Source organism: Streptomyces typhae, assembly GCF_009755605.1.
Taxonomy (GTDB): domain Bacteria; phylum Actinomycetota; class Actinomycetes; order Streptomycetales; family Streptomycetaceae; genus Streptomyces; species Streptomyces typhae.
Genome location: NZ_WPNZ01000005.1, coordinates 402,430 through 454,476, shown reverse-complemented (window position 1 = coordinate 454,476; position 52,047 = coordinate 402,430). Strand labels below are relative to the sequence as shown.

Below are 52,047 nucleotides of genomic sequence, written 5' to 3'. Positions count from 1 at the left end.
CGCCCCCGCAAGGACACAGGCAGCAGCGGCCGGACGAACTCCCACTCGGCATCGGACAGTTCATGGCGACGTATCACCCGACCATGATCCAGCACACGAGATCAATTGAAGACACGACCTAGGGCCTGTCGTCAAACTCCCTCCTGCCACGTGACGCCATGCACGCACTCTCGCCGCACCGGGCCCAGACCCAAGTACGTCCAGTACGAGGGCCTGTGCCCGGCACGCCGAGAGCACGCACCTGACGCCACGTGGCTGCCCTCCGGGCAACGGAGGGAGTTTGACGACAGGCCCTAGCCCTCGGAGTCGTTCTTCAGCGCGCGCTTCTCGCTCTTGAGGATGCGCGTCGCCTTCCCGGCCGACCGCGTCAGCTCGGGCAGCTTCCGCACGGCGAGGACGACCACGACGACGAGGAGGATCAGGGCCAGCTCACTCAGGCCGAACATCAGGTTCACTCACTCCCGGACACACGTGGTGTCCGACGCCCGACGCGCCGGACTCTACAAGCCTGTAGAAGTATCTCGTACGGAGTGGCGCCTCAACAACCCCGCCTCCAGAGCCTGCTGGCCGACGGTTGATCGTCCGCCAAGTCGGCGGAAACAGGAGGCGAAGAGCCGGCGCCCCGATGCCGGCCCGGTCCCGGCTTCGGCTCCGGCCCTCTCGCGAGCCCGACTCCGACCCTCTCGCAAGCCCGACTCCGGCTCTGGTCGCGACCCGGGCTCCAGCCCTGGTCGCGACCTTTCACTGCCTACGCCCTACTCGTCACCCCCGCCTTCGTCCCCCTCGTCGTCCCCCTCGAAGAAGTCGCCGACCTCGTCCACGACCTCGGCCGCGACCATGCCGCCGACGACTCCCACGGCGAGCCCGGCCGCCCCCGCCGCCACCACGGTGCCCATGCCGGGCCCCGAGCGGTGATGGTCACCGTGTCCGTGACTGTCGTGTCCGTGACGGTCGTGTCCGTGGCCGTGTGTGCCATGCATGCCGTGGCCGTGGCCGTCGTGGCCGGAGCCGTAGGCGTCACCGTGTCCGTAGGAGGCACGGTGCTCCAGCATCCGCTGCATCCAGCCGTCGACCACGGCGTTCCAGTCCTGCTGGCGGGCGTCGTCGTGGGAGACGGTGAAGCGGGTGATCGCGTCGTGCCCGGCGGAGAAGAAGCCACCGCGTTTGTCGGCCTCCAGGACGACCTCCGTGCCGCCGGGATGGGCGAGGAAGGTCATCTCGACCTCGTTGAGTGCGTGGGCGTACTGCGGGGCAGGCGTGAGCTCGATCTCCTGGTAGAAGGGCAGTTGCTGGCCGGTACCGCCGATGCGGCCCAGCTCCAGGTCCGCGGACTTGAAGCCGAAGCCGAGTTGCCCGCAGGCTTCGAGGATCGACTCCTGGACGGGCAGCGGGGAGACCACCAGGGCGTCCAGGTCGCCCTTGTCCCTGGCGCCCGCCACCGCCAGTTCGGTGCGCACCCCCAGGACGATGCCGAGCGCCTGCCCGTAGAGCTCAGTGACGGGTGTCTCCCATGGAAGAGCGATCTCGAACGGCACGCTGTGCCCCAGTCCCTCACCGAGGCGGAAGCCTCCACCGACCGTGAACCGGCCGAAGGCCACGTACCCCTCCTGCTCGCCGTCCTCGTGCTCGGCCTCGACGCGCGCCACCAGTTCCAGGGTGATGTGCTCGATGTCGACGTCGGCGTTTCCGCCCTGGAGGTGGACTTGCCCGCGCAGGGTCCCGCCGGGCCTGACGGCGCCGGGGTCCAGGACCGTGTCCACTGAGGGGCCACCGACACCGAGCGCACCGAGCAGTCGTTTGAACACCATCGAGGCGTCCGCTCCTTCATAGAGATCCGTGGGATCCGTAAGATCCGTGAGGCCTGATCAGAAACCCTTGTCTACAGGGCTGTAGAAAGAGCATAGGGGTAGAGGGGCCGCCGCGGGTCCGGAGCCATATCGTGTCGTCGGCCCGGCGGGTACCGGCGGTCCCTTTCAGCAACAGGCTTCCTGCGAGGGCCTGCCAGGTCCTGGCAGGCCCTGCCTAGACCTCCCAGGACCTGTCGCGTCCTACTTCCACGGGTCGGTGAACGACCGGCCGGGCACCGGCTTGGCGATGAGAGCCACCGGGATGAAGAAGTTGACCTGCCCGATCGCGAACATCAAGGTGGCGAGCGCCTTCTCCTCATAGTGCTCGGCAGCCTGGGCGTACAGCTCGTCGGAGACCCTCTCACCGTCCGCGGACGGCCGCAGCACCGCCTCCACGAGCGCCAGGGCGGCGCGCTCCGCACCGAAGAAGTACGGCGAGTCCTGCCAGGACGACACCGACGTGATCCGCTCCTCCGGCTCCCCCGCCTTGCGCAGGAAACCGGTGTGCAGAACGGTCAGGTACGTACTGCCGACGATCTGGCCCGCCCGCAGCTGGACCAGGCTGATCGTGGAGCGCGGCACCGAACCGTTGCCGGTGACTTTGAACAGCGCCGCCGACACCGCCGCCAGCTCGGGGACGAGCTGCGCGGGGTCTTCCTGCATACGAGGGACCATCGGGACCTCAGCCGTGATCGAACGTGTTTCCATCACCGTCTCCTGCTTCCTTGTTTCCTCAGGGCACCGCAAGGTGCTGTCACTGCCCTGACGGACGGCGGCGGCAAAGTGTGACCGGCGGAGGACGGGGAGGGTCAGAGAATGTGCCCGGCCGCGCGGGCCAGGTGGTTGAGGGTGTCCTGCAATTCGCGGGACCAGGCGGTCGGCTGGGAGTGATGAGTGGAGATCACGCCGATCAGGGCGCCGTCCCGGGAGGTGATGGGCAGCGAGCACACGGCGCCGACGTGCGCGTCGTTCAGGACGTCGAGGGCGGGAGTGCCGCGGAAGATCGCTGAAACGGCCACCTCTTCGACATAGACGGGGTCGCGGTCGTCGGCGGCGACCCCGCAGGCGCTGTCGCGGTCGTGGACGGTTTCGAAGAAGCTGAGGAAGGGGTGCTGGAAGCCGTAGTGCGCGACGATGCGCAACGTGCGGGTGGCGGGGTCGAGAAGTTGGGCGTTGCCCATCGGGGCGCCTGTGATGCGCCGCGCCAGCGTGAGGGTCTCGCTGACAAGGGCTTCGCGGCGGCGGTACTCGTCCGGGGCCAGGCCGACCGTGGGCGGGGGCCGGATCTGCAGCCCGGGCGGAGGGCCGCACAGTTGCAGGAGGCGCTGGAACTGGCTGTGCGCGCGCTCGACGATCAGTTCGCCGCCGTGCGTCCCCAGGTGCCGGGAGGCGGAGCCGAGCATGTCGAGGGCTGCGGGGGCGCAGAAGGTGACCCGGCTCAGGTCGAGTCTCACGTGCGCGGTGCTGTGCTCGGGCCGCAGCAAGGTCTTGGCCAGGGCGGGCAGGCTCGCCGCGTCGAGTTCCCCGGCCACGCGCAAGGTGGTCGCGTCCGGTGCCGGGCGGCGAGTCACGGAGAAGTGGGTGGCGGGAGTCAGCTGGGACCAGACCATGGGCGCTTCCCTGCTCGTCCGGCAACTGCCGTGATTCTAGGGGGCGCGGCTCACACCTGTGGGCGGAATGCGTGGATGTGCCGGGCCGTCGCGGTGAGGGCGCGACGCCCGTGCCACGAAGCCGCTCCCGGCGCGCCCCCGCTCACCGCACCCCCGCTCACCGCCTCACCGACCATCCAACTCACCACCTCACCGAATCACCGACCCGCCGGCTCACCACCTCACCGAATCACCGACCCACCGGCTCACCACCTCACCGACTCATCGGCTCACCGGCTCACCGGCTCACCGGCTCACCGAGCAGAGGGCACGCCCAGCCCGCCGCGTGCCCTCGCCCTCGCCCTCGCCCTCGCGGTCACTGCCGCTCACGTCGCGCTGCCGCCGCCCCGCGCATCTCTCGCGTGCGCACGCGCATCTCCTCGGCCCTCGTCCGCATGACACGGGCCCTGGCGCACACTTGTTCCACCGTGAGGCGCAGCCGCTGGCACTCCTCGAACGCTCGGGCCCCCTCGACCCGCTCAAGTACGTCGTGCATGATGCCTCCCCAGCTCATGGAGAGCGGTCAGGGCCCACGATGCCTCAGGAGAAGCCCATGGCGGGTGAAGCTTTCACGCCGGACCGGCGAGGTCACATCCACCAGGGCCCGGCTCGCCGCAAGGGCAACTGCTTCTCCAGACCGGCCCGGTGGATGGCGGCATCGACGACGACCCCGGTCTCGATGATGCCGACGGCGATCCCCACCGCGTCCAGCGCCCGGCACATACCGAGGAGCGTGAACAGTCCGGCGTTGTCGCAGTAGGTGACGGCGGACAGTTCGAGCAGCAGCCGTCGGCGGTTCTCCGGATGCGCCGCCACCTGCACGATCTCCTCACGCAGCAAGGTGACGGTGTCGAAGTCCAGTTCGCCGGACAGGCATATCACCGCCGCAGACCGGCCCACCGGGACTTGCCGGATCACCAGCCGGGGTTCGGCGTCCTGCTCCATGGCCATGCCCGCAGCGCCCTTCTGCCCGCCGGCACCTCATGACGGACACCGGTCCGGGCTTGCCAGAAACCCTTCTCACGTATCCTCCCGCATCCGGGCGCCGCGGTGAGCACCCGGAAAGGGTGGTAGCGCGGGTATCCGTGAGGACGTCCGCGCCCGCGGCACGATGCGGGGAGTCGCAGGACTGCACACGGAGGGCTGAGGAGTGCACGCGGGGCAGGCGAACCGGCGGCGCACGCCTCCTGCCGACAAGAGCCTTTCGTGGCAGGAGCGCGTGACAGTAGACTGGTGGCAGTCCGTGGTCGATGGGTCGCTGTTAGCGCGGCGGCCGACCTACCGGCGACCTCTCGGGCCCGGGTTGGGGCCCCTACGCCAGCGGCTGCATCCAGCGGGAGCCTGCACCCGCGACACAGCACCGCGTTGACGATCGCCACGGCCGACTCCCCCGCCGCCGCTACTCCACCGGTGCGCCCCAGCATCCTGGACCGACGATGCGCGGATACTTCACCGACGACCAACTGCTCATGCTCCCCCTGGCCGACCATCCCGGCCTGCGCCTGCACGGCGAGGCCCTCAGCGCGCACCGGGGGCCCCTCGTCGTCGCCCTCACCGACGAGGCCACACGCACCGAGGAAATCGTCATCGACCTCACCGACGTCCGCTTCCTGGCCAACAGTGTCCTGGAAACTCTCGTCCTCCTCGCCATACGCCTGAGTCCGCCCCAACACCTGCTGGTACGCGGCGGCGCCGGACTCAAGCTGCGCGAACGGATCGCCGCCCGCGGCTGGGACCGCGTCGGGACACTCCAGCTGGCGGACGGCTGACCCGGGCGGCCCGCACCGGCGGTGTCCTTGCCGTCGCGGGAGGGGGAACATGCTCCCCGCCCCTCGCCTCACTCCTTCAACTGGTAGAAGTGGATCGGCGAGTTCGGCGTGAAGCCGATACGCGGGTACACGGGAGCCCCGGCGACCGTCGCGTGCAGTGTCGCGCGGGTCAGGCCGGTGGCGCGGGCGCCCTCGTGCAGTGCCTTGCGCGTGACGGCCTCGCCGTAGCCTCTGCGCTGCCACTCCGGGTCGGTGGCGACGAAGGCGACGAAGAGGCGCCCCTCCGCCTCGACCGTGGCGGCGGACGCCACCGGGACGTCGCCGCGCAGCCCCAGGTAGGCGTACATCTCGCTCTTCCAGTGCGCGGATCCGACCAGGCCGTCGCGGCCTTCCTCCAAGGGGAACCCGTATGCGCGCGACTGGAGGTCCGCATAGGCCGTCAGGTGCTCGTCGGTGCTCACTCGCACGAACGTCAGATCGGGGTGGACCGGGTCGGGGACGGGCAGCAGGTCTCCCGCCATGCCCGTGCCGGGGAAGGCGTACTCCAGGCCGGCCCGTTCGGCCGCCGCGGCAAGCCCGGCGCGTGCCTCCTCGTCGAGGAGGTCCTCGAAGAGCCACAAGAAGCCCGGGTGCTTCTTCGTACGCATGATGCCCGCCGCCTCGCCCAGACGCCGCGCGACGAGTTCGGCGCCTGCTCCCGACTCGGTGAGCGTGAGGCAGTTGTAGAACGAGAAACGGCAGTCGGCCCAACGGACGGCGATGCCGGGCAGGTCGCGCACATCCGCGTCCGCGTCACGGTCGAGCACCAAGGCCCGCCAGGCCACGGCGAGCTGCCGCGCCGATTCGATGGAATCCGTGAGGCCAGTCACAGTCACCGTACTCCCCTGGGGCGTCGAGGTCTTGAAGGTCGTCGGGACCGTAGCGGTCGCCGCGGACTGCGCAGACGTCGCAGTCGTCGCGGGTACGGCCTTCGGGGTCGCTGTCATCAGATGATGCCTTCGAACTGCTTGTCCTCGCTGGGAGAACTGGAGCGGGGCACATGGTACGAGCCGCGTCCGAAGCGCCGCCACAGGGCCGCGATGAGGAAGGCCACCACCACGGCGACGGGGGTGTAGTTGAAGGTGGTGGCGGTGACCGGGCTGCTCTGCGGCAGCAGGAACAGCACCGTGACCGCGCCCGCCCACAGCACCGCCACCCACCCGATCGGCCGGCTCCAGCGGCCCAGGTTCCAGGGGCCCGGGGAGAACCGGTCACGGTGGATGAGCCGCAGCAGTACCGGGATGGCGTACGCCGAGGTGAATCCTACGACCGAGATCGCAGTCACCGCCGAGAACGCCGTCGTGGAGTACAGGGACGGCAGCGCGAGCAGGAAGGCCACGGCGACCGCGAGCCAGACCGCGTTGGCGGGGATGGCGGTGCGGCGGCTGACCTTCTTCCAGAGCGCCGACCCGGGCAGGGCGCCGTCCCGGGCGAAGGCGTAGATCATCCGGCTGGCGCTGGCGGTCACGGTGTAGCCGCACAGGAACTGGGCCACGATGATCACGAGGAGGAGGGACTTCGCCGCCGCCATGCCCAGCGCGTCCAGCAGGATCTGCGCGACCGGGACGCCGGTCGGGCCGTCGAGGGTCGTGGCGTAGTCCTGGATGGCGAAGAGGAGCGTGGTCAGCAGGATGCCGCCCGCGATCCAGGACACCGCCACCGAGCGGAACACCCCGCGGGCCGCGGCGACGGAGGCGTGGTTGGTCTCCTCGCTCAGGTGGGCGGAGGTGTCGTAGCCCGCCAGGGCGAAGACGGGCAGCAGCATGCCCAGCAGGATCACGTACACCGGCGCGCTCCAACCGGTGTTGTTGGTGAACTCGGTGAAGACGAAGCCGGCCGACTGGTGGTGGGAGGGCACGAGCGCCAGGGAGCCGATGATGACGACGGCCCCTGCCAGGTGCCACCACGCGCTCACGGACGTCAGGATGTTCATCAGCCGGGTCCCGAAGAGGTTCAGGACCGCGTGCAGCGCGAGGATGACCGCGTACAGGGCGAGCAGGGAGCCCGGCGTCGGCGTGTAGCCGAACTGCAGGTTCATCCACGCGGCGGTGAACGTCGCGATGCCGTAGTCCTGGGCGGCGATTCCGCCGAGCAGGCCGAGGAGGTTGAGCCAGCCGGTGTACCAGCTCCACCGCTCGCCCCCGAGCTGGCGGGCCATGTAGTACAGGCCACCGCTGGTCGGGTAGCGGGAGGTGATCTCGGCCAGGGCCGCGGCCAGGCACAGCACCAGCGGCCCGATGGCGAGCCACCCCCAGGTGATCACGGCGGGGCCGCCCGAGTTCAGGCCGTAGCCGAAGAGCAGCAAGGTCCCCGACATGATCGAGATGACCGACAGGGACGCGGAGAAGTTGCCGAACGCCCCCATCCTGCGGTGCAGTTGCTGGGTGTAGCCGAGCGACTGGAGGATGCGCGCGTCCTCCCCGTCGTCATGGGCCGGGTTCGGCTGCTGGCGCTGCGTTCGTACCGAGGTCATGGGTTCTCCGCACAGGAAAGCTGGAAGGAGGGGTGCAGGCGGGGTGGCCGCAGGGCCGGCGGCGGGACGCGGTGGCGCCCGCACGGGGGCCGCGGCCGGCGGTCATGGGCGTTCTCCCGTGTGCCGCGGGTGGGATCTCAGGCAGGCGTCACGGTCCTCCTCGAATGCCTTCCGCCACTGGTCCTTGGGGTGCCGGGCGTCGGACTGCCACGGGGCGGGCGTGGCGAAGTCGCCGATGGCGTCGAACACCTCGGTCGCCCACTGGGGGAAGCCGCCCCGCGCCAGGGCGTAGGCGAGATAGTTGAGATCCAGCTGGGAACTGGTGGCCGGATCGCACGTCCGGAACCAGCCCTCGAAGGCCTGCGTGACGGCCCGGGTGGTGTCCTCCCTGGTCCACAGCAGGTTCAGCGTGACCTCGTTGCCTTTGTCCCGTCGCTCGCGGTGCTCCTGCACACGGGCGTAGAGGGGCAGCAGGAGCAGGGGCGAGTCGGGCGGCGCGAAGGAGACCGTCCAGCGGGCGAAGTCCACCGCGACGGCCTGTCGTCCCGCAGGACCCGGGCGGGCCTGGAGCGCCTGGGACATGCGGTGCCAGGCCTCGCGGTTGAAGGGATCCCGCTGGTGCACCTCCCCCAGCAGTCCCCACGGCCCGCTCGGCAGCAGGTACTCGTGGGGTGGCGGAGGCGTGTGGTGCTCCGGGTGGCGCCCCGTCGTGTCCGTTTCGGCCAGGGCGAGGCGGCAGATCCAGGGCACCGCGTCGTGCGGATTCCCCTCCCCCGCCTTGTGGCACGCCTGCCGGGCCCGGTCTGCCAGCTTCTCCAGGTCCCGGGCCTGCGGTGAGCCTTGCGCCCACTGTCCGCGGTGGGCCTGCAACACCCGTTCGGTGGCGACTCTGGCGTACATCACCCGGGCGGCGAGGCTCTCCGGCTCCTCCTTCAGCCACAGCTCCACGACGTTGGTCTGCGCGGCGACCACCCCGAGGACCTGCGTACGGGACGTCCACTGCGGCCAGTTGCCCGTCCGGGCAAGGACCTGCCGCATCTGCATCCAGTAACCCGCCTGGATGTCCTGCACCGCCGCGTAGAGGTCTCTGTCTCGGCCGGCCGGGTTCGAACTCGCCATCAGCGTCGCCGGCCGCTGCGGTCCAGCGGGGGATGTGAGCACGACACCGGACGGTGTGCGCTGGCGGCCATAGGCGGAGGATCCTTCGGGCAGTCGGGACGAGGTGGCACGGTCGTGCGGAGACAGCGGCGGAGGGCCGATGGCGCGGGGCGGAGACTACCGCCGGCGCATCACCCGTACGGTGGCCGTCGCCCTTGGCCATTGCGAAGGCTGTCGCCCTTGGCCATAGCGAACGCCTGACAGGTACTTAAGTGCCTGAAGAGGCGCATGACCAGAGAATCCCAAGATTGTTCGGGTGCTCAGACGCACGTTTCGGCCATGCGGTAGGCGAACGTCGCCATCCGTGACCGAACCCGTCGGCCGACGGCGCTCACTCGGCGCGCCGACGCGGCACGAACGTCCGCGGGCACGCGCTCACAGGCCTGCCGAACACGACCGCTGCCCTGAGCGCAGGCGGGCGGGGGACTCAAGTGGCCTGCTGTTTCCCTGCGTTCGGGGTGCAGCGCTACCGGCTGGCGCGCCGACAGCGCGCCAGTCGGATCACCGCGCGCCGGACGGTCGACCGCGCGCCGGACCAGCGGGGCGGTCCGGCGACGCAATACACGACCGCTCACCACGAGCGCGCCCAGTTCAGTCCATTGCGGACCCGCCGAGACCGATCGGACAGAGGTCGCCCGCCACCGCGGCAGTCCGGGATCGGGCATCCCCGGGCCAGTACGTCGAACGCGAGATCATTCGGCCAGTTTTGATGTGCCCGTCACCGATCGTGATCGGGCGAACGCCGCGAGGTGTCAATCATGAGGCGCGGCGGACACAACGCGGACAGCGGGGCAAATTGGTGTGGACCAGTAGGGGTCGGTGCGGCCTGAAAGGACCTAGCCTGGGGGGAGCCGGCCGCCCGCCCCCCTTGGCGGCCGGTGGGCTCCCGTGGCCGCCCCCCGGCGCGGGAGCCGCAGGGCACAGCCGGCACCGGTGTACGCGTCGCGGTGCCGAAAGGCCCGCCCGAGGGTGCCGAAGGACCCTGGGTCCCGGATCGGCCGCGGAACATCATGGAGAGAGAAGTGGCAAGCGCTCACACCCTCTTGGAGGCGCCATGTCCCTCTCGTCCCTGCCGAGCACGCTCCGCTCGCTGCCTCCGGCAGATCAGCTCCGTCTGATGGACACCGCTCGCGAGGTGTCGTTCCCCATGGGCAGCCGACTCTTCGAGGAAGGCGGGCACGCCGACCGGTTCTGGATCATCCGCTCCGGCTCGGTCGCACTGGACCTGCGCGTTCCGGGACGCCGCGCGGCCGTGATCGAGACCCTCGGTCACGACCAACTCGTCGGCTGGTCCTGGATGTTCTCCCCGCACACCTGGCATCTCGGCGGCGAGACGACGTCCCCGCTGCGCGCCTACGAGTTCCCCGCTGCCGCCGTGCGGGGAATGTGCCAGGAGGACGCCGAGTTCGGGCGGCACATCGCCGAGTGGGTGGGGGGCGTCGTCGCCCTCAGGCTGCATGCGACGCGCACGCGGCTCCTGGATCTGTACGCGCCCTACGGCAGCGGTAGCAGCCTCTGACCGCGCGTCGCGCACGGGCCTGAGGGAGCTCAGGAGCCGCCCGCTCCCGCCGCGTCGTCGATGGCCTGGGCCTCGACGACGCTCAGGACCGTGGGCGTGGGCAGGACCCGGGTCAGACGCAGACCCGCCTCGGCGAACAGGGCACGGAAGTTCTCGTGCGTGCGCTCGCGGCCGACCAGCGAAGTCATCATCAGGAGGTCCAGGTCCTTGGCCTGATGAGGGCGGTTGTCGGCCACGATGACCGCGTCCACCACCAGGACCCGTCCTCCCGGAGCGAGCGCGCGGCGGCAGGCCCGCAGCAGACGGACGCACTGCTCGTCCTGCCAGTCGTGCAGGATGCGCTTGAGGAGGAGGACGTCGCCCTTGGGTACGTCGGTGAAGAAGTCGCCCTCCGCCGTGGACCACCGCCCGGCGAGCGCCGCGTCGTCCCCCAGCTCGTGCCCCGCCAGGACGTGGGCCTGGTCGTACAGGACGCCGTCGAGGCCCGGTCCCGCGCGCAGCACGGCGGCGAGGAAACCGCCCTGGCCCCCGCCGACGTCCACGACGGTGCCGGTCTCCGGGAAGTCGTAGGCGGCGGCGATCGGCCCGTTCTCCACGCCGGACATGGCCGCCATGCCGTCGTGGAACACGGCGGCGGTCTTCGCGTCCTGGGCGAAGTGGTCGAAGAACGGCTGGGTGAAGATGTCCTCGAAGACGGACTCGCCGGTACGCAGGCACTGGTCCATCCTGCCTGCCGGGAGCCAGAACGTACGGTCGGTGATCATGAGGATTCCGTCCCGCACCGACCCGGGCACATCGGACCGCAGCGCCTGCCCGGACGCCTCGAGGCGGAATCGTCCTTGCTCGTCCTCGGCGAGCAGGCCCCGCGTGGCGAGCAGCCGCAGCACCCGGGTCAGTGCCGCGGGATCCGTCTCAGTGGCGGCGGCCAGGGCGGTAGGGGTGCGCGGCCCGTCGGACAGGTGGTCCGCCACGCGTGTGAGCGCCACCGCCCTCAGCGCGGCAGGGAACACGAAGCCGAGCGCCGCATCGATGAGTGCCGCGCCTCCCCCGTCTCCGCCGCGCACGCGGTCCGTGCCGTCCGTGCCGTCCGTACCGTCCACACCTTCGGCGCCGTCCACCGCCCGCCGACCAGCCGTGCCCATGTCGCCCATCGCCCTGGCTCCTTCCGCTGCCGTGCCCCGTCGAGCACAGCCGTGCCCGGTCGAGCACACCTGTGCCCGGTCGAGCACAGCCGTGCCCAACAGCCCGCCGCCTCAACCCGGTTGGCCCGAGGGCGCTCACCAATGGCGCATAGTGAGCCGTCGCCGAGCGAGGCCGGTCCTGGCCTGCCGGTCCTGGCCTGCCAGTCCTGGAGTACCGGTCCCGGCGCGGACCCTCAGGAGACGGGCACTCCGCCCCGGTCGGGGCGCGGCACGCGGCGCGGGTGGATGAGTGTGATCGTGCTGAGTACGGCGACGGCCGCGAGGGCCGCGGACGTGCCCATGACGGCTCGGGCGCCGTCGGTCACGGCCCGGCTGCCGTCACCGCCGTGCAGGGTGAAGACCACGCCGAGCGCCGCGGTACCGATGCCGGCGCCGAGGGAGGCGAGGGTGGAGACGGTCCCCGCGACCATGCCGACCCGTTCGGGGGCCGTGACGCGTACGGCGACGGCCATGACAGGCGCACCGGCGATCCCACCGCCCGCTCCCCAGGCGAGCAGCGGCAGAAGCAGGGCCCACCACGGCGTGCCGGGGGTGATGAGCAGCGCCAGAGCGGCGAGGCCGACACCTTTGAGCAGGTAGCCGGAGCCGATCACCAGGCCGGGGGCCCAGTGGCTGAGCAGTTTGGAGCCGACCATGCCCATCGCGATCTGGGCGAGGAAGATCGGGGTCATGAGGAGGCCCGCGGCGGTCGGGCTCAGGTTGAGGCCGTCGGAGAAGTACAGCACCAGGTAGACGGAGCCGCCGATGGTCAGGACGCGGGAGAGGAGGATGGCCAGCATGGCTCCGGAGAACGCGGGGCGGCCGAACATCCGCAGGTCCAGCGTGGGCGCGGGCACGCGGAGCTGGACGAAGGCGAAGGCGGCCAGCGCCAGGCAGGCGGTCAGCAGCACCGCGGTGTCCTGGCCGGACCACGACGCGTCGCCGTCACGGAGCATCAGCAGGGTGGCCGTGCCGAGGCCGAGCATGAGCAGCAGGCTGCCGGTCCAGTCCGGCCGCCCGGCGTCCGGTGCCGACGGCGCGGGCGGCGCGGAGGGCAGCACGCGTACGGCCAGCACCCAGGCAGCCGCCCCGAGCGGCAGGTTGACCGCGAAGACCGCCCGCCACCCGAAGGTGTCGGCCAGTACCCCGCCGAGGGTCGGGGCGAGCAGGCCGGCCGCGGTCGCGAAGGACCCCCAGGCTCCGATGGCGAGGTCGCGCTCCTCGCCTTCGTAGCGGTCGGAGAGCAGGGGGATGCCGTTCACCATGATCGCCGCCGCGCCGGCGCCCTGGACCACGCGGGCGACGTCGAGCCACAGCAGGTCCGGCGCCACCGTCGCGGCCAGTGAGGCCGCGGTGAACACGGCGATCCCGGCGAGGAACAGCGGCCGCCTGCCCCACCGGTCCGACAGGCTTCCGACGACCTGGGTGAGCGCGCCCATGGCGACCATGTACGTCACCACCACGGACTCGGCCGACGCCCCGTCCGCGAGCTCCGTACTGATCAGTGGAAGCCCGATGGCCACGATGGTGAGGTCGACGACCACCAGGCCCGTGGACGCCATCACGAGCACCAGGACCCCGCTCAGTGGCGGGAGCCGACGGGATCTACGAGCAGGCATGCGGAATTCGACCTCCGGGCGTGGACGTGCGCGAGCAGGCGTGCGGGCGCACGCGGGCAGGTGTGCGCACACGCACACAAGCTCACGTGGGCAGGTGCGCGGGCACGCACACAAGCTCACGTAGGCAGATGCGCGGGCACGCACGCAAGCTCACGTGGGCAGGTGCGCGGGCACATGCGTCAGTGGGCGTGATCTGGCGTACGCGGCCAGCCTGGTGGCTCCGACCACTAAAGTCAACATGTGTGAAGTTCAAGTGGGACCGTAGGCTGACGCCATGCCTGCCACCTCCCGCCGCCGCCCCGCCACGCGCAAGGGCCGCCCGGTCCTGACCCGCGAAATCATCGCCGCCAAGGCTCTGGAGACGGCGGGCGCGGAGGGGTTCCCGGCGCTCACGATGCGCGCCCTGGCCGCCGACCTCGGTGTCACCGTGCGGGCGCTGTACAACTACGTCGAGGACCGGCAGGACGTCGTCCACCTCGCCGTCGATCTGATGCTCAGCTCCTGGAGCCCGCCGCCGCTGCGCGCCGCGACGTGGGAGGCGTCCGTCGCCGACTACGCCGGCTCGCTGCGCGAGCTGTACCGCCGCTGGCCCCGCGCCCTTCTCGTCTCCCTCGACGAGGACACTCCCCCGGCCTCGGTGCACCCCAACCGCCTGCTCAACCTGGACCGCTTCCTCGCGCTCCTGCGGGACATCGGCCTCGGCATCCCGGCGGCGCTCGCGGCCCACCGCCATCTCTCCCTGCTCGTCCTGTCGTTCGCCCTCCTGGTGGACCAGCCCGCGGCCCGCGCCGGAGCCGACCGGAGCGCACTCGTGCCCGACACCTGGCTGGAGGGCCACGCCGACCTCGACCTCCCCGCGCTCCGTGAGGCCGCCGCGCTGCCCCTCCCCACCGCCGACGAGCAGTTCGACCAGCTGGTCCGCGCCGTCGTCACCCAGATCCGCAGCGAACTGGCCTGAAATCGGCGGACGGCGACTCCGGGCGTCAACCTGACGGCGACGCCCAGAACCGGCATGGGCGCACGCACCTCCGCTCCGACCATCGGCACGATCGGGCACGTGGACTACATCAAGAACATGATCACGGGTGCCGCGCAGATGGACGGCGCCATCCTCGTGGTCGCCGCCACCGACGGCCCGATGCCGCAGACCAAGGAGCACGTGCTCCTGGCCCGCCAGTCCAGTGTTCCGTACATCGTCGTCGCCGCGAGTTCCCGGGCGACGACCTGCCGGTCGTCAAGGTCTCCGCCCTCAAGGCGCTGGAGGGCGACCCGGAGTGGACCAAGACGGTCGTCGAACTGATGAAGGCCGTGGATGAGAACGTCCCGGAGCCGCAGCGCGACGTCGACCAGCCGTTCCTGATGCCGATCTAGGACGTCTTCACCATCACCGGCCGCGGCACGGTCGTCACCGGCCGGATCGAGCGCGGTGTCCTGAAGGTCAACGAGACCGTCGACATCAAGGCCGAGAAGACCAGTTCTCCTTCCGTACGACGGACGTGACCGGCGTCGTGACCCTCCCCAAGGGCACCGAGATGGTCATGCCCGGTGACAACGCCACCATGAACGTCTCGCTCATCCAGCCGGTCGCCATGGAGGAGGGGCTGCGGTTCACCATCCGCGAAGGAGGCCGCACGGTCGGCGCGGGCCAGGTCACCAAGGTCACCCGCTAGACGGATCGCGCCGCCCGCTCGTCCCGGCGGACCACGGCCACGCCACGACCACGTCGTAGTCATGCTCGTGGCCGTGGTCATGACTGTGGCCGTGGCCATGACCATGGACACAGCCGGGGACATGGCCGGGGACATGGCCGGGGACACGGCCGGGGACACGGCCGGGGACATGAAGATGAACGCAGTCGACAGGCGCTGTCGCGGTCAGTGGACGATCGACACGATCCGGCAGGCCGCCTCCGCCAGTTGACGGTCGCCGTCGACGCGGACGCGGGTCAGGGCGGCCTCCGGCTGGATCCCGCGGGTGCACAGGCGCCAGGCCGTCTCCGCGTCCATCCTGACGACCGCGGCGGGCCGTTCGGCGGGCGGCTCGGCGAGCGACCAGGTGGAACCGGTGGCCGTCGCCGACCAGTTGCCGCCGGCCGGTCCGTCGACGCGTACCTGGACCTGGGTGCCGACCCGCGCGGCGACCCCGCGCAGGGTGTGCGGCAGGGCCCGCATGAAGGTGTCGAGAACCACGGAGAGGAACCTCGGATCTGGGTCGGTGCCCTGGCCGACCGCGTGCCGGATCTGCTGGCGGTGGGTCCAGAACTCGGTGAGGTCCCGGGCGCTGTCCAGCCACATCGGCGCCGGGTCGACCCCGGCCCAGGACACCCCGAGGGACGGGGCGTCGGGATCGGTGGCCTCGAAGAACCGGGCGACCTGCCCGCCGATGAGATCGAGGGTCGCGGTGAGCGCGCCCGGACTCACCCTGCGATGGGCGTCGACCCACTCGTGGTTGACGCGGTGGATGAACGCTTCCAGGGGCTCACCCGGCGCGAAGGAGGGACCTTCCCGGTGGCCGTCGCGGTCCCGGGCCAGGCGGCCGTAGAAGTCGCCGAGAAGGTGGGCGGCGAGATCTCGGACGGTCCAGTCCGGTACGGCTTCCCTGGCCCAGTCGGCGGGCGCCAGGCCGCGCAATGTGGCCATCAACGCGGCCTGTTCAGGGGCGAACAGACGGCGGGCGTCGATCGGGGCCCCGAGCCAGGAGGGGCTCAGCACGTCATTGGCCTGTGCGTTCATGGATGAAGACTGCCCACCCGACGCGTCGACGGCCACTCAATATCCGCTGGAGCGGACCTGACCGGCACCCACCATTGGTATGGACATGCTCAAATCGTCAAGCTACTCTCAGACTTGGTCTAGACCGCGTCGGACGCTCGCCCTCCGGTTGTTGCCGTACTGCCACCTTGTTCTCACCGTCAGCCCCGGCAGTACGACCGAGGTGGGTGTCCGCCCCCTTCCGCAACCTCCGGACCACGGGAGCACTCCATGCGCATGCGCAAGAAGCTCACCTCGTTACTCGTCGGCCTCGGCATCGCCGGGTCGACGATGCTCGCCACCAGCGGCAGCGCCCAGGCCCACGGTTACACCGACTCGCCCATCAGCCGCCAGCAGTTGTGCGGCAACGGGACCGTCCGCAACTGCGGGCAGATCCAGTGGGAGCCGCCGAGCGTCGAGGGACCCAAGGGATTCCCCGCGCGCGGGCCCGCCGACGGCCGCATCTGCGCGGGCGGCATCGGGCGCTTCTCCGAGCTGGACGACCCGCGCGGCGGGAACTGGCCGACCACCAAGCTGACCGCGGGCCAGAGCCACACCTTCGTCTGGCGGATCACGGCACGGCACGCCACCACCGACTTCCGCTACTACATCACCAAGGACGGCTGGGACGCGACCAAGCCGCTGACCAGGGCCGACCTGGACCCGCAGCCGTTCCTCTCGGTGCCCTTCGGCGGCCGTCAGCCCGGCGCCACGGTCACCCACTCCGGCGTCCTGCCCCAGAAGACAGGCCGGCACCTGATCCTCGGCGTCTGGACCATCGCCGACACCGGCAACGCCTTCTACGCCTGCTCCGACGTGCGCTTCTGACATCCCTCGGCCAGGGGCTCGCACACCGCTCCTGTTCCCGTCGCCCCCCTGGGTCCGCGGGTGTTCAGCACCGGGACTGCTCCGCCCCCGGGTCGGCCATCGACCCGGGGGCGGACCGCGTGCCGTGCCGGAATCCGACCCTCGCGCGGCGTCAAGGGTCACTCACGCAAGGCGCTCAGGACCGCACGCTCAAGCCTCTCAGTCGAGGCAGAACTCGTTGCCCTCGACGTCCTGCATCAGCAGGCACGACTCGTTCTCCTCATCGGCGGCCAGAAGGCGCAGGCGTACGGCACCCAGCGCGACAAGCCGCGCGCACTCGGCTTCGAGCACGGCGAGGCGCTCCTCTCCCACGAGCCCCGTGCCGACCCGCACATCGAGGTGCACCCGGTTCTTGACGGCCTTGCCTTCGGGTACGCGCTGGAAGAACAGTCGCGGGCCGACACCTGTGGGATCGCTGCACGCGAACCACGAGCCCCGGTTCTCGGGCGCCAGGGATGCGTTGTAGCCGTCCCAGGTCGCGAACCCCTCCGGAGGCGGCGGCGCCACGTACCCCAGCACCTCGCACCAGAAGCGCGCCACACGTTCGGGTTCCGCGCAGTCGAAGGTGACTTGGAACTTCTTGATCGAAGACATCGGCGCACCCTACCAGGGGCCCATCCGCTCATTCCTCGCCGTTTCCCTGCTGCTTCCCCGCTGCTTCCCCGCTGCTTCCCCGCTGTGGATCGTCCTGTTGGCGCGAGGTCCGTGCGGGCCGCCGAGGGCGGCGGGCGTCAGCCCGCTCAGCCGGTGTGCAGGACCCGGAACCGGTCGCGTTCCGCCGGGTCTCGATCGACGACTTGAACCGGCGGCCAGGTCCACTGCCAGACACCGGTGCCCGGCGTGCGGGAGAACTGGATCCGACCGCGGGTGCCTTCGACGGCAACGCTCGGCCAGGCTCGGGCGATGCTCGCCCGGTCGGCTCCGTGGGACCGCAGCACATCCGTGAGGACGACGATCGCGTCGTAGCCCTCGAAGGCCACGAAAGAGGGCGCTTCGGCCAGTCGTCGGCGGAGGGCGCGCTCGACGCGTACGCCGAGTGGGCCCAGCCGCTCGGGCAGATAGCGCAGGAACGGGACGGCGGCGCCCTCGTCGCCCAGGGACGACGCCCACCCGGCGAACTCCGGCTGTCCCGCCGGAGCACCGATCAGGGTCCCGGCGAGGCGCCGGTCGCGGCGGACGGCCCCGACGATCGACACCGCCGGCTCCGGCACCCCCGCGAGAAGAAGGAGAGCTGTCGCGCGATGCTCGACGAGGGCGTCGCACACGGCCGCCGGGTCGAGTTCGTTCACGTCGAGTTCGACGACGGTGCCGCCGCGCGGAGTGAGGTGGTCCCGCAGGATGCGGGCCCCGGACGCCCAGTAGACACTCGGCTGGGACGCCACGGCGATACGGCTGTGCCCCGCGGCGAGCAGGAAGTCCGCGTAGATCCGCCAGCCGTGGGACTGTGCCGGTGCGAGCCGTGCGACCCGGTCCGTCGGCTGCCCGGTGAGCGCGTCGATGACCGCCGACGAGCACAGGAACGGCAGTCCGACCGCGTCGGCCCTGGCGGCAGCGGTGCGAGCGACGACGCTGTGGTACTCCCCCACCACGGCGGCCACGCCCAGACCGGCCAGTTCGTCGACGGCCGCCGCGGCGCGCTGCGGATCGGCCGCGGTGTCCCGTACCACCAACTCCAGTGGGCCTCCGCCGATCCCACCGGCGCCATTGACCTCGTCGACGGCCAGTTCCAGACCTGCGAGCAGGTGTCGGCCCGCCTCGACCCAGCCGGGCCGCGACAGCGGAACGAGGGCTCCGATCCGGATGGACGGGCCTTCGGGGCGCAGCACTTCAGGTGACGTGGGCCGCTCCTCGGGTGACGCGGGCCGCGTTTCAGGCGATGCGGGCCGCACGTCAGGCGACGATGCTGGCGAACTCATGCGGTGCCGCCTCCCCTGCGACGGTGCGGCTGCCGTTCGCCCGGAGTGCGGAGTGGCGAGGCCGGTCGGTATGCGTTCTTCTCTTCCCGTCGTGACGGGTACGCCTGGCTGATCATGCCGGACATTGCATCCGTCGTCAGCCTGGGCGGACAACCGATTATCAGTCGGCCGACCGCTGCGCCGGAGAACCTCTGCGGCGATCTCGTCCGCGGGCCGGTCGTCGGTGTCCACTCGCAGATCGCGCAGGCCGCCCGAGCCGCCCAGACCGGTCAAGCCGGTCAAGCCGCCCAGACCGTTCAGGAAGCGGACGCCCCGATTTCCCCAGCGAAGACGACGACCTGGTCGATGAGGTTCTGCCGGAGGTGGACGACATCCGTTCCCGCGAGGCGTGGGCCTCCGTCCGGGGTGGTGAAGACCCACTGGTAGCGGGCCCACTCGCCCGGCATGTCCACTGCCGAACAGCGCACCATCGTGCCCGTGCCCGCCGGGTGGCGCCGGATGTCCAGGACGAACCGCTCGACCGCCTCGATCCCGTCGACGCGGCCCAGCGGCCCCCAGAACACCACGTCAGGAGTCAGCGCCTGGGAGAGCAGCGAAACCACATAGCTGTCGTTCAGGCGTTGAACGCGGAGAGGAACGTGTCGATCGCGGACTGTGCGGTCTCTTCATGCATGCACCAGTCATACCCGACGCTGCACGGCCGTCATACCCACCAACGCTGTACGGCGGTCGTACCCGACGCTGCGCGGCGGTCGTACCCGGCGCTGCGCGGAACACGCCCGGCCCGTACGCCGCCTCCTCCGCAGGCCCACGGCCTGCGCGACGCGGCCGTCGGCCCGCGCCGCGCGAGGCCCGCGATCAGGCCACCCGGTCACAGCGCGTAGACTCGGCGCCTGTGGCGGACACCCAATACGAAGACTTGTTGCAGCTGGTACTCACCTCCGGAACAGCCAAGGCCGACCGGACGGGCACCGGCACCCGAAGTGTGTTCGGGCACCAACTACGCTATGACCTCTCGCAGGGGTTTCCGCTGGTCACCACCAAAAAGGTGCATCTCAGGTCCATCGTGCACGAGCTGCTGTGGTTCCTGAACGGCGACTCGAACGTGCGCTGGCTCCAGGAGCATGGCGTCACCATCTGGGACGAGTGGGCCGACGCGAATGGTGACCTCGGGCCGGTCTACGGCGCCCAGTGGCGTTCCTGGCCCACGCCGGATGGCAGGCACATCGACCAGATCAGCGACGTCCTGGAGACACTCCGCAAGGACCCGGATTCCCGTCGGATGATTGTCTCCGCCTGGAATGTCGCCGAGCTGGACAAAATGGCTCTCGCGCCGTGTCACGCCTTCTTCCAGTTCTACGTCGCCGACGGCAGGCTCTCCTGCCAGCTGTACCAGCGCAGTGCGGACCTGTTCCTCGGTGTTCCGTTCAACATCGCCAGCTACGCCCTGCTCACGCACATGGTGGCGCAGCAGGTCGGCCTCGAACCGGGTGACTTCATCTGGACCGGCGGTGACTGCCACATCTATGACAACCACGTGGAGCAGGTGACCGAGCAGCTCTCGCGCACCCCGTACGCGTTCCCCGAGCTGCGTCTGCGCCGCGCCGTCTCGCTCTTCGACTACGCCTACGCCGACGTGGAGGTGCTCGGCTACGAGCACCACCCGGCCATCAAGGCACCGGTCGCGGTATGAGCGTCGGGCTGATCTGGGCGCAGACCTCCGGTGGTGTGATCGGCGCGGACAACGCGATTCCGTGGCGGCTGCCGGAGGACATGGCTCACTTCAAGGCCACCACTCTCGGTCGTCCGGTGGTGATGGGGCGCAAGACGTGGGACTCGCTGCCGCCGCGCTTCCGTCCGCTGTCCGGCAGGCGCAACATCGTGGTGACGCGTGACCCGCGGTGGGCGGCCGAGGGAGCGGAGCGCGCCGGTTCCGTCGCGGAGGCCCTGGAACTCGCAGGCCGGCCGACGGAGGCGGGCGCCGCGACCGCTCCTGCCGCGGCACCGGTGGAACCGGCAGCTCCCGCCGCGGTCTGGGTGATCGGAGGCGGTCAGATCTACCGTGCCGCCCTGGAGCACGCGACGACCCTCTCGGTGACGGAGGTCGACGCCACCGTCAACGGCGACACCTACGCCCCCACCCCGGATGCGGGATGGCAGGTCACGGAGGACTCCGGCTGGCTGACCTCCACTTCCGGGCTGCGCTATCGCATCCGTACGTACACACGGTGACAGACCGTACGCACACTCCGTACTAGAGCCTGTCGTCAAACTCCCTCCTCAGCCGGCACCTGCTGCCGGGAACCCGACATCCGTCCTGGGAATTAGGTGTGCGACGCACGGTCGTCGGCCGCCGCCCGGAGCGGCGGCATTGATCACCGTTCACCGGGCGATCAAGGCGGCGTTGTGTTCCCGCAGGCCACCCCCGGTCCGAAGAGCGCATTCCCGAACTCACCCGTCCCACTAACGCCGAAGCGCGGAGATCCACTGTGGGGCAACCTTTAGCCGACCGGCCCTTGACAAACCTTTAGGGTGGCGGAAAAGATGGTGAATCTTGAACTGGCGAGCAGAGAGCCAGGGGAGGCCGTGAATGACCATCACGGAACAGCCGTCGACGTCGCGACTCGAGGCGGATCTTTTTCTTCTGCACGCGCCCAGTGTCTATGACTTCCGCGAGCGCGACGACATGCTGTTCGCTTATCTGAGTGACAGCGACAGCGTCAATGTCACCTCGGTCTACGAGATTTACCCCATCGGCTGGTTCTCCATAAAGCAGCGCCTGGCCGATCACGGGTTCGACACAAAGATAGTGAATGTCGCCTCGTTGATGCTGCTGCATCCCGAAATGGACGTCGAGCGATTACTCGCCCGCTTCGAGGCACCGATCTTCGGGTTCGACCTGCACTGGATGGCGCACTGCCACGGCTCGGTCGAGCTCGCGGCCGTCGTGAAGGCAGTGCACCCCGACGCGCTCACGATCTTCGGCGGCATCTCGGCGACGTACTACGCCAAGGAACTGATCGAGTACCCGAGCGTCGATGTCGTCGTCCAGGGCTACGACACCCTCGACCCGGTCACCGAGCTGGTCACCAGGGTCCGGCAGGGCAGCAGGGACTTCCGGGCCATCCCGAACCTGCTGTACAAGGCCGACGGCGCCGTCCGGACCACGGGTTTCTCGCACACGCCGGACAACAACTACAACAACGTCCGCAACGACTGGTCGTACTACCGCGAGGCGGCCGACGGCGGGCCGTCGGCGTCCAAGCTCATCATGACCCTGCCCAACACCGGCTGCGCGCACGACTGCGGCTGGTGCGGCGGTTCCCGATTCGCCTACCGCAACATCATGGGCGTCCGCAGGACCCTGGTGCAGAAGGACAACGATCTGGTCGTCGAAGAGCTGCGCACCATGCGGGAGGCGGCGAAGCGCACCTCGATCTACGCGCTGCAGTGCTATTCCGAGAACAGAACGCGGATGCACCAGTACCTGGACGCCGTGAAAGAGCTCGGATACAAGAGCGTCCACTTCGAGCAGTTCAGCCTGACGCCACCCGACATCCTCAAGAAAATGGGCGAGTCGACGGATTCCTACATCATGCTCTCCCCCGAGTCCCACGACCTGAGAATCAGCAAGGCCGCCGGTCGTGGGAACTACACCATGGAGCAGATGGAGGAATGGATTCCGAGGGCTCTGGATGCCGGTGTGAAAGGCATCATGATCTGGTTCTTCATCGGCATGCCCCATCAGGACCGGCAATCGGTCATGGACACGATCGCGTACTCGGAACGCATCATCCGGAAATTCGGCGGCTGGGCCGCCCTTCCGCTCATCTGCCCCATGGTGCCTTTCCTCGACCCGGGGTCACAGTTCTTCGAGGAGCCGGAGAAACACGGCTACCGTATCCACCACCGCACACTCGAAGAACACCGCCAGGCCATGATCGAACCCCTCTGGTACCGGCGGCTGAACTACGAGACGAACTGGCTCAGCAGGCGGCAGCTCCAGGACGTCTCCTATGAGGCGATCACACGCCTGGTGGAGATCAAGGGTGAGTACGGAGTCCTCCCCGCGGGGTTCTGCAAGGCCGTCCTCGGAACGATCGACGAGACACGGGAACTGCTCGGGGAGATGGAGAAGGCCCTCCTGCTCGACAAGGAGCTGCCCGCCGACCTCCGGGACGAGATCCTGCGCTACAACCGCAAGGTCCTGTCCTACACGAACGACCAGATCATGCCGGTTCCCCGGCCGCTCGGCGGCCGGTGGTTCGACGACGCCACGGTCCCGCCACAGCTGATCGAGGACATCCTGGCGCCGTCGGCCGCCACGGCCCGGTCCACGGAGCGCGGTGCGTCGTCCACGGAGCGCGGTGCGTACACAGAACGTGATGAAAGGTCATGAACGTCTGCAGGGGCGCCCGGTGCGGGGGAGGTCGAGGTGCGGATCGCTGTGATCGGTGGTGGTCCCGGTGGGCTGTACTTCAGCTTGCTGGCCCGGCAGTTCGGCCCCGCGCGGGAGATCACCGTCTGGGAGCGGAACGCGCCCGATGAGACGTTCGGGTTCGGGGTGGTCCTCTCCGACCAGGCGCTCGGCGGGATCGAGCACGCGGATCCGGCCGTGGTATCCGGGATGCGGCCGATGCTCGCCCGGTGGGACGACATCGCCGTGCACTTCCGCGGCACCACGTTCACGGCGGGCGGGAACGGGTTCGCCGCGATGAGCCGGGCGGCGCTGCTCCTGACCCTGCAACGGCGCTGCGCTCAACTCGGTGTCCCGGTGCGCTACAGCAGCGAGATCACCGACGTGGACGCCCTCGCCGCCGACCATGACGTAGTGGTGGCCGCCGACGGCGCGAACTCCCTGATCCGTGAGCGGTACGCCGACGCCTTCCGGCCCACGGTGGAGACCGGGAAGTGCCGGTACATCTGGCTGGGCAGCGACCTGGAGCTCGACTCGTTCAAGTTCTACGTCGTGGACACACCGGGCGGAGCCGTACAGGTGCACGCCTATCCCGACTCCGGGCACACCAGCACCCTGATCCTGGAGCTGTCCGAACCCTCCTGGCGCGCGGCCGGGTTCGCGGCCGCCGCTCCCCCGCGGCTCTCCCCGGGAGAGAGCGACGAACGCTCGATCGGCATCATCGCCGAACTGTGCAAGGAGATCCTGGACGGGCACAAGCTGTACGGGAACAACTCGCGCTGGCTCCGCTTTCCCACCGTGCGGTGCGACACCTGGCGGCACCGCAACGTCGTCCTGATCGGCGACGCGGCGCACACCGCGCACTTCTCCATCGGCTCGGGCACCAAGATAGCGATGGACGACGCGCTGACCCTGGCCAGGAGCCTCCAGGAGCAGCCGAGCACGAGAGCGGCCCTGGCCGCGTACGAGGCCGAGCGCCGCCCGGCGGTCGCCTCCCTCCAGCGCGCCGCGCAGGCCAGCCGGGAGTGGTTCGAGAACGTCGACCGCTACACCCACCAGGAACCGCAGCAGTTCGCGGTCAACCTCCTGACCCGCAGCCGCCGGGTGTCCTACGCCAGTCTGCGCCGGAGGGATCCTACGTTCATCGCCCGTGCGGAACGGTGGTTCGCCGACGCGGCGGGGGGCCCGGTGGCCCCCGGCCCGGCGAGCGCGCCCGGCCACGGCAGCGCATCCGACGGGACGAGCCCGCCCATGCTCCAGCCGTTCACGCTCGGCGGCCTCGACGTCGTCAACCGTGTCGTGATCGCCCCCGGCGGGGCAGCCGGAGTGTTCCCCGCCCGCGACGGTGTGCCGGGTGACCTTCAGCTCGTGTACCTGGGCGGTGCCGCCCTCGGCGGGGCCGGTCTGGTGATGACCGGGCCGGTGTCCGTGTCCGCCGCGGGCACGGACGCCCGCGGCGGTGCCGGGCTGTTCAGCGGTGAACAGGTCTCCGGGTGGCGGCGGGTGGTGGATTTCGTCCACACCCACTCGCCGGCGAAGATCGGTGTGCGGCTCGGCTACTACGGCCCCGACGGCGCCACCAAGCCCCTCGGCGAACTGCGACGCGAGTTCGCCGCCGCGGCCCGGCGCGCCGCCGCCGGATTCGACCTGCTGGAACTGGACTGCGCCCACGGCCGTCCGCTCTCCGCGCTCCTGTCCCGCATGTCCCTGACTCCCTCCGCCGACCGGGTCCGCCGCGCCCTGGAGGTCTTCGCCGCGATCCGCGCCGTGTGGCCCGCCGAGCGGCCGGTCAGCCTGCGCATCGCACCCGCTCAGTGGTGTCCGGGCGGCCACGGCGTCGACGCGGTCACCGGGATCGCGAACGAGTTCGCGGCACGCGGCGCGGCGGCGGTCCACGTCTGTGCCGGGACGCGGGCCGACCGGGACGTGTACGCGGACCGGCTCCGCAACCAGGCCGGGGGCAAGGGCGCGTTCGCCGTGATAGCGGCGGGATCGATCGCGGCGTCCGACGTCGACACGATCGTCCTGGCAGGGCGCGCGGACCTGTGCGTCGTCGACCAGCCGACGGTGGACTCGCCCTGGCTCGCCCTGCGCGGGACACCGGACCGTGCCATCTCGAAGAGTGGTCATGACGGAGGAGGATGCCGTGCTCCCTAGCGCAGATCTCGGCCTGCTGCCGGGAATCGCCGCCGAAGACCATGGCGGGGTCACCCTGTGTGCGGACACGCCGTGGATCTCGGCGTGCCGTTCCCCGGAGACGGTGGGCGACTTCGCGGCGGTCGTCGCGGACTACGCCGACCGGTTGTGGGGTGCCGGAGTGCGGCCGGGCGCGGTGGTCGCCCTGGTCAAGTCCAATCACTTCGACATCCAGGCGATCCAGTGCGCCGTCGCCCGTATCGGTGCGCTGCCCGCGCTGCTTTCGGTGACGATGGAGCCGGCCGACCTCGTGTACTGCCTCAAGGAACTCCAGCGGCCCTACCTCCTGATCGACACCGACGGCGCCGCGGTTCTGCGTCCCTGGCAGGGGCAGTGGGGCGAGGTCGCCGCCCGGGTCCTCGCACTCACCCCCGAGGCCGCGGTGGCAGGCGCCGTCGAGCTCGGCGAGTCGGCGCCCCATCGGATCACCCGCCGCTCCGGCTCGGACCGGACCCTCATCACGCACTCCTCCGGCACCACCGGGAAACCCAAGCTCCTCGTGCACACGGTGGACTCCCTGTACGCCCATGTAGCCCCGCAGATAGGGGTGGTGCAGTCCCTCGGCAGCGCCGGGATCAGCGCGAAGTGCCTGTCGTTCGTGCATGTGCGGATGTCGTCCGGGCTCCTGACCGTGCTCAACACCGGGCTGCCGTTCCTCGGCATCACCTCCCCGGACCTGCCGTCGGTGCGCGAGGCGCTGCTGCGGTACCGGCCGGAGGCACTGGAGGCGCAGCCGAACATGTTCCTGCGCTGGGAAGCACTGGCGCGCGAGACACCCAGTCCGTTCAGCACGGTCGAGCGGTACATCAGCAGCTTCGACGCGATCCACCCGCGGACGCTGCGGACCCTCCTGGAGGCGTCGGACCGCCCGGACCCGACCTTCATCCAGGCGTACGGACAGACCGAGACCGGCCCGGTGACGATCCTGATGACCACCCGCTCCGACCTCCACGAGCGGGGGCGGCTCAACTCCCGCGACGTGGGTACGGCGTTCCCCGGCATGGAGATCCGCGTCGTGGACGACGCCGGGTCGCCGCTCCCGGCCGGTGCCCCCGGGCACATCGAGGTCCGCACCCCCGCCCGCGCCGAGTCGATGATCGGCCGTGCGCCGCTGCCGGGACGTGAGACCTGGTGGCCCATGGGCGACATCGGCGCGCTCGGCGCGGACGGCCATGTGGAACTCCTCGACCGGCACGTGGACCAGGTCCTCGGCGTTCCCAGCACCCTGCGCGCCGAGGACGTCCTGCTCGACGAGCTCCCCGAGCTGGCGGAGGTCGTCATCGTCTCCGTGGAGGGGACGGTCACCGCGGTGGCGGCCACCACCGACGGCAAACCGGTCGACGAGGGCCGCTGGCAGCAGGCCCGCGACGCGGCGGAGCTGCCGCGGAACACCAGGGTCGAGTATCGGCCGTGGGACGACTTCCCGCTCACCGGCACGATGAAGGTCCGCCGGCACCGGCTCCTACCGCACGGAGCCCCCGGATGAGCGGCTCCCTGACACCGACCGCGTCGACGCCCACCCGCTTCCTGCCGGCGGAGAGAAGAGCCACGGCGCTCGTGCTCGGCGCCGCCTTCATGCTGCTCGCCGACACCTCGATCGTGAACGTCGCCGTGCCCAGTCTGCAGCGGGACCTCGGCGCCGACGTGCCCGACGTGCAGCTGGTGGTCGCGGGCTACGTGGTCGCGTACGCGGTGATGCTCATCACCGGCGGCCGCCTGGGGGACCTGTACGGCAGGCGGCGCATGTTCATGATCGGCGCCGTGTCCTTCACCCTGGCCAGCCTCGCCTGCGGTCTGGCGCAGAGCCCGGAGCAGCTCATCGCCGCCCGGGTGTGGCAGGGCCTCTCGGCGTCGGTGCTGTATCCGCAGGTCATCGCGGTCCTGCACATCGCGGTGGGCGCGGAACGCCGAGGGCGCGCGTTCGCCCTGCTCGGCGCGGTGGTGAGCTGCGCCACCATCGCGGGACCGCTCATCGCCGGGCTGCTCATCTCCGCGGATGTCGCCGGGCTCCAATGGCGGCCGATCTTCCTGATCAACATTCCCGTCGGCATCGTCCTGACAGCGCTGGCGCCCCGGATGGTGCCGGCGCACAAGGGACTGCGGCTGCGTCTCGACTACGCGGGCTCGCTCACCGTCGTCCTGCTCCTCGTCGCGCTCCTCGTACCGCTCACGATCGGCCGTGACCAGGGCTGGCCGCTGTGGGGATGGCTGCTGCTGCTCTGCGTGCCGGTGCTGCTCGCCGTCTTCCTCCGGCTCGAGGCGGCCCTCGAACGGCAGGGGAAGTCACCGCTGTTGCGGCCGGGACTGTGGACGGATCCCACGTTCCGGCTGGCCCTGGCCCTGTATCTCGTGTACTTCTCCGCGGTGGTGCCCTTCTTCCTGTACTTCTCCGTCACCCTCCAGTACGGGCTCGGATACGGCGCGCTCGCGGCGGCGGCGACGATGGCACCGTACGCGGTGGGAAGCACGCTCACGTCGCTGTGGTCGGCGCGGATCGTGTCCCGCTTCGACGCGCCCCGCACCATCCTCGCCGGGTGTGTCACAGGCGTCGTCGGCAGCGCACTCATGATCGCCACGCTCGGCGGCAGCGGTTCGGGGCGGCATCTGGGGTGGGCGATGGTCCCCTCGATGGTGTTCACAGGGCTCGGGCTCGGGCTGGTGCTCGGGCCGCTGCTGAACTTCGTCCTGGCCCGGGTCCGCCACGACGACTCCGGGGCGGCCTCCGGGGCGCTGTCCACCGCGCAGCAGATCGGCTCGTCGCTGGGCGTGGCCGTGATCGGTGTGGCGTTCTTCCGGGGCTTCCGCGGGGACCTGGCGTCCCTGGACTATCCGGCGCTGCGCACCGACATGATGTTCGGCCTCGTCGTGGTGGTGACGGCGTTCGCGCTGGCCTCCGCCCTGGTCTGGCTCATCGCCCGCCGCAGCCGCTCCGGCCGGCACAGTCCCGCCCCATGACAGGGCCTCGGCGACGAGGCCGCACACCAAGGCTCCACGACCAGGAAGGTGGCAGCGTACGTGGACGGATCCTCGCCGTCAGGTGCCCTGACGATGCGGCAGAAGATGCTCGACGAGATCGCCGCCGGAGGCACTCCGGTTCCGGCCTATGTGGCGCGCCTGGCGCTCCAGGTCGTCGCGATGGAATGGCACGCTGGATTCGTCGCGGTCACCTTCCGCATCCCCGACGACCTGTGCGTCGAACCGGACGTCGCCTTCGGCGGCCATGTCGCCGGCATCCACGACCAGGCCGCGGGCTTCGTCCTGTGCAGCCTCCTGGAGGACGACATGATGTTCGTGACGACCCGCCTGGACGTGCGGTACCTGACGGTGACACGCCCCGGAGAGGTACGCGCCGAGGCCAGGCTGCACATGATGAACGAGCGCTCCGCCGACGTACGTGTCTCACTGACGCAAGCCGGAAGGGTGACGAGCGAGTCGCTCGTCACCGAAGCGATCAGGAAAGTCAGAAGGTGACCACCCGTGGTAACCGACCGGGATGTGCAGGAACTGGTGGCGGGTGTCCTGGAGATCGACGTTGCCGACGTCGGGATCGACAAGTCCTTCTACGTGGACCTGGAGATGGACTCGCTCCACAAGGCGGAGTTCATCGTGGCCCTGGAGCGTGCCTGCGGCGCGGAGTTCGCCCCGGCGGACGCCGCGCGGATGGACAGCGTCGGTGATGTGATGCGGCTGCTGCACGATCGGCACCGAGTGACATGAACTCCGCCACCGGCACGGCGAACCCGGTCGAGTCGCTGCTGCTCGGCCACCCCGGCGGCTGGCGCTGCGGGGTGGACCGCCGGGTGGGCGAGGTCACCTACGGCGGTCTGCGGGACGCGGTGACGGACTACGCGGGACGGCTGCGGGCTGCCGGGGTGCGGCCCGGCTGCCGCGCGGTCGTCGTCTCCGACGACTGCGTCGCGGCGGTCACCGCCGTACTGGGCCTGTGGTGGCACGGGTGCGTGCCCGTTGTGCTGCACCCGATGCTCCGGACCGCGGAGGTCGCCTTCATCGTCCGGGACAGCGAGGCGGAGTTCGCCGAGCTGAACGTCGCCCCGGAACAAGCCGGTGCCCTGCGGGCCGAACTGGCAGCGATCGACGCCGGGAGGAGAGCGGCCGGACAAGCCGGGCTGCTCGTCGGCCCCGGCCCGCTGCGGGCGGGTGGGCCCACGCCACCACCGGCCGGTTTCGCCGCGACCGACGAACTCCTGGTGCAGTACACCTCCGGCAGCACCGGCAGACCCCGGGGCGTACGGCACTGCCTGCGGGCGGTGCACGCGGTTCTGCGCGGTGCCGGCAGCCTCCTCGGCCTCACCCCCGACGACGTCGTGCTGTCCACGGCGAAACTGTCCTTCGGATACGGATTCGGCAACTCGCTGCTGTACCCGTACACGGCGGGCGCCTGCTCGGTGCTGCTCGACGGGCAGGCGGACCCGTACGGCGTCGCGGCGGCCCTCGCCGAGCACCGGCCGACGGTCCTGTTCTCCGTGCCCCGGCTCTACGCCGGTCTGCTCGAACTCGCCGAACGGGGCAAGGCGGTGCGGACCGGCTCGCTCCGTCTGGCCGTGGCCACCGGGGAGCATCTGCCCGGCGCCCTGGCCGCCCGGATCACCGAAGTGTTCGGCGTGCCGCTGCTCAACGGGTTCGGGGCGACCGAGGTCCTGCACACCGTGGTGGCGGCTTTCGCGGGGCCGGACACCGCGCGCGGTGCTCCGGCTGCGTCCGGTGGCACGCCGCCCGAGCGCCGTCCCCACAGGCGCGGGGCCGCCGGTCCCGGATCGATCGGCTTCCCCGTCCCCGGGGTGACCGCGACCGTGCGCGACGACGCCGGCAGGCCGGTGGGCGACGAGATCCCCGGCCGGCTGCACCTCGTCACCGGGTCGGCCGCGCTCGGCTACCTCAACCGCCCCGACGACACCGCCCGTACCTTCGCCGACGGCGGCGTCTACACCGGCGACATCGCCTACCGGACGCCCGGCGGCGAGCTCTGCCACGTCGGCCGCGCCGACGACATGCTCCTGCTCGGCGGCTACAAGATCGCACCTGCCGAGATCGAGCGCGTCGTCAGGGACGCCCCGGGGGTCGCCGACTGCGCGGTCGTGGGCAGCACCGACCGGACCGGCCTCGAACAGGCCACCGTGTACGTCGTGGCGCGGGATCCCGCCGACCCGGACCAGGTCCGCAAGGCGGTGAGGTCGGCCCTGCGCGCGGAGCTGGCCCCGTACAAGAGGCCCTCCCGGATCGAGCTCATCGGCGAACTCCCGGTCACCGCCAACGGCAAGCTGGCCCGCTTCCGGCTCCGCCCCCGGTCCGGCGGCCCCGTCGGCAGTCCGGAGGGCGGCGCATGAGCTGGGAGATCACCGGAATGAGCGCGGTGTGCGCCCTGGGCGACACCGTCGCCGACATCCACGGCGCCCTGTGCTCCGGCCGCTCGGGCCCGGCGCCGCTGTCGGCGTTCGACGCGTCCAAGTACCGCGCGGGAGCGGCGTACGAGGTTCCCGACCGGCTGCACCCGGGCGTGGAGGAGCCGCTGCGGGCGACCCGCTGGCTGGTCCGCGTGGTCCGGGAGGCCCTGGCCGACGCGGGTCTGCCGGAACCGGATCCCGGGCTGCCGGTCCTGGTCGGGACCACGCACCGCGAGATGCGGACCACCGAACTGTGGTGGCGGCACGAAGGCCCCCTCTCCCCCACCGACCTGCACTTCACCTCCGCCCTGCACACCGCCCTCGGCCTGCACCACGTGCACACGGTCGCGAGCGCCTGCGCGGCCTCGTTGTACGGACTGGGCATGGCCACCGACCTCATCGCCCTCGGAGAGGCGGACACCGTGGTGGTGGCGGGCACCGACGCGATCCCCGCGAGTTCCTTCGGCGGGTTCGACCGGATCCAGTTCCCGCCCCCGGACACCATCCGCGCCTTCGACCGGTCGCGCCGCGGCATGATCATGGGCGAGGGTGCCGTGGCGGTGGTGGTGCGGCGCGCCGGGGCGCACCTCGGCCGCGTGCACGGCCGGGTCCGGGGCGTGAGCATGAACTGCGACGCCTCGCATCCGACGGCGCCCGATGCCGCCGGGATCGTCCGGGCGATCGAGGACGCGCACCGGCGTGCGGCGGTCGCGCCCGACGACATCGACCTCGTCGTCGTGCACGGCAGCGGCACACCGCAGAGCGACCTGGCCGAAGCGGTCGCCCTGCGGGACGTCTTCAAGGCCGCCGACCCGGGCCCGCTCGTCACCGCGATCAAGGGCGGCATGGGCCACATCTCCGGCGGGGCGGGTCTTTTGAACCTCGTCGTCGCCCTCGAATCGGTCCGCACCCGGGCCCTGCCCGCGATCAGCGACCTCACAGCCCCGATCGAGGAGGCGAAGGACCTGCGCCTCGTCATCGGCGCGCCCGCCCCGGGGCCGTTCGGCACCGCGCAGGTGCACGCCGTCGGCATGGGCGGCATCAACGCCGTCGCGATCGTGGAAGGGGCGTCGCGGTGAGCGCCGCGGCTGCCGTGCGGACCGCGATCACCGGTGTGGGCTGGGCCGTCGCGGGACCCGGCTTCGACCCGGCGGTCGCCCTCGCCGTGCGCGGCATGCGGCACAAGGACCGGTCGTCGCGGTTCGCGGTGCGGGTGGCGCAGTGGACGCTGGAGGACGCCGGGCTCCTGAGCGCGCCGGAACTGGACGGCGCGGCGGTGGTCGTCTCCAGCAACTTCGGCAACCTGGACGCGGTGTGCGACTGCGTCACCACGATCGCCACCAGTTGCAGCAGGGACATCAGCCCGATGCGCGTTCCCCATCTGTCGAGCGCCGTCTCAGCGGCGTGGATCGCCCTCAACCACGGGATCCGCGGCCCGAATCTGACGCTGTGCAACGGTGCTTCGGGCGGGCTCGACGCCGTGGCCGCGGCACGCAACCTGATCGCGGCGGGCCGGGCCACGGCGGCGCTGGTGATCGGCGTGGAACCGGACACTGAGCCGGTGGCCCGACTGCACCGGGAGACCGGCGGCACGAGGTGGCTCGACGGGGCCGTGGGCCTGGTGCTCGAACCCGTGCCGCAGGCCGAGAGCCGCGGGGCGCGGATCCGCGCGGAGATCGGCGGGTACGGCAGAGCCGCCGACGAGCCGTCCGCCGTCCGGGCGGCGGGTGCCACGGCGATCCGGCGGCGCCTGGACGCCGAGCCCACCGTGCGGTTCGGGCGCTGCTCGGGGGCCCTCGGCGTGATGCAGTGCGCGATGGCTGTGGAGCGGATGGGGGACGAGGCGGTGCTTGCTGTCGCGGGGGCCGGGGCCGGGGCGGCCGGGGATGGAAGCGGGGCTCGGGCCGGGGCTGGAGATGTCAGCGGGGCTGAGGCTCGGGCCGGAGCCGGGGATGTCAGCGGGGCTGGAGCCTGGTCCGGGGCTGGAGCCTGGGAGTGCGACGGGACGTCCGTCTCGGCGCTGGTCCTCACGCCCCCTCGGGGAACGGCCCCCACGCCCCCTCAGGGACGGGCCTCCACTCCCCCTCGGGGAACAGCCCCCACACCCCCTCAGGGACGGGCCTCCACTCCCCCTCAGGGAACGGCCCCCACGCCCCCTCGTAGGAGGGACACATGAACACGTTCGCCAGCGATCCGCGTGTCGTGATCACCGGCCTGGGTGCGATCTCCTGCCTGGGCACGGGTGTCGGCGCCTACTGGGACGGCCTGCTCGCCGGCGGCGGGGAGCCGCAGGCGATTCCGCTGCCGGACCTCAACATGCGGACCAAGAAGATGTATCTCGTCGACCGGGCCGACGTGCCCGCCGAGCCGTCCTCCCACGCCGGCGTGGAGCTGGGAAGCAGCCCGCGCCTGGCGGTCGCCGCGGCCGAGCAGGCGCTCGCCGACGCAGGAGTGCGGGACGAGACGCGCGCGGCCGTCCCCGTGGTGCTCGGCGTCGAGCTGGGCAACTCGGACATGCAGGAGCTCCAGCGCAGCGCGGGACGGACGACATGGACGACGCTGACCCCCGCGGCGGCTGTCGTGGGCGCGGCCATCGGCTCCCGGGCGGCACAGACCAGCGTGGGGAACGCCTGCTCGGCCAGCGGGTACGCGCTGACGATCGGCCTCGACATGATCCGCGCGGGCGAGGCGAGCACGGTCCTGGTCGGCGGGGCCGAGGGAGCCACGCGGGCCGGGATGGGGGCGTTCAACCGGCTGGGAGCCGCGGATCCGCTGCGCTGCCGGCCCTTCGACCGGAACCGGGCCGGGACCATGTTCGGCGACGGCTCGGCCATGGTCGTGCTCGAAGCGGCCGAGCACGCCCGGCGGCGCGGCGCCGAACCGTACGCAGAACTGGCCGGTGCGGCCTGGAGCTGTGACGCCCACCATGCGACGGCCCCCGACCCCTCGGGGGACCAGATCGTCCGGGCGATGTCCGACGCGCTGGCTGACGCGAAGCTGAGCAGCAGCGACGTGGGCTGCGTCATCCCGCACGGGACGGGGACACCGCTCAACGACGTGGTGGAGAGCCAGGCCCTGCGCAGAGTCTTCGGCGCCCGCGTGCGCGAGCTGCCGCTCTTCTCGCTCAAGGCGATGATCGGCCACACGACCGGTGCGGCGGGCGCCTTCGCCTGCCTCACGGCGACCCTCGTGCTGCGCCACCGGCAGAGCCCGGCGAACATCCCCATCGACCAGGACCCGGAGTGCGACGTATGGGTTCCGCAGGAGCGTCCCGTGCCGTTGGCCGCGCCCGCCGTCCTGGTCAATACGTACGCGTTCGGCGGCAACAACACGTCCCTCGTCGTCAAGGGCGTCGTCAGGGAGGCATCGCAGTGGTCACCGTGAGCACCGCGGGCATCATGAGTACCGCGCGTACGGGTCAACTGGCCGTCGTCGGCCTGGGTCTGGTGGCTCCGGGCGTGTCCGGGCCCGCGGACGCGCCGGCTCCGGCCGGGGCGGTGGCTCCCGGCTGGTTCGAGGCGGAGTCCGCCCTGCCGGGACGCGGATACCGGCGGCTGCCCGACGCCTGCAAGTACCTGCTCGCCGCGTCGAGGCTGGCGGTCGGCGACGCCGGGGACCGGCTCGCGCAGACCGGACGTGACCATCGGGGCGCGGCGGTGGCCATCAACAACACCGGCGCGGCCCTGCTGGAGGAGATGGACCACACCATCATGCGTGCGGGCGCCGAGGAGATGTCTCCGTCGAGCAGCCCCTTCATCGCCATGAGTTCGTTCGCCAGCCGACTCTCGATGGAGCACGGCATCACCGGCTTCAACCTCACCGTCAACTCCCCCGTCACAGCGGGACTCGAGGCGTTGCAGATCGCGGCCCGCGCCGTCGCGGCGGGCCGGGCGCGGGCGGTCCTGGTGGCGGCGGTCGAGGAGGCCCTCTCGCCGTCCCAGACGCAGTCGCGGCGGCAGCCGCGGTCGCCGGTGAGCGGACCTCGGCCGCCGTCCGCCGCCGGGGCGTGGCCGCCGCCCACTGCCGGGGCGTGGCCGACATCCGCCGCCGACGCAGGGCCGTCGGCCGCCACCGGGCCACCGTCGCAGGCGTCCGCCGACGGAACGGAAGCAGGCGCCGCCGTGCTGTACTGCGAGCCCGTGGTGGGCGGATACGCGCGCTACGGCACATGCGGGGCGCGCGGTGCCTTCCTGGACCCGGAGTCGGCGGGGCGCGACGCCGATGCCGTCCTCGGACCGCTGTTGGGCGACGACCCGCCGGGCCGGATCGACGCGGTCCTCGACGACTCCGCGGTGGGCACGGCCGCCGCCCGGTGGCTCGACCGCCTCACGGGCGGCGCGTGCGAGGTCGTCGTCGTCGGGGCCCCCGCGCAGGCCGGCTGTCTCACCCCCTTGCAACGCGTCGTGGGCCTGTTCGCCCAGGAGCACACGGCCCCCACCCGGCGCGCCGTCCTGGCGGCCTCCGCCATGGGCACGCTCGCCTACGCCGAACTGACCGTCGCACCACGCCCTGCCGTGGAAGCCGACGACGGAGTCCCGTACCCGGCGGCGGAGTCGTCCGGGGCGTTCACGGAGGGAGCGTCACGGCCATGACTCGCCCCTCGGGCACCCGCCCCTCCGGACGCCGCATGAAGCTCGGCCTCAACTGTCCCGCGCATTTCCAGGACGTCCGGGTGGTCGCCGCCGAGGCCGAGGCGCGCGGCATCGACCAGTTCACCCTGGCGGAGACGGCGCGGAACCCGTTCCTGCAACTGGCCCGCGCGGCCGACACCACCTCGTCCATCGAGCTCGGCTCCGGCGTGGCGATCGCCTTCGCCCGCACCCCGATGACCATGGCGTACGAGGCCTGGGGTCTGCACGAGATCTCCGGCGGCCGTGCGGTGCTCGGCCTCGGCTCCCAGGTCAAGGCCCACATCACGCGACGTTTCGGCATGCCCTGGGACAAGCCGGCCGCGAGGATGCGGGAGTTCGTCCAGGCCGTGCGCACCATCTGGCACAGCTGGCAGACCGGCGACAGGCTCCGCTTCCGCGGCGACTTCTACCGCCACACGCTGATGCCCCCGCCCTTCACGCCGCCCCGGGTGGCCGCCCCGGTCCCGCCCATCCTCCTGGCCGGGGTCGGCCCGCTGATGGTGCGCAGCGCCGGGGCCGTCGCCGACGGCTTCGTCAGCCATGTCTTCACCACCGCCGAGTACGTGCGGCAGCAGGTGCTCCCGGCGATCGCCGAGGCCCGGTCCGCGGCCGAGGCGCAGGGCGCCGCGTGGACGGAGCGGCCGTTCGAGGTCGTCGGCAACGTCCTCACCGCGACCGGCCGCACGGAGGACGAACTGGCGCGCAGCGTCCGTGGCGTGCGGGAACGGATCGCGTTCTACGGGTCCACGCCGGCCTACCGCAAGGTCCTGGAGCAGCACGGCTGGGGTGCGTTGCACGACGAGTTGCACGCCCTGTCGCTGCGGGGCCGCTGGAAGGAGATGGGCGGGCTCGTCGACGACGAGGTGTTCGCGGCGTTCGCGGTCGCGGGCAGCCCTGCGGAAGCCGCCCGCGAGATCCACCGCCGCTACCGCGACGTGTTCACCACCGTGTGCGTCAGCTGGGAGCCGGAGACAGGCCCGGCACCGGCCCTGGACGTGCTCACCGAACTCCGGGCCCTCGACTGACCCGACTGACCACCCAGACACCCATCGACTCAGCTCGTCACAGATCAGCTCAGCACAGATCAATACATATCAATATAGTACAGTTCGGCACAGATCAGGTCAGCTCGGCATGGATACTCAGCTCAGCTCAGCTCGGCAAAGAGCAACAGGGAGGAAAGCGATGTTCGTTCCCCTTGAAGGTTCCTGGGCCCTGATATTCGGCGTCTCCAGCGGCATGGGCAAGGAGACCGCGCGAGCGCTGGCCGAGGCGGGCTGCCACATCATCGGTGTGCACTTCGACCTGGCCGAGGGGCAGCAGCAAGCGGAGCAGTACGCCAAGACCGTGGGCGAGCTGGGCGTCGAGGCCCACTTCTTCAACCGCAACGTCGCGGCCCCCAAGACACGTGCGGAGCTGGTCCCCGTCATCCATGACCTCACCTCCGGCGTCGGGCCACGGGTCGTCCTGCACTCGGTCGCCTACGGCACGCTGACCTCCCTGCTCCCGTCCGCGCCGGGCGGCGGGCAGGACCAGGACGCCGTGCTCCCGGAGGTCACGCCGAAGCAGCTCGCCATGACGGTGGACGTCATGGGCCACAGCCTCGTGTACTGGATCCAGGACCTGGTGCAGGCGTCGTTGCTGCCGCGCGGGGCGAAGGTCTTCGCCATGACCAGCGCGGGCGGAGCCCGGGTCCTTTCCGGTTACGCGCCCGTCGCGGCGGCGAAGGCCACGCTGGAGTCGCACGTCCGCAACCTCGCGGTGGAACTCGCCCCTCGGGGCGTGGCGGTGAACGCGATCCGCGCAGGCACCACCATCACTCCGGCACTGGAGAAGATTCCGGGCAACCAGAAGCTGATCGACCACTGCCGGGACATCAACCCGGGCGGACGCCTGACACGTACCGAGGACGTGGCCGAGGCGATCGTCGCCCTGTCCGTCTCGGACTCGTCATGGCTCACCGGAAACGTCATTGGAGTCGACGGCGGCGAAGCACTCGTCGTCTGAACCGAGACCGAAGGAGAGCGGCATCGTGTCAGGCAACCCGACAGCCGGCGTCAACCGCGAGGATCTGCGCGCACTGATCGCCGAGGAACTCGAACTGCCCACCGAGGAAGTCACCGACGAAGCCAACCTCAAGACCGACCTGGCGGTGGACTCGCTCACCGCCATGGAAGTCGCCGTGCAACTGGAGAAGAAGTACCGCATCAAGATCGACGAGGAGGAGATCAAGTCGCTGACCACCCTGGCGACCATCCACCGGCTCGTCTCCGCCAAGGTCGAGACGGCGCGATGACCGACGGGGGCAGGCCCGTGGCGGTGGTGACGGGCGGATCGCGCGGCATCGGTCGGGCCACCGTACTGCGTCTGGCGGCCGACGGCTTCGACGTGGCGTTCTGCTGTCTCTCCAGGCCGGAGCGGGCCGATGAGGTGGCGGCCGAGGCGCGCCGCGCCGGTGCGCGGGTGCTCGCCCGCAAGACCGACGTCTCGGTCGCGGGCCGGGCCGCGGAACTCGTGTCGGAGACGGAGGCCGAACTCGGCCCGCTGGCCGCGGTGGTGGCCAACGCCGGTGTCGTACGGGACCGGCCGCTCGCCGGGATGGCCGACGACGAGTGGGACACGGTGCTCCGTACGAATCTCGACGGCACCTATCACATCTGCCGTGCCGCGGCGCGGTCGTTGATGCGGCACGGCAGCGGAGCCATCGTGACCCTCTCCTCCGTGGCGGGCATCCACGGCAACGTCGGCCAGTCGAACTACGCGGCGTCGAAGGCCGGGATCATCGGCTTCACCAAGTCCATCGCGAGGGAGCTCGGCCGGTTCGGCGTACGGGCCAACTGTGTCGCGCCCGGCCTGATCACGACGGACATGACCGATGGACTCGGCGAGGATAAGCTCAAGGAACAGGTCAGAAGAATCCCGCTCCGCCGCCCCGGAACCCCCGACGAGGTCGCCGACCTGGTGTCCTTCCTGATCTCCGGGCGCGCCGCCTACATCACGGGCCAGGTCCTCGGAATCGACGGCGGCTTCTCGCCCTGACCCCCTGGCCCCCTGATCCCGTGATCCCGTGATCCGCGTTCGCGATCCGCGATCCGCGTTCGTGATCCGTGATCGTGATCCGTGATCCGTGATCCGCGATCCGTGATTCCGTGAAAGCGCCATGTTCGGAACCGGGAGGACGACCATGGACACCACTTGCACGGTGACGCCGTTCGACCCCGCCGACCTCGAGCGGATCGCCGGCCTCGTCGACTTCCGGCGCGGCGGCGTGCTCAGTTCCGGGATGGAGTACCCGGGACGGTACAGCCGCTGGGCCATGGCCTATGTCGACCCGCCCGTCGAGATCGTCGCCGTCGGACGGCGCCTCACCGCACGCGCCTTGAACGAGCGCGGCCGCCTGATCCTGCCCGTGGTCCTCACGGCCATGCGACGGGCAGGCCGGCCGACGGGCGAGCACTCCGTCGTCGTACCGGAACCGGACCGTATGGTCCCCGAGGAAGAACGGACACGGCGGCCGACCGTGTTCAGCGCGCTGCGCGAGATCGTGGCGGCGTTCCGGACCGACGATCCGCATCTCGGCCTGTACGGCGCGTTCGGGTACGACCTGGCGTTCCAGTTCGAGCCGCTGCGCCGGCGCCTGCACCGGCCGGAGACGCAACGGGACCTGGTCCTCCATCTGCCGGACGAGATCTGGGTGGTGGACCGCAAGCGGGAGGTGTCGAGCCGGTACGCGTACGAGTTCGAGGTGGACGGCGTCTCCACGGCGGGCCTGCGGCGCGGTACCGGACCGGCGCGTCCGGGCACAGCACCGCCGTGTTTCCTGCACGACGGCACTCGGCCCGGGAGTGACGAGCTCCGTCCCGAGCTGGACGGTCCTCGGCCCGGGGTGTACGCGCGACTCGTCGAGCAGGCACGGCAGCGGTTCGCCCGGGGCGAGCTGTTCGAGGTGGTGCCCAGCCACACGTTCCACGGCCGGTGCCCCTCACCGGCCGCCTTCTACGGGTTGCTGCGCCGCCGCAACCCCGCCCCCTATGAGTTCCTGTTCAACCTGGGAGCCGGGGAGTTCCTGGTCGGTGCGTCACCGGAGATGTACGTGCGGGTGACGGGCGACCGGGTGGAGACGTGCCCGATCGCGGGCACCATCAGGCGTGGCGAGGGCCCGCTGGAGGACGCGGCGAACATCGCCGAGCTCCTCGGGTCGGCGAAGGAGGAGTCCGAGCTGACCATGTGCACCGACGTGGACCGCAACGACAAGGCCCGGGTGTGCGTGCCGGGATCGGTGCGGGTGCTCGGGCGGCGGCAGATCGAGATGTACAGCCGCCTCATCCACACCGTGGACCACATCGAGGGCCGGTTGCGGCCGGAGTTCGACGCGCTGGACGCGTTCCTCACCCATATGTGGGCGGTCACCGTGACCGGGGCGCCCAAGGCCTGGGCGATGCAGTTCATCGAGAACCACGAGGACACGCCTCGGCAGTGGTACGGCGGCGCCGTCGGGAAGATCGGTTTCGACGGTTCGATGAACACCGGCCTCACGCTGCGGACCGCGCACATCACCGGCGGTATCGCCGCGGTGCGGACCGGCGCGACGCTGCTGTACGACTCGGTGGCGGAGGCCGAGGAGCAGGAAACCCACATCAAGGCCCGCGCTCTGCTGGAGACGCTCGCGGAGGCGGCCTCCCCGCAGGGTCCCGCCCCCGGGCACGAGCCGGACGCCGCCACCGCATCGCACCCGACGGGCGCCGCCGCTCTCCGGGAGGGCAAGGGGTCCGACGCCGCGGGAGCCACCGCGCCGCGGGTGCTCCTGGTCGACCACCAGGACTCGTTCGTCCACACGCTGGGCGACTACTTCCGGCAGGAGGGCGCCGAGGTGATCACGCTGCGGTACGGGTTCCCGCCCGCGCTCCTCGACGAGTACGGGCCGGATCTGGTGGTCCTTTCGCCGGGGCCGGGGCTGCCGTCGGACTTCGCGTGCGCCGCACTGCTCGACGAGGTGTACGGGCGGGGGCTGCCGGTGTTCGGGGTGTGCCTGGGGCTGCAGGCGATGGTGGAGCACGCGGGCGGCCGCCTGGCGATCCTGCCCGAACCCGAGCACGGCAAGCCGGGCCTCGTCCGGGTGTCCGGCGGCACCCTCCTCGACGGGCTCGGTCCGGAGTTCACCGCCGGGCGGTACCACTCGCTGTACGCGCCGCCCGACGAGGTCCACGGCGGATTCACGGTGACGGCAGCGACGTCCGACAGGGTGACGATGGCGATCGAGGATCCGGCGGCGGGCCGCTGGGCGCTGCAGTTCCATCCGGAGTCGATCCTCACCGCGTCCGGCCGGACCGGCCACCGGATCATCGCCAGGGTGCTCGAACTGTGCCGGGAGCGGACGCGTGCCGCAGCGCAGGGTGCCGCCCGCAGCGCCTCCGCGCTGAACTCGGCCGACTCCGAGAGGGATTGGGCGGCGATCGATGATCGAGCCGGTGCACGTTGACCATCAGCACGTCGTCTGGGCGGACACGGACGCCGGAGGCCGTATCCACTGGTCGGTGGTGTGCCGCTGGGCAGAAGCCGCCGAGCACACCTATCTCCGTACGCTCGGCTGGCAGCCCGAGGAGGCGCGTTCCTTTCCCCGGCGCTCGACCAGGGCCACGTACCACCGGCCGTTGCGCTTCGGCCAGCGGTTCGAGCTGCGTCTCGGCATCGAACGCGTGGGCACCAGCAGCGTCACCTTCGTCTGGACGGTGGTCAGCGAGGGCGAGACGTGTGTCAGCGGCAGGCACACGGTGGTGCACATCGACGGTGCCGGGCGCCCGGCTCCGTGGCCGGACCACCTTCGTGCCGGGTTGGCCGGTGGTGGCCGCGGTGCGGGGAGCGGGGCGCAGGCCCGCACGGGTCAGGGCACGTCGCCGGAGTAGTGGAAACGGCAGATCACGCCCGGACCCGGTCTGCGGGGTTCGTCGGGCCGCGGCCCGTACAGCGACCGGCCGCCGGGGAACCGGCCCAGCTCGGTCGGGAGGGCGACGCCCTCGTCGATGTCCTCCGGCAGCCAGCCCGTGATGTGCAGCAGCAGTCCGTCCAGCGGGCCGCCCGTCAGCGCGGCATACGTCCGGTCCGCCAGCGGGCCGGGGTCGTCGTGGTCACGGCCGTACACCCGGCCGCGCAGCAGTTGCTCATCGCCGTTCATACCTTCAGCTTTCCAGCTGCCACTGACAACGCCGCTCGTCAAACCCTGACGTCGATGCCCGGTGGCACTTCCCGCCGCTGCCCACTGCCGCGCCCTGCTGCACGCTGCTGCCCGCTGCTGCCCGCTGCTGTTCACGCCCGACGCAGTGCGGAGTGGCCCGCGAAGCGTGCCGAGTCGCCCAGTTCCTCCTCGATCCGGATCAGCTGGTTGTACTTCGCCGTGCGGTCCGAGCGGGAGAGCGAGCCGGTCTTGATCTGGCCGCAGCCGGTCGCCACCGCCAGATCCGCGATGGTGGTGTCCTCCGTCTCGCCCGAGCGGTGCGACATGACGACCGTCCAGCCCGCCTGGTGGGCCGTGGCCACCGCGGCGAGTGCCTCGGTCAGGGTTCCGATCTGGTTGACCTTCACCAGGATGGAGTTGGCGACGTCGGTCCGGATGCCCTCGCGGAGCAGCGTCTCGTTGGTGCAGAACACGTCGTCCCCGGTGAGCTGGCAGCGATCGCCGACGCGGGCGGTCAGCTCGCGCCAGCCGTCCAGGTCGTTCTCCGCCATCGGGTCCTCGATGGACACGATGGGGTACGTGTCGATGAGCTTGGCCAGGTAGTCGGCGTTCTCGGACGGGGTGCGGCGCACTCCCTCGCCCGCGTAGTCGTACACCCCGTCGCGGAAGAACTCCGACGACGCCGGGTCCATGATCAGGCCGATGTCCGTGCCCGGACGGTAGCCGGTGCGCTCGATGGCGGTCATCACGAAGTCGAGCGCTTCCTCGGCGGTGCGCAGCGCGGGCGCGAAGCCGCCCTCGTCGCCGACGCCCGTGGAGTGCCCGGCGGCCAGCAGGTCGCGGCGCAGGGTGTGGAAGACCTCGCTGCCCATGCGGACGGCCTCGGCGAAGGTGTCCGCGCCCACCGGCGCGATCATGAACTCCTGGAAGTCCAGCGGATTGTCGGCGTGGGCGCCGCCGTTGACGATGTTCATCATCGGCAGCGGCAGGAGGTGGGCGTCGGCGCCGCCGAGGTAGCGGTAGAGGGGCAGGCGGTGGGCGGCCGCGGCGGCCTTGGCGGTGGCGAGGGAGACGCCGAGGATCGCGTTGGCGCCGAGCCGGGACTTCGTGGCGGTGCCGTCGAGGGCGACGAGGGCGGCGTCGAGACCCGCCTGGTCCGCGGCGTCCCGGCCGCGTACGGACGCCGCGATCTCCCCGTTGACGTGGGCGACCGCGCGGTCGACGCCCTTGCCGTGCCAGCGCGCGGAGTCGCCGTCACGCAGTTCCACGGCCTCCCTGGCGCCGGTGGAGGCACCCGAGGGGACAGCCGCGCGCCCCAGGGATCCGTCCGCCAGGACGACATCGACCTCGACCGTGGGATTGCCACGGCTGTCGATGATCCGGCGGGCGGTGACGGTCTCGATGGCGGCGTCGATGGGTGTGGCTGCCTGTATGGACATGGGAGGTCCTCCCCGTTGTCGTATGCCGTGGCCCCGGCTGCGACAACGCTGGCGCTGAGCCCGACGAAGCCAAACCATACAGCATTGCTGTTCAGTTTTGCTGTGCAGCATGACTGTGTAGCCTTGCTGTGCAGTAGCGCTGTGCAGCATGACTGCGTAGCTTCGCTGTGCAGTAGCGCTGGGCATTAGCGCTGTGCAGGTCAGGTGCACAGTTTTGCTGGCCAGCGGGGTAAAATCCCCTATGCCCACCTCGGAAGCCGCCGCCATCGCCGCCGAACTGCGCACCGCTATGGGCAAGCTCACCCGACGCGTCAAGCACGAGGACCTCATCCCCATGGGCCAGGTTGCCGTGCTCGGCGCACTCGACCGCGACGGCGCCATGACCACCAGCGACCTCGCCGCCGATCAGCGCGTACGCCCCCAGTCGATGGCCCGCGCGGTGGGCCTCCTCATGGAGCAGAACCTGATCACGCGCCGCGCGCACCCCACGGACGGCCGCAAGTCCCTGGTCGAGCTGTCGGACGCGGGCCGTGCCGCACTCGAAGCGGAGCGGGGCCGCCGGGTCGGCTGGCTCGCGCAGGCCATCGAGGCGGAACTCACCGACGAGGAGCAGGCGTTGCTGGCACGGAGCGCCGCGCTCCTGGAGCGGCTCGCCGCGCACTGACGGTCACTCTCTCGGCATGGGGGAACCCCTTCTCCCACCAGTGCCGGTAGCGCCGGTAGACAGTCGGCTCCCGGTCGGCGAGCAGCACCGACAGTTTCTCCGCTTCCTCCGTCAGGCCTTGCCACTCGGCCTTGGCGAGCTTGCGGAAGGCGGTCAGTTCAAGGCCGTCGTCAGTGGTGCGCCAGACCCCCGCGACCCGCCCGTCGACGAGGAGACAGGGCAGCACGTCGCCGTTGCGCCGGACGACCAGCGGCCGGTACTCCTGGGGCATGAACCGGCCGGGGACGGTGTGGGCCAGGAGGGAGCTGTCCCACATGGGCAGCAGCCTCGGCGGCACCGGGGTGTCCTCGGCGGGCACGGTGGCGTCCGCCAGGTCGAACAGCGTGGTGTCGTCCGGGCCGGTCACGCGTACCACCTGGTCGCCGAGTTCCTGTAGCGCCCGGGTCGCGGCAGGACGCCCCAGCCGGGTGAAGCGGGCGAAGTCCTGGGCGGTCGCGGGACCGAACGCCCGCAGATAGGAGCGCAGCAGCCACTGGACACCGGTGTCCGCTTCCTCCGGCAGGGGCACGGGGGCCGCCGACGAGCCGACGTAGGAGTTCGGCAGGGTGAACGACCACGGGCCGCCGACCGGCGCGTGCCGCACGGGCGCGTACGCGCGCAGCGCCCACCACAGCCGGTGCGCGTGTTCCCCGAACCGTCCCGTGACCTCGCTCTCCACCTCCGCGCCCGTGCGGGGCCGCGCCAGGAATCCGGCGAGCTCCGGGAGCAGCCCGTCGGCGTCCGCGGGAGTCAGTCCTGTCGCGAGGAAACGGCGGTCGGCAAGCCGCGACGTCCGCAGAGCGGTCAGCAGGGCGGCACGGTAGGGACCGTAGTCGTCGGCATGAACGGCGTGCAGCGTGATCCGCATCAGGGTCGCCTTCACGATCCGGCCGTCGGCGAACGCCGCGTCGAGGTCCGCGGGCACGAAGTCCCGTACGCGGTTCCACAGGGCCACGTACGGTGACGCCGGGGTCTGCGCCTGCAGAGCGCACACCTGACGGACCGCCTCCGCCACTTCGAGGCGTCGGCGTTCCAGCAGGAGCTGACGGTCCAAGGTGGCCAGGGTGAGCTGTCGCGTCGTGAGGCTCATGGCCGGATCATGCCATTCTTACTGCTCCGTACGTTCGGCCTCCTCCCTCCGCTCCGTACGTGCGGCCCGCCCTCGTCGCCCGGTACGTGCGGCCCGCCCTCGTCGCTCCTTTCCGTTCCGCTCACATCAGAATGATCGGATTGCTGAGCACGGCCATGTGCCCGTCGGGACGGCGTACTTCGATCCGGACGAACGACGCGTCCGCCGCGCTGGTGCGCCACTCCAGGACATCCGCTCCCGTGCGCGTCAACGACTCCTGGTGCACCTTGCCTCGTTCGGTGTGGAAGCTGGCTGTTCCCGACGGCACCCCGCGTATGTGCACGCGCGCTACGACCGGCGCGGCACCGGCCTCCAAACGGTCGCCGATCCCGGCGCTCCGACCACCGGCGGAGACCGTGAACTCCAGCTCGACAGCCGCTGATCCCGCGATCCAGGTCCGGCCCGCGCGGACCCCGGCGAGGATGTGTTCGGCACTCAGGCCCTCGGCCGCCACGACGGTGTGCGGGACACCGATCTGCCCCTTGAGGTGGGTGTCACTGTTGCCCATGGCCGGCCGCCACCCTCCGTGGCCGATGCCCGCAGCCAGGCTCCGCCCCCACTCGGCCAGCGCCGCCTCGTTGTCCGCCTGCCACGGCACATGCGAACTCCACGGCCCGTTCCACACCTCGACCACATCGAATCCCTGGTACGGGTACATGAACGTGCCGGAGGGGTACGGCGCGTGCGGGTGAGCCGCGACGCAGAGCCCCCCGGCCCGGTGCACCTCGTCCAGACGCCGGTCGATGGCTTCGTCGCCCACTCCGTAGCGCCAGTCGACGACGTGCCCGGGAGGCAGTCCCACCGCGAGCCAGTGCCCTGTCCGGGTGACCACCTCCTGGCCGAGGATCACCAGCAGGTCGTCGTCGGCCTGTCGGCTCCATACGTCATGTGTCCCGGACGTGTTGTGCTCGGTGGCCGCGAGGAAGTCGAGCCCTGCCGCGCGGCCGTCGGCCACCAGTTGTCCCGGCGTCAGCTCCCCGCCGCTCGACACCGTGGAGTGCACATGGCAGTCTCCCCGGTACCAGCCGCTTCCCCGGCGCGTCCCCGACGGCGGAGCGGAGTCCGGCTCGGCCACTGCCCCCTTGAGGCTTGCCGATCGGGTACCGGGAACACTCAACGGATGTTCACGTCGATACAGGCATAGAACGCATTCGCCGTGTCTGCGATGTTCCACACCGCCAGAACCTTCTGCCCGCCACTGATGTTCCCGAAGTCGACCTTGTGGCGGACGAACTGAGGTGGTTGTCCCCCGCCCTGGTCGAACTCCGCGACCTTCCGGGAACCGACGAAGTACTGCCAGGTGCTCGTGCTGTGCTGGGCGGTCAACCGCCACGTGAACGTGGTCGAACTGGCGACGTCGTGGACGGCCCAGCCCTTGCCGTCGTCGTCCAGATCCGCGAACTGGGCGTTGCCGCCACTGCAACTCCTCAGGCCCTTGGGGCCTTCCACGGCATCGGGCTCCCACTTGATGGGGCCGCACTCCACACTTCCGTTGAAGCACTGGTCCTGGCGGCTTGCGGGCGAGGTGACCCAGCCGTGTGCCTGCGCGGGGGTGGCAGGGAGGCTCATGACAATGAGTGGCGCGAGGCCCAGGACCAAGGCGGTGGCCACCGCCCTTCTGGCGGCCTTCTTCGTAGGTTTTTTCGCGGGCATGACAACCCCTTCCCTTATTGGACCGGACCATAGCGGGCGGCGGTGCGCGGTCAAGAGTCACGGGGCAGAAGCGGCCAGGCGGCACACCGCGCCCACCCCTCTGCCCGGAATCAATCCCTCCTCGACAGGTGGTCGTCATCCATCACCCCGGTGAACAAGACAGAATCGCGTGCCGCCCGTCCCGTCGTCACCATGAGTGATGGCAAGCACATGCCGATCCCACCGGGAGAGCACCAGTTCGGGCCCTCAACCCGTACGGGTGATGTTGGCGTGTAGTGGGTGCCGGTAGGAACTACTCCGAGCCATGCGCGGTCCTCCCAGCAGAACTGCCGCTTGCAGACCACCTGTTCAAGAGGAAGGTGGCGGCGTCAGCCGAAACGGGGGATGAACGTGTCCGAAATCGATCAGAGTGCCGGTAGTCCGCCGGACACCGGCGACGGAACCGGAACTGAAGATGGAACCGGAACCGGAACCGGAACCGAAGCCGGCGTCGGAGCCGTATCCGGGAGCGAAGCCGGAACCGGATCCGGAGCTGGAGATGGAGCTGGAGCCAGCGGCGAGGCCGCAGCCGGTGGCGAGAGTGCCAGCGGGCGCGGCACGGGTGTCACGGGTGGCACGGGTGGCACGGGTGCCGTCGAAACCGGGCCCGTGGAACTGGTACCGCATCTTGATCCGTTGCCGATCCCGCCGGTCCTGCGACCGCACCGCGGGACGGTCACGACGAAGGAGGGGGCGACCACGGGCGCCGGGGAACTCACCGTGCATCTGCGCGAGACCTGGGTCCAGCTCCACTCCCAACTGCCGCCCACCCGCGCCTGGGGGTACGAAGGACACGTCCCGGGCCCCACCATCGAGGTACGCCGGGGCAGGCCGTTGACGGTCGTCTGGCGCAATCACATCGCCAAGGGCGACTACCCGGTCCTCGCCTACGAGGTACCGATGGAACAGCCGCCCGCGTCCAACCGTCCCGGCAGGACGGAAGCGGGCGCCGAGGAGGTCAAGGGCGTCTCCGCGCTGCCGCCGTGGTCGGTGACGCATCTGCACGGCGCGGTCACCGGCGCGGACAACGACGGGTGGCCGGAGAACGGCACCTCCCGCAACGAGGCGCAGTACGCCTCGTACCCGAACGACCAGCGGGCCTGCGGCCTCTGGTACCACGACCACGCCATGCACATCACGCGTTTCAACGTACAGAGCGGCCTCGCGGGAATGTACCTCGTACGGGACGTCGAGGAGGACGCGCTGGCGCTCCCGAGCGGGGCGTACGAGGTCCCGCTGATGATCGCCGACCGCAACCTCGACACCGACGGGGAGGGCCGGCTGTCGGGCCGGCTGCTGCACAAGACGGAGATCATCCAGCGGGACGAGCACGGCAAGAACGTCACCCTGCCCTTCAGCGGCCCGTACACGCTGGTCAACGGGGCCGTCTGGCCGCATCTGGAGGTCGCGGCGCGCTGGTACCGCTTCCGTGTCCTCAACGCCTCCAACGCCCGGGTGTACCGCCTCGCGCTCATCGACGAGGCGACCGGCGAGACGGTCACCGGGGCGGTCAAGCAGATCGGCACGGACGCCGGACTCCTGCCCCGGCCGGTCGCCGTCGACGGTCCGCTGGCGCTCGCGCCCGCCGAGCGCGTGGACCTGCTGATCGACTTCTCCCGGTTCCGCGGCCGCAGGCTGCGCCTCGTCAACACCACGGACAAGGTCGCTCCGGGGAAGCCCGATCCGGGCAGCGGGCTGCCGTTCCCACACGTCCTGCAGTTCCGGGTCCGCCCGCAGCGCGAGTACGATCCGTTCCTGCTGCCGGCGGTCCTCTCGCCGTCCTTCCGCCGCATCACCCACGAGAACATCCCGCACCACGGCCACCGCCTGGTGGTCCTGACCCCGCCCGGGACCAAGGGCGGCGGGGGGCACCCGGAGATCTGGGAGATGCGCGAGACGAAGCGTGTGGGCGAGGCCCGCGACGGGATCATCGAGATAGCGAACGCGTCGGGCAGGATACGGGCGTACGAGCGGATCGCCCGCACCTTCGACGACACCCCGGGGTTCACGGTGGAGTCGGACGCCTGGGAGCAGTGGGAGTTCCTCAACCTGGCACCCAACGTGATCAACCTGCCCATGGCCGCCGCCACGCCGATGCACCCCATGCACATCCATCTGACGTCCTTCCAGGTCATCAGCCGCGACGCCTTCGACATCCGGGGGTTCGACCCGTCCCTGGGCGGGACCGTCACACCGGTGGCCCCCCTGCGCAAGCTGCCGGTCGGCGTGCACGAGGAGGGCTGGAAGGACACCGTCCAGGCCTACGGCGAGCAACGCGTCTCGGTCGTCGGACAGTTCACCGGCGGCTCGGGGCGGTTCGTCTACCACTGCCACGTACTGGAGCACGAGGACGCCCACATGATGCGGCCGTTCATCGTCCAGCCGCGCGAAGTGACCGCCCTCAGCCCGCACGCGGGGCACGGCGGGCATGACAATTCCGTGGCGAACCCCGACCCGAAGTAGTTCCCTACGCGCCCCTTCCCTCCCCATCCCGCCCCTTCTCGCCCCTTCCCGCCCCTTCTCGGAATGACGCCCAAGGTGACTGTTCCGGGAAGGGGCGGCCGATGTCGACACGTGCCAGGATTCCGCTTTTATCTATTGCATACCAGGCGTGTCACACACGCCACAGGGGCAACATATTCAAGATTGTTTCAGAAATTGATTGACACTCGGTAGAGCCGGATCGTAGCTTGAGATATACGGGTGACAGGTCAATCTGCGCACCGACGTATTTTTTACGGGGGATACCATGAAAGGCTTCTCTGACCTCTTCGCGCCCTCATTTACGCCCTTGATCGCGCGTCGCCACAGATTCCACGGATCCGACACAGGCGGAACAGACCCGACCGTTTCGTGATGCCGCGCGCGCAGCCCGCCGTCGACGTCACTGTCGTCGGCGGAGGAATAGCGGGAAGCGCTCTGGCCGGCAAACTCGCCGCCCACGGTCTCGACGTTCTCGTCCTCGAAAAATCCCTGCTTTTCCGGGATCGTGTACGAGGCGAGACACTCATGCCCTGGGGCGTGGCCGAAGCCCGGCGACTGGGCCTGGAAGAGACGCTGCTGCGGGCCGGAGGAAGCTACGCCGGCGCGATGGTGGCCTGCGGCGACGGCGTGTCCTACGCCCAGGCCGGGGACACCGGCATCGACCTCTCCACCGCGATCCCTGGCATCCCCGGCCCCCTGAACGTCGGCCACCCCGACGCCTCGACGGCCCTCCTGGAGCACGCGGCCGCCTCCGGCGCGCACCTCGTCCGCGAAGCCCAGAACATCCGCGTTCATCCAGGTGAGCCGGGTGCGGTCACCTACGAGGCAGCCGGTGAGCGGCACCAAGTGCGGAGCCGGATGATCGTCGGCGCCGACGGCAGGCACTCCACGACCCGCCGCCAGGCCGGCATCTCCCTGACCACCTCCACACCGCGCACCTACTGCGCCGGACTGCTGCTCGGCGGACTGCCCTGGCCCACCGGGGAGAACGCCGCCGCGACCGAGGGCGACGCCCACTACCTCGCCTTCCCCCGGCGCTCCGGACTCGTCCGCACCTACGTCTTCTGGGCCGCGGCCCGCGGAAACCAGCTCCGTGGACCCGACGCGGTACAGCGCTATCTGGGATTGCTCAAGGAACTGCCGCTCCCCGCCGGATGCGACCCGCTGAGCGCGATCCCGAAAGGGCCCTGCGCCGTTCTCCCCATGAATGACTCCTGGATTGGTACAGGGGTCAACATTCCGGGACTCGTCCTCATAGGTGACGCGGCCGGATGGAGCGACCCTCTCATCGGCCAAGGACTTTCCATCGCCCTCAGGGACGCCCGCTCGGTCGCCGAGGCATTGACGGCGGACAGAAATTGGCCCCCGGACATTTTCCACCCCTATCACGCGGAGCGTTCGGAACGCATGAGGAGGCTCCGCATCAGCGCGCACATCGCCACCGAACTCCGCTGCACATTCAGCGACGAAGGACGCCGCAGGCGCCGCTCCTGGAATCGGACGGCACAGCGGGACGTGCGCTTGTCCGGCCCGCTGCTCGGCAATCTCGCCGGGCCGGAGACCGTCCCCGCCGAAGCCTTCGACGCGAGCAACATCGGGAGGATCATTGCGTTCGGCCACCGCTGACGGTGACACGGCTGTCGCACTCGTGGGCATCGGATGCCGCCTTCCCGGCGGCGTCCAAGGGCCCGCGGCCCTGTGGCGGCTGCTCGCCGGAGGCCAGGAGATACCGCACCACCGACTGACCGACCGACCGTCGCCGGGACACCTCGACCCCCGCGACCGGCTCATCGGGGACATCGACGCGTTCGACGCCCAGTTCTTCGGCATCGCACCGCGCGAGGCCACGACCATGGACCCGCAGCACCGGCTGCTGCTCGAAGTCGCCTGCGAGGCGCTGCAGGACGGCGGGCTGCACCTGACTCCCGCGGCGTCTGCGCCGTCGGGGCCGTCTGTGTTGTCCGGGCCGTCCGTGTCGTCCGGGCCGTCCGGGCCGTCCGGGCCGTCCGGGCCGTCTGCGTCGTACGGGCCGTCCATGCCGCCCGTGTCGCCCGTGTCGCCCGTGTCGCCCGTGTCGCCCGAAGAGCACACCACCGGCGTCTACATCGCCACCAGCAGCAACGACTACGCAGCCCTCGGACACCCCGCCGCGCGCCCCGACCTGCTCACGGTCGTCGGTGGCGCCCGTGCGTCCGCCGCCGCGCGGCTCAGTCATCATCTCCGGCGCTGCGGGCCAAGCGTCGTCCTGGACACCGACCGGTCCTCCGGCCTGACCGCGCTGCATCTCGCGCTGCACGGGCTGCGGAGCGGCGAGTGCGACCTGGCCCTGGCCGGGGCGGCCAACCTCGTTCTGGCCGAGGAGACCGGGGCCGCGTTCGGCGCCGCGGGGATGCTGGCCGCCGACGGCCGTTGCAAGTTCGGCTCGGCGGCAGCCGACGGTTTCGCCCGCTCGGAGGCGGTGGTCGTCGTCGCCCTGAAGCGGCTGGCGGACGCCCGTGCGGCAGGCGACCGGATCTACGCCGTCGTCGCGGGCAGCGCGCTCAACCACGACGCGTCCCGCAGCGGCGACTTCCTCGCCCCCAGCCACCACGCGCAACAAGCCGTCGTCCACCGTGCCTGTGCCGACGCGGGCATCACCGCCGACGAGCTGACCTACGTCGAGGCGCACGGCACGGGGACACCCGTGGGGGACCGGGTGGAGCTGACCGGCCTCGCCGCGCTCCCCCGCCGCGGCACCCCCCTCCTCGTCGGCTCGGTGAAGACCAACGTCGGGCACACCGAGGCGGCGGCCGGTCTGCTCGGCCTGGTCAAAGTGGCCCTGATGATCGAGCACCGGCAGCTCGTCCCCACCCTCCACAGCCACCCGCCCGCACCGCACGCGCAGAGCGAGGGCCTCGCGCTGTCCGAAGGCCACGCACCCTGGCCCGTGGGCGAGGGCGTCGTCGGCTACGCGGGGGTGAGCTCGTTCGGGCTCATGGGCGCCAACGGGCACGTC

Annotated in this window: 46 protein-coding genes and 2 pseudogenes (1 of these 48 only partly in view); 28 read left to right on the top strand and 20 right to left on the bottom strand. The window is 70.8% G+C overall.

What is annotated here, in order from left to right:
- Window positions 1–293 precede the first annotated feature (293 nt).
- The 6 genes from GPA10_RS12260 to GPA10_RS12235 form a co-directional block, all read right to left on the bottom strand.
- Window positions 294–446, bottom strand: coding sequence for a twin-arginine translocase TatA/TatE family subunit (locus GPA10_RS12260; protein ID WP_058850767.1), 153 nt, complete (start codon window positions 444–446; stop codon window positions 294–296).
- 309 nt (window positions 447–755) lie between these two features.
- Window positions 756–1,808 (bottom strand): sporulation protein, encoded by a 1,053-nt coding sequence (locus GPA10_RS12255; RefSeq protein ID WP_157165510.1) that lies wholly within the window; start codon window positions 1,806–1,808, stop codon window positions 756–758.
- A 240-nt stretch (window positions 1,809–2,048) separates the two neighbouring features.
- Window positions 2,049–2,555: a carboxymuconolactone decarboxylase family protein gene (locus GPA10_RS12250; protein WP_157165509.1), complete on the bottom strand. Its 507-nt coding sequence runs from the start codon at window positions 2,553–2,555 to the stop codon at window positions 2,049–2,051.
- Window positions 2,556–2,656: 101 nt separating this feature from the next.
- Entirely contained in the window at window positions 2,657–3,457 is an 801-nt protein-coding gene (locus GPA10_RS12245; RefSeq protein ID WP_157165508.1) for an STAS domain-containing protein, read from the bottom strand.
- A 355-nt stretch (window positions 3,458–3,812) separates the two neighbouring features.
- Window positions 3,813–3,992: a hypothetical protein gene (locus tag GPA10_RS12240; protein WP_157165507.1), complete on the bottom strand. Its 180-nt coding sequence runs from the start codon at window positions 3,990–3,992 to the stop codon at window positions 3,813–3,815.
- Between the two features lie 92 nt (window positions 3,993–4,084).
- Entirely contained in the window at window positions 4,085–4,447 is a 363-nt protein-coding gene (locus GPA10_RS12235; protein ID WP_157165506.1) for an STAS domain-containing protein, read from the bottom strand.
- A gap of 485 nt (window positions 4,448–4,932) precedes the next feature.
- Between GPA10_RS12235 and GPA10_RS12230 the strand changes: the two genes are divergently transcribed.
- The gene (locus GPA10_RS12230; RefSeq protein WP_157165505.1) at window positions 4,933–5,265 is read left to right on the top strand and encodes a hypothetical protein; all 333 of its coding nucleotides are present in this window, start codon (window positions 4,933–4,935) and stop codon (window positions 5,263–5,265) included.
- Between the two features lie 68 nt (window positions 5,266–5,333).
- Here GPA10_RS12230 and GPA10_RS12225 read toward each other — a convergent pair whose 3' ends face one another.
- The 3 genes from GPA10_RS12225 to GPA10_RS12215 form a co-directional block, all read right to left on the bottom strand.
- The gene (locus GPA10_RS12225) at window positions 5,334–6,134 is read right to left on the bottom strand and encodes a GNAT family N-acetyltransferase (RefSeq protein WP_343040710.1); all 801 of its coding nucleotides are present in this window, start codon (window positions 6,132–6,134) and stop codon (window positions 5,334–5,336) included.
- 116 nt (window positions 6,135–6,250) lie between these two features.
- Window positions 6,251–7,777 (bottom strand): amino acid permease, encoded by a 1,527-nt coding sequence (locus GPA10_RS12220; RefSeq protein WP_058850691.1) that lies wholly within the window; start codon window positions 7,775–7,777, stop codon window positions 6,251–6,253.
- Window positions 7,778–7,879: 102 nt separating this feature from the next.
- Entirely contained in the window at window positions 7,880–8,938 is a 1,059-nt protein-coding gene (locus GPA10_RS12215) for a hypothetical protein (RefSeq protein WP_343040705.1), read from the bottom strand.
- Window positions 8,939–9,989: 1,051 nt separating this feature from the next.
- On the opposite strand from GPA10_RS12215, the gene GPA10_RS12210 reads away from it, so the two are divergent.
- Window positions 9,990–10,454: a cyclic nucleotide-binding domain-containing protein gene (locus GPA10_RS12210; protein WP_157165503.1), complete on the top strand. Its 465-nt coding sequence runs from the start codon at window positions 9,990–9,992 to the stop codon at window positions 10,452–10,454.
- 29 nt (window positions 10,455–10,483) lie between these two features.
- Here GPA10_RS12210 and GPA10_RS12205 read toward each other — a convergent pair whose 3' ends face one another.
- Both GPA10_RS12205 and GPA10_RS12200 read right to left on the bottom strand, forming a co-directional pair.
- The gene (locus tag GPA10_RS12205; protein WP_157165562.1) at window positions 10,484–11,596 is read right to left on the bottom strand and encodes a methyltransferase; all 1,113 of its coding nucleotides are present in this window, start codon (window positions 11,594–11,596) and stop codon (window positions 10,484–10,486) included.
- 233 nt (window positions 11,597–11,829) lie between these two features.
- Window positions 11,830–13,254: an MFS transporter gene (locus GPA10_RS12200; RefSeq protein ID WP_157165502.1), complete on the bottom strand. Its 1,425-nt coding sequence runs from the start codon at window positions 13,252–13,254 to the stop codon at window positions 11,830–11,832.
- A 274-nt stretch (window positions 13,255–13,528) separates the two neighbouring features.
- On the opposite strand from GPA10_RS12200, the gene GPA10_RS12195 reads away from it, so the two are divergent.
- Both GPA10_RS12195 and GPA10_RS12190 read left to right on the top strand, forming a co-directional pair.
- A complete protein-coding gene (locus tag GPA10_RS12195) occupies window positions 13,529–14,212 on the top strand; it encodes a TetR/AcrR family transcriptional regulator (protein ID WP_157165501.1) in 684 nt (227 codons plus the stop codon).
- 93 nt (window positions 14,213–14,305) lie between these two features.
- A pseudogene (locus GPA10_RS12190) lies at window positions 14,306–14,924 on the top strand (EF-Tu C-terminal domain-related protein); the annotation flags it as partial.
- A 204-nt stretch (window positions 14,925–15,128) separates the two neighbouring features.
- On the opposite strand, the gene GPA10_RS12185 reads toward GPA10_RS12190, so the two are convergent.
- Window positions 15,129–15,986 (bottom strand): maleylpyruvate isomerase family mycothiol-dependent enzyme, encoded by an 858-nt coding sequence (locus GPA10_RS12185; protein ID WP_157165500.1) that lies wholly within the window; start codon window positions 15,984–15,986, stop codon window positions 15,129–15,131.
- 255 nt (window positions 15,987–16,241) lie between these two features.
- Between GPA10_RS12185 and GPA10_RS12180 the strand changes: the two genes are divergently transcribed.
- Window positions 16,242–16,832, top strand: a complete 591-nt coding sequence (locus GPA10_RS12180; protein WP_058850769.1) for a lytic polysaccharide monooxygenase auxiliary activity family 9 protein — start codon at window positions 16,242–16,244, stop codon at window positions 16,830–16,832.
- Window positions 16,833–17,030: 198 nt separating this feature from the next.
- Here GPA10_RS12180 and GPA10_RS12175 read toward each other — a convergent pair whose 3' ends face one another.
- From GPA10_RS12175 to GPA10_RS12165, 3 genes and pseudogenes are all read right to left on the bottom strand, one after another.
- Entirely contained in the window at window positions 17,031–17,465 is a 435-nt protein-coding gene (locus GPA10_RS12175; protein WP_157165499.1) for a VOC family protein, read from the bottom strand.
- Window positions 17,466–17,611: 146 nt separating this feature from the next.
- Window positions 17,612–18,787, bottom strand: a complete 1,176-nt coding sequence (locus GPA10_RS12170; protein ID WP_157165498.1) for an ABC transporter substrate-binding protein — start codon at window positions 18,785–18,787, stop codon at window positions 17,612–17,614.
- Window positions 18,788–19,083: 296 nt separating this feature from the next.
- A pseudogene (locus tag GPA10_RS12165) lies at window positions 19,084–19,460 on the bottom strand (nuclear transport factor 2 family protein).
- Window positions 19,461–19,682: 222 nt separating this feature from the next.
- On the opposite strand from GPA10_RS12165, the gene GPA10_RS12160 reads away from it, so the two are divergent.
- From GPA10_RS12160 to GPA10_RS12070, 19 genes are all read left to right on the top strand, one after another.
- A complete protein-coding gene (locus GPA10_RS12160) occupies window positions 19,683–20,480 on the top strand; it encodes a thymidylate synthase (RefSeq protein ID WP_343040704.1) in 798 nt (265 codons plus the stop codon).
- Complete coding sequence (locus GPA10_RS12155; RefSeq protein WP_157165497.1) at window positions 20,477–21,019, top strand: dihydrofolate reductase; 543 nt, start codon at window positions 20,477–20,479, stop codon at window positions 21,017–21,019. The genes GPA10_RS12160 and GPA10_RS12155 overlap by 4 nt, the downstream gene beginning before the upstream one ends.
- 358 nt (window positions 21,020–21,377) lie before the next feature.
- A complete protein-coding gene (locus tag GPA10_RS12150; RefSeq protein WP_246259021.1) occupies window positions 21,378–23,186 on the top strand; it encodes a B12-binding domain-containing radical SAM protein in 1,809 nt (602 codons plus the stop codon).
- 36 nt (window positions 23,187–23,222) lie between these two features.
- On the top strand, window positions 23,223–25,361 hold the full coding sequence (locus GPA10_RS12145; protein WP_157165496.1) for an oxidoreductase: 2,139 nt from the start codon (window positions 23,223–23,225) through the stop codon (window positions 25,359–25,361).
- A complete protein-coding gene (locus GPA10_RS12140; protein WP_157165495.1) occupies window positions 25,351–26,886 on the top strand; it encodes an AMP-binding protein in 1,536 nt (511 codons plus the stop codon). The genes GPA10_RS12145 and GPA10_RS12140 overlap by 11 nt, the downstream gene beginning before the upstream one ends.
- The gene (locus GPA10_RS12135; RefSeq protein WP_157165494.1) at window positions 26,883–28,355 is read left to right on the top strand and encodes an MFS transporter; all 1,473 of its coding nucleotides are present in this window, start codon (window positions 26,883–26,885) and stop codon (window positions 28,353–28,355) included. The genes GPA10_RS12140 and GPA10_RS12135 overlap by 4 nt, the downstream gene beginning before the upstream one ends.
- Window positions 28,356–28,415: 60 nt before the next feature.
- Window positions 28,416–28,871: a hotdog domain-containing protein gene (locus GPA10_RS12130; RefSeq protein ID WP_157165493.1), complete on the top strand. Its 456-nt coding sequence runs from the start codon at window positions 28,416–28,418 to the stop codon at window positions 28,869–28,871.
- Window positions 28,872–28,877: 6 nt separating this feature from the next.
- On the top strand, window positions 28,878–29,117 hold the full coding sequence (locus GPA10_RS12125) for an acyl carrier protein (RefSeq protein WP_058850707.1): 240 nt from the start codon (window positions 28,878–28,880) through the stop codon (window positions 29,115–29,117).
- On the top strand, window positions 29,114–30,745 hold the full coding sequence (locus GPA10_RS12120; RefSeq protein WP_157165492.1) for a class I adenylate-forming enzyme family protein: 1,632 nt from the start codon (window positions 29,114–29,116) through the stop codon (window positions 30,743–30,745). Before GPA10_RS12125 ends, GPA10_RS12120 begins: the two co-directional genes overlap by 4 nt.
- Window positions 30,742–31,881: a beta-ketoacyl-[acyl-carrier-protein] synthase family protein gene (locus GPA10_RS12115; protein WP_157165491.1), complete on the top strand. Its 1,140-nt coding sequence runs from the start codon at window positions 30,742–30,744 to the stop codon at window positions 31,879–31,881. Before GPA10_RS12120 ends, GPA10_RS12115 begins: the two co-directional genes overlap by 4 nt.
- Entirely contained in the window at window positions 31,878–32,978 is a 1,101-nt protein-coding gene (locus GPA10_RS12110) for a beta-ketoacyl synthase N-terminal-like domain-containing protein (RefSeq protein ID WP_157165490.1), read from the top strand. Before GPA10_RS12115 ends, GPA10_RS12110 begins: the two co-directional genes overlap by 4 nt.
- Entirely contained in the window at window positions 32,975–34,186 is a 1,212-nt protein-coding gene (locus GPA10_RS12105) for a beta-ketoacyl-[acyl-carrier-protein] synthase family protein (RefSeq protein WP_157165489.1), read from the top strand. The genes GPA10_RS12110 and GPA10_RS12105 overlap by 4 nt, the downstream gene beginning before the upstream one ends.
- On the top strand, window positions 34,174–35,394 hold the full coding sequence (locus tag GPA10_RS12100) for a beta-ketoacyl synthase N-terminal-like domain-containing protein (protein WP_198351576.1): 1,221 nt from the start codon (window positions 34,174–34,176) through the stop codon (window positions 35,392–35,394). The genes GPA10_RS12105 and GPA10_RS12100 overlap by 13 nt, the downstream gene beginning before the upstream one ends.
- The gene (locus tag GPA10_RS12095; RefSeq protein WP_157165487.1) at window positions 35,391–36,458 is read left to right on the top strand and encodes a TIGR03617 family F420-dependent LLM class oxidoreductase; all 1,068 of its coding nucleotides are present in this window, start codon (window positions 35,391–35,393) and stop codon (window positions 36,456–36,458) included. Before GPA10_RS12100 ends, GPA10_RS12095 begins: the two co-directional genes overlap by 4 nt.
- A gap of 160 nt (window positions 36,459–36,618) precedes the next feature.
- Window positions 36,619–37,440 carry an SDR family oxidoreductase gene (locus GPA10_RS12090; RefSeq protein WP_157165486.1) on the top strand — a complete coding sequence of 274 codons (822 nt, stop codon included), beginning with the start codon at window positions 36,619–36,621 and terminating at the stop codon, window positions 37,438–37,440.
- Window positions 37,441–37,465: 25 nt separating this feature from the next.
- Window positions 37,466–37,729 (top strand): acyl carrier protein, encoded by a 264-nt coding sequence (locus GPA10_RS12085; protein WP_058850715.1) that lies wholly within the window; start codon window positions 37,466–37,468, stop codon window positions 37,727–37,729.
- Entirely contained in the window at window positions 37,726–38,472 is a 747-nt protein-coding gene (gene fabG, locus GPA10_RS12080) for a 3-oxoacyl-ACP reductase FabG (protein WP_157165484.1), read from the top strand. Before GPA10_RS12085 ends, fabG begins: the two co-directional genes overlap by 4 nt.
- Before the next feature lie 145 nt (window positions 38,473–38,617).
- Window positions 38,618–40,912, top strand: coding sequence for an anthranilate synthase component I (locus GPA10_RS12075; RefSeq protein ID WP_198351575.1), 2,295 nt, complete (start codon window positions 38,618–38,620; stop codon window positions 40,910–40,912).
- A complete protein-coding gene (locus tag GPA10_RS12070; protein WP_198351574.1) occupies window positions 40,902–41,336 on the top strand; it encodes a thioesterase family protein in 435 nt (144 codons plus the stop codon). Before GPA10_RS12075 ends, GPA10_RS12070 begins: the two co-directional genes overlap by 11 nt.
- On the opposite strand, the gene GPA10_RS12065 is transcribed toward GPA10_RS12070, so the two are convergent.
- Together GPA10_RS12065 and eno are read right to left on the bottom strand one after the other, a co-directional pair.
- The gene (locus GPA10_RS12065; RefSeq protein ID WP_058850717.1) at window positions 41,315–41,605 is read right to left on the bottom strand and encodes a hypothetical protein; all 291 of its coding nucleotides are present in this window, start codon (window positions 41,603–41,605) and stop codon (window positions 41,315–41,317) included. The genes GPA10_RS12070 and GPA10_RS12065 overlap by 22 nt on opposite strands.
- Before the next feature lie 131 nt (window positions 41,606–41,736).
- Complete coding sequence (gene eno / locus GPA10_RS12060; RefSeq protein WP_157165481.1) at window positions 41,737–43,044, bottom strand: phosphopyruvate hydratase; 1,308 nt, start codon at window positions 43,042–43,044, stop codon at window positions 41,737–41,739.
- A gap of 241 nt (window positions 43,045–43,285) precedes the next feature.
- Here eno and GPA10_RS12055 point away from each other — a divergent pair, with 241 nt between their 5' ends.
- Entirely contained in the window at window positions 43,286–43,708 is a 423-nt protein-coding gene (locus GPA10_RS12055; protein ID WP_058850719.1) for a MarR family winged helix-turn-helix transcriptional regulator, read from the top strand.
- On the opposite strand, the gene GPA10_RS12050 is transcribed toward GPA10_RS12055, so the two are convergent.
- The 3 genes from GPA10_RS12050 to GPA10_RS12040 all read right to left on the bottom strand — a co-directional run bounded on the left by GPA10_RS12050 (window position 43,641) and on the right by GPA10_RS12040 (window position 46,445).
- Window positions 43,641–44,837 carry a winged helix DNA-binding domain-containing protein gene (locus GPA10_RS12050; RefSeq protein ID WP_157165480.1) on the bottom strand — a complete coding sequence of 399 codons (1,197 nt, stop codon included), beginning with the start codon at window positions 44,835–44,837 and terminating at the stop codon, window positions 43,641–43,643. The two genes, GPA10_RS12055 and GPA10_RS12050, sit on opposite strands and share 68 nt — an antisense overlap.
- Window positions 44,838–44,958: 121 nt before the next feature.
- Window positions 44,959–45,951 carry a CehA/McbA family metallohydrolase gene (locus GPA10_RS12045; protein ID WP_343040700.1) on the bottom strand — a complete coding sequence of 331 codons (993 nt, stop codon included), beginning with the start codon at window positions 45,949–45,951 and terminating at the stop codon, window positions 44,959–44,961.
- Between the two features lie 38 nt (window positions 45,952–45,989).
- Window positions 45,990–46,445, bottom strand: coding sequence for a lytic polysaccharide monooxygenase auxiliary activity family 9 protein (locus GPA10_RS12040; protein ID WP_246259019.1), 456 nt, complete (start codon window positions 46,443–46,445; stop codon window positions 45,990–45,992).
- Between the two features lie 759 nt (window positions 46,446–47,204).
- Here GPA10_RS12040 and GPA10_RS12035 point away from each other — a divergent pair.
- The 3 genes from GPA10_RS12035 to GPA10_RS12025 form a co-directional block, all read left to right on the top strand.
- Entirely contained in the window at window positions 47,205–49,031 is a 1,827-nt protein-coding gene (locus GPA10_RS12035) for a multicopper oxidase family protein (RefSeq protein WP_246259018.1), read from the top strand.
- A 393-nt stretch (window positions 49,032–49,424) separates the two neighbouring features.
- Window positions 49,425–50,678: an FAD-dependent oxidoreductase gene (locus GPA10_RS12030; RefSeq protein WP_157165479.1), complete on the top strand. Its 1,254-nt coding sequence runs from the start codon at window positions 49,425–49,427 to the stop codon at window positions 50,676–50,678.
- Window positions 50,659–52,047 carry the 5' portion of a beta-ketoacyl synthase N-terminal-like domain-containing protein gene (locus GPA10_RS12025; protein ID WP_157165478.1) on the top strand. The gene runs 1,155 nt beyond the window's last position, so only the first 1,389 of its 2,544 coding nucleotides appear in the window; the start codon lies at window positions 50,659–50,661; the stop codon falls past the right edge of the window. The genes GPA10_RS12030 and GPA10_RS12025 overlap by 20 nt, the downstream gene beginning before the upstream one ends.

Bases quoted from the DNA above. Each gene is read 5' to 3' on its own strand.
- GPA10_RS12260 (WP_058850767.1), bottom strand. From the start codon at position 446: ATGTTCGGCCTGAGTGAGCTGGCCCTGATCCTCCTCGTCGTCGTGGTC.
- GPA10_RS12255 (WP_157165510.1), bottom strand. From the start codon at position 1,808: ATGGTGTTCAAACGACTGCTCGGTGCGCTCGGTGTCGGTGGCCCCTCA.
- GPA10_RS12250 (WP_157165509.1), bottom strand. From the start codon at position 2,555: ATGGAAACACGTTCGATCACGGCTGAGGTCCCGATGGTCCCTCGTATG.
- GPA10_RS12245 (WP_157165508.1), bottom strand. From the start codon at position 3,457: ATGGTCTGGTCCCAGCTGACTCCCGCCACCCACTTCTCCGTGACTCGC.
- GPA10_RS12240 (WP_157165507.1), bottom strand. From the start codon at position 3,992: ATGCACGACGTACTTGAGCGGGTCGAGGGGGCCCGAGCGTTCGAGGAG.
- GPA10_RS12235 (WP_157165506.1), bottom strand. From the start codon at position 4,447: ATGGCCATGGAGCAGGACGCCGAACCCCGGCTGGTGATCCGGCAAGTC.
- GPA10_RS12230 (WP_157165505.1), top strand. From the start codon at position 4,933: ATGCGCGGATACTTCACCGACGACCAACTGCTCATGCTCCCCCTGGCC.
- GPA10_RS12220 (WP_058850691.1), bottom strand. From the start codon at position 7,777: ATGACCTCGGTACGAACGCAGCGCCAGCAGCCGAACCCGGCCCATGAC.
- GPA10_RS12210 (WP_157165503.1), top strand. From the start codon at position 9,990: ATGTCCCTCTCGTCCCTGCCGAGCACGCTCCGCTCGCTGCCTCCGGCA.
- GPA10_RS12205 (WP_157165562.1), bottom strand. From the start codon at position 11,596: ATGGGCACGGCTGGTCGGCGGGCGGTGGACGGCGCCGAAGGTGTGGAC.
- GPA10_RS12200 (WP_157165502.1), bottom strand. From the start codon at position 13,254: ATGCCTGCTCGTAGATCCCGTCGGCTCCCGCCACTGAGCGGGGTCCTG.
- GPA10_RS12195 (WP_157165501.1), top strand. From the start codon at position 13,529: ATGCCTGCCACCTCCCGCCGCCGCCCCGCCACGCGCAAGGGCCGCCCG.
- GPA10_RS12185 (WP_157165500.1), bottom strand. From the start codon at position 15,986: ATGAACGCACAGGCCAATGACGTGCTGAGCCCCTCCTGGCTCGGGGCC.
- GPA10_RS12180 (WP_058850769.1), top strand. From the start codon at position 16,242: ATGCGCAAGAAGCTCACCTCGTTACTCGTCGGCCTCGGCATCGCCGGG.
- GPA10_RS12175 (WP_157165499.1), bottom strand. From the start codon at position 17,465: ATGTCTTCGATCAAGAAGTTCCAAGTCACCTTCGACTGCGCGGAACCC.
- GPA10_RS12170 (WP_157165498.1), bottom strand. From the start codon at position 18,787: ATGAGTTCGCCAGCATCGTCGCCTGACGTGCGGCCCGCATCGCCTGAA.
- GPA10_RS12155 (WP_157165497.1), top strand. From the start codon at position 20,477: ATGAGCGTCGGGCTGATCTGGGCGCAGACCTCCGGTGGTGTGATCGGC.
- GPA10_RS12150 (WP_246259021.1), top strand. From the start codon at position 21,378: ATGACCATCACGGAACAGCCGTCGACGTCGCGACTCGAGGCGGATCTT.
- GPA10_RS12135 (WP_157165494.1), top strand. From the start codon at position 26,883: ATGAGCGGCTCCCTGACACCGACCGCGTCGACGCCCACCCGCTTCCTG.
- GPA10_RS12120 (WP_157165492.1), top strand. From the start codon at position 29,114: ATGAACTCCGCCACCGGCACGGCGAACCCGGTCGAGTCGCTGCTGCTC.
- GPA10_RS12115 (WP_157165491.1), top strand. From the start codon at position 30,742: ATGAGCTGGGAGATCACCGGAATGAGCGCGGTGTGCGCCCTGGGCGAC.
- GPA10_RS12105 (WP_157165489.1), top strand. From the start codon at position 32,975: ATGAACACGTTCGCCAGCGATCCGCGTGTCGTGATCACCGGCCTGGGT.
- GPA10_RS12095 (WP_157165487.1), top strand. From the start codon at position 35,391: ATGACTCGCCCCTCGGGCACCCGCCCCTCCGGACGCCGCATGAAGCTC.
- GPA10_RS12090 (WP_157165486.1), top strand. From the start codon at position 36,619: ATGTTCGTTCCCCTTGAAGGTTCCTGGGCCCTGATATTCGGCGTCTCC.
- fabG (WP_157165484.1), top strand. From the start codon at position 37,726: ATGACCGACGGGGGCAGGCCCGTGGCGGTGGTGACGGGCGGATCGCGC.
- GPA10_RS12075 (WP_198351575.1), top strand. From the start codon at position 38,618: ATGGACACCACTTGCACGGTGACGCCGTTCGACCCCGCCGACCTCGAG.
- GPA10_RS12065 (WP_058850717.1), bottom strand. From the start codon at position 41,605: ATGAACGGCGATGAGCAACTGCTGCGCGGCCGGGTGTACGGCCGTGAC.
- eno (WP_157165481.1), bottom strand. From the start codon at position 43,044: ATGTCCATACAGGCAGCCACACCCATCGACGCCGCCATCGAGACCGTC.
- GPA10_RS12055 (WP_058850719.1), top strand. From the start codon at position 43,286: ATGCCCACCTCGGAAGCCGCCGCCATCGCCGCCGAACTGCGCACCGCT.
- GPA10_RS12050 (WP_157165480.1), bottom strand. From the start codon at position 44,837: ATGAGCCTCACGACGCGACAGCTCACCCTGGCCACCTTGGACCGTCAG.
- GPA10_RS12040 (WP_246259019.1), bottom strand. From the start codon at position 46,445: ATGAGCCTCCCTGCCACCCCCGCGCAGGCACACGGCTGGGTCACCTCG.
- GPA10_RS12030 (WP_157165479.1), top strand. From the start codon at position 49,425: ATGCCGCGCGCGCAGCCCGCCGTCGACGTCACTGTCGTCGGCGGAGGA.